The following is a 51925-nucleotide window of genomic DNA, read 5'->3' as shown; positions in this document are numbered from 1 at the left end:
ACAGCATCAAAATCATCCAAAGGCCGATCCATTGGCTGCATGATGACATGGCCGTTGATTCCGAGAATTCGGGTCAACAGCTCGGCCCGAAAACCATTCATCACCGCCATGACGATGATAAGCGTCGCCACGCCAAGCATGATACCGGTAAACGAGAACCCGGCGATAACCGAAATAAACGTTTCCTTGCGCCGGGCACGCAGATAACGCCAGGCAATCATACGCTCAAAGGCTGAGAATGGCTTTGAACCAGAGGGCGCGGTCGCTGTTTTTTCTGTCATAGAATTCAGTCTGATGCTGTTAGATGACGACTACATTGCGGCGATTAGTGAACCCAAATCCTAAAGCAAGAGCGGTTCTTTCTCTATCTTCTTTGTTGCGGTATAACGAACTAAATTGTTGTCGGGCAGCGGCCGTGGCAATTGAAGCGCTTCTTGGTCCGGCTCGTTTCGCGGATCGGTCTAAGCTGTCTTCTCGATATCATAGCCAACCAGCATGCGCTTATATCGCAGCGTCCAATTGCCTTTCCGGGGCTGTTCAGGGGTTATCCACTCCCCCTCAAATGCCTTTAAGAAACACTCCGCATTTCGCTGTTCTACAAACATATAGATGCTGTAGCGCTCGGGATGTATGTAAATGCTCTGATTTAGGCGATACCGGCCAAGCAGTATTGAAAGGAAGTCGACCCTGTCAAAATGTAGCTTCACCTCGTCACAATGAAGCGCGACCTGAAAAAGATACTCTTTGTCGATCAAGGTGGGTGGCGGCTCGCCCCTACTTCGGGCCATCTCAATGCCTCGAAAGCTTTGGCTTCCAGCCACGGGCATAGCCGAAACCCATGGCATTCATGTTGCATCCATGTTGCATGGATTCACCGTGCTTCAAAGAAAACCGTTGTACCTAAGTTCTGGAAATTATTGGTGATCCCGACTGGATTCGAACCAGTGGCCTACAGATTAGGAATCTGTCGCTCTATCCTACTGAGCTACGGGACCATTCAAGCGGATCGCGAATAGGGGCGATCCGCAGAGACTTAACGTTTTTCAATGCCGCCGCCAAGTCTCAACTTTGGTAGAATGCGCGGCAAAGCCATCAGGTGGATGGCAGGAGCGCGCTTTCGGCAATATTTACCCAATAGCTGATGCCATGCGGGATTGCGTCATCGTTAAAATCATAGGCCGGGTTGTGCAGTGATGCGCTTGCTCCGTTGCCCATGAAAATGAATGCGCCGGGACGCGCTTCAAGCATATAGGAGAAGTCTTCGCCTGCCATCATAGGCGCAACCTCTTCATTTACCGCATTATTTCCGGCAACTTGACGTGCAACCTTGGCGGCGAAATCAGTCTCGCGATCATGATTGAATGTAACCGGGTAATTACGTGCGTAATCGATTGTGACTGTCGCGCCCAAGGCGCCCGTGATGCCCTCGACAATTTCAGTAAGCCGCTTTTGCGCGTAGTCTCGCATTTCCTTGCGAAGCGTGCGGACCGTTCCCGCCAGTTCCGCTTTTTGCGGAATGATATTGTAGGCATCGCCCGCATGAAATTTGGTGACTGAAATAACGACAGAATCAAGCGGATCGGTGCCGCGAGAAACAATTGTCTGCAGTCCATTCACCAGCTGTGCGCCAATAACAACAGGATCAATCGTGGTGTGAGGCTGTGCGGCGTGGCCGCCGCGACCTTCAATTGTAATGGTGAATTCGTCGGTTGCGGCCATGATCGGGCCTTTGCGGATCGCAAATTCGCCAATCGGTATGCCGGGAATATTGTGCAGTCCGTAGACTTCGGAAATGGTGAAACGCTCCATCATGCCGTCCTTGACCATTTCGCGGCCACCGCCGCCACCTTCTTCGGCAGGCTGGAATATTACGGCTACCGAGCCTTTGAAATTGCGTGTTTCGGCCAGATATTGCGCTGCGCCAAGCAGCATGGAGATATGCCCGTCATGACCACAGGCATGCATTTTGCCGGCATTGGTCGAAGCCCAGGGCTTTCCGGTGATTTCTGTCAGCGGCAGGGCATCCATATCGGAACGCAGGCCGATTGTTGGACCTTCGCCGTGGCGACCGCGGATTATGCCGACAACGCCGGTTTGGCCAATGCCTGTAACCACTTCGTCGCAACCAAAACCGCGCAATTTTTCTTCAATAAATTTTGCAGTCTGGTGCACATCGAACATCAATTCGGGATTTTGGTGCAAATGGCGGCGCCATTGCGATACTTCATCCTGCATTTCGACAGCGCGATTGAGCACGGGCATTTTTACATCAACTCCAATTTACCTGTGACAAGAAAGGCACTTTGCCTTTTCGATGCCACATAAGATAGATAAGGCCATTGCCGCTCCACGTGAAGCGCGGCTTAATGCCTTTTGCCTTCCCAAGGTTTTTATACAGACAGGCTGGATTTCAGGAATGCGGAAAACTGTAGCACTTTTTCTAGTCGGTAGCGCGATGTCAACCGTTGCGATGCTCGGTCTTGGATCAACGGCCCTTGCCGAGGCGAATATCACACTTGATGCTGGCGGCGGCGAGATTCTTTCGCAAAAAAACGCCTTTCAGCGCTGGTATCCAGCGTCCCTGACCAAGCTCATGACCGTCTATGTGGCTTTCCGCATGCTCGAATCAAAGCAGGTAACGCTTGATACGCCCGTTCGAATCACCGCGCTTTCAGCCAAGCAACCACCGAGCAAAATGGGCTACAAGGTTGGCTCGGAATTGACGCTCAGTGACGCGCTGAAGATCATGATGGTCAAATCGGCCAATGATGTTGCCATGGCGGTTGGCGAGACGCTGGGCGGCTCTTCAGAAAAATTTGCGGTGCTTATGAACGAGGAAGCCCAACGTATTGGCATGAAAGGCTCGCATTTCGTTAATCCCAACGGGCTGCATTCAGACGATCATTATACGACAGCGCGCGACATGGCAGTTTTGACCCTGCAACTGCGCCGTGAGTTTCCGCAATTTGCGCATTTCTTCGACATTGAGGCCATCGATTACGGCGGCAAGAAAGTACAGCCGAATTTGAATGCCTTGATTGGACGCTTTCCCGGTGCGGATGGGATGAAGACCGGCTTTGTCTGCCCGTCTGGTTATAATCTGATCGGCTCAGCGACGCGCAATGGCCGGACGGTGATTACGGTCGTTCTTGGCGAACTCAAGCTTTCGACCCGTGCCACCAAGGCTGCTGAACTTCTTGCCAAGGGTTTTGAGACCCATGGCACTAGCATCACGATCGACAATCTGAAATCCAACGGTTCGCCGGAGCTTGATGTTGCTGTGAATATGCGTCCGGAGGTCTGCTCCAAGACGTCGGGTTCCGATACATGGGACGGCAAGGATCTTGAAGGTCATATCATTGCCGGATCGCCTTATATGAACCGCATGGACCGCGAGCCGGTGGCTGAAAAAGTCGCCTTGCTGCCGTCAAAGCTCAATGCGCTCGGCATGGAACTTAATCGCCTGCCAGTGCCAACGCCTCGCCCCGACCGTTCGTCGCTTAGCGATGCGGGCAGTGCTGCGAAGGTGATCAATTAATGGCTGGTCCCATTCCAGTTTCCGTTCTGACGGGCTTTCTCGGCTCCGGCAAGACGACTTTGCTCAATCGCCTGCTGAAAGATCCGGCGCTTACCGATACTGCCGTTATCATCAATGAGTTTGGTGATGTGGGCATCGACCATCTGCTGGTGGAAAAGGCGAGCGAAGGCATTATCGAACTTTCGGATGGCTGTTTATGCTGCACAGTGCGTGGCGAACTCGTTGATACGCTTGCTGATCTGATCGATCGTTTGCAGACCGGAAAATTGCAGCGGCTAAAGCGCGTCATCATCGAAACCACGGGTCTCGCCGATCCCGCGCCGGTGCTTCATGCGATTATGGGACACCCCGTTTTGCTGCAAGCATTTCGTGTGGACGGCGTGATCACGACCGTTGATGCGGTTCACGGCATGGCGACGCTGGATGCACATGAAGAGGCAGTAAAGCAAGCGGCTGTGGCTGATCGCATCGTCATCACCAAGACGGATCTGCGTCAGTCGGTGGGTTTGGTCGATCCACTGCGCGCGCGTTTGCAGGCGCTTAATCCTGGTGCCGATATTATTGATGTCAGCGATGAACGGACGGGCTTTGCGGCACTGTTTGAATGCGGTGTCTATAATCCGGAAACCAAGACGGTCGATGTGCAGCGCTGGCTGAAAAGCGAAGCCTGGCGAGACCGTGAGCACGAGCGCCACGAGCTTGAGCATCATGGACACCACCATCATCATGATCATCATGACCACGACAGTCATGACCATCACCATGATGTGAACCGCCATGATGCGGCCATCCGGTCATTCTCCCTGACCTATGACAAGCCTGTGCCGCTATCGAGCTTCGATATGTTTATCGATCTGCTACGCTCGGCCCATGGGGAAAAGCTGTTGCGTGTCAAAGGCATTGTTCTCTTGGAGGATGACCCCGAGCGGCCGCTGGTCATTCATGGCGTCCAGCAGATTTTTCACCCCCCCGTACGGCTCGCCGCATGGCCGGAAGGTGTGCGCGAAACGAGACTGGTCATGATCGTCAAGGATCTGCCGGAGAGCTATGTACAGCAGCTTTTCAACGCGTTTCTCAACAGGCCGCAGATCGATATGCCTGACCGCGCCGCATTGTTTGATAATCCACTGGCTATACCGGGTGTGAAGCGGGTTTAAGTTTTGCTGCAGGGCAGTTGTGCGTGGTTCGACAAGCTCACCATGAGGGAGAGAGTTGATTGCAGGGAGCCATGTTCTGGAGTTATTGAGATTATCTGTGCAGTTCGCCAACTTCCTCATGGTGAGCTTGTCGAACCACGCAATCGGGTAATGCAGCCTATCTTTAGCCGCGCTCGATGTGAAAGCGGTGGCCGCCTTCGACGCTGATTGTTTCAATCAGACGGTGGCCCTCGGTCAGGCAGAAATTGGGCATGTCGATAACGGCCAGCGGGTCGGTGGTCTCTACCCATAAGCGCGTTCCAGCTGCGGCTTCAGCCAGTTTTTTACGGGTTTTAAGCACGGGAAGCGGGCAATTCAGGCCGCGAAGATCGTAGACTTCGGCTTCCATGATGCGTTTTGAATCCTGCTCATCCGCGAAGAAATTAAACGTGCTTAATTGCCGCCGATTTTCCACCACGCCTTTTTGGCGGGAGCGGGTGCTGCAACCGGTGCGGCGGCTTCAGGCGCTGCAATGGCGGCTGTTGTCATCGGAGCAGGTGCCGGCGTCTGTTGTGGAACAGGCGTAGCTGCAACGGCAGGCGTGTGCATGCGCGAGCGCTTGGAAGCTTCGCGCTCTTCCTTCGCCTTGTCGGCTGCCACAGCAGAGGCGAGCCGGACCATGATCTGTGGCTTGTTCGCCGCATCGGCATCTTGTGGTGACAAGGATGGCGGCTCTTGCGTTACGCGTTCACCGCGCGCGCGACGCTGGCTCCATTCAGCAATGATCTTAGCCTCGGTCAGACCCTGGATCGAGCGGGCAGGGGCTTGAATCTTGCCCTTGCCAACCATGGATGAGAAAGCGCTCTCATAATTGGTCTGATAGGACTGATAGGCCATTTTCAGCGATTCCGGCTGATCAGATGGCGGGCAGGTGCTGGTCGCAGCGATAGGCGCGTTCGGGTCGGATGTGTGGTTGAAGACATATTTCTTCTCGCAGACATCGACTTTCGGCGGCACTTTGGTGATTTCAAAGTGGTCGTAGCCTTCCTTCAGATTTTTCCAGAAAGCGTAATTGGGATCATCCTTGTAGCGCGCCATATTGGCGGCAGTCATGCGGAACGGATAGGCCTGAAGCTGGATCGATTCCTGCCCGCCCTTGAAGGCATCGCGGGCGAAAGCATAAATCTGCGCAACCTGGCCGTCAGTCATAGAATAGCAACCGGAAGACGAGCAGGCGCCGTGAACCATCAGATTTGCGCCCGTACGGCCAAGCGCGCGGTCAAGCGCATTGGGAAAACCGGTGTTGAATGACAGATAGTAACTGGATTTCGGATTCATGTGAGCGGGGCGGACAGCATAATAGCCTTCCGGCGCCTGACGATCACCTTCAATGAATTTCGGGCCAAGTTTCCCGGACCATTTGCAAATCTGGTAACTGGTGACGATATCGTAGCGGCCATTGTCCTTGCGCTTCCAAACTTCAAGGACGTTTTCTTCCTTGAAGATGCGGAACATGATCGGCGAGGTGGCAGTCATGCCTTTCGTCTTCATGCTCTGGACAAGTTTGGCGGGCAGTTGCGTGTTCGCGCCATTGGGAACGAGATCGTTCACCGTCCCGCCCTGACATCCGGCAAGGAAAAGCGTGAGCATCAAAGGCGCAAGAATGTGTGTCTTTATCTTCATTGCAGCAGCAGTTGCCAGTTCATCAATGTGTTTGCCGAGGTCGGATTCGCCGCGAATATAACATTCGCACCATTATAGATGCACCCGTTATAGTTGATAAAGTCTTGACGCAACCGCATAAAATTGCCCCGATCACGCAGATGTCACCTTTCACGCACTGACGGCGGATTTATGGCAAACAATCATGAAGCACACATAATTGCTTCGAAGTGCTGCAAAACAAAAAAGGCGGCGCAAATTGCACCGCCTTTTTTAAGTCTAGTCCGAAAGATCAGCCGTTAAGGGCGTCCTTCAGAGCCTTTGCAGGCTGGAAAGCAACTTTCTTGGAAGCTGCGATCTTAATTGTTGCGCCGGTTGCAGGGTTGCGGCCTTCGCGAGCGGCGCGAGCCTGTACCTTGAACTTGCCGAAGCCTGGCAGCGAAACTTCATCGCCAGCTACGACTGAATCGGTGATGCCTTTAAGGATGCTATCAACAATCGCCTTGGACTGAACTTTTGTAAGACCCTGATCAGCGACGAGCTTATCAATGAGATCGGACGTATTCATTTGGCGGTTTCCTCAGTATATTCGTTGATCGGAGGGGTCTGTATGGCACGCGTTACGCACTCTGTCATCAGGAACTACAGGCAAAAAGCGGGTTTATACCCAGTGTTTACGGGGTTTTTTTCGAATTAAGCCCTGATTTGCCAGATGGCGATGCCGGTTGACCCAAAAATCGCGCCAAGTGATTCGGCTTGTGCGGGCCCTTAATCAGCTATCGACAGGGCGATAAGCTTCGTTGATTTGCCAGATTGGCGGGCTGCCAATATGTCTTGCAATATGATCGACAAAGGCGCGCACCTTCGCAGAGACATGGCGCGTGGGAGGGTAGACGGCATATATATTGTAGGGTAGCGGCTTTGCTTGCGGCAAAACGGGGATGAGTCTTCCTGCCCGCAACGGTTCGGCGGCGATGAACATCGGCAGGAGTACAAGCCCAAGGCCGGCAATCGCCATATCGCGCATCGCCTCGCCATTATTGGCAACGATGCGGCCATGCATCGGCACGGCAATCGGTTCGCCATCCTTGTCCGGATTTTCAAATTGCCAGAGCTGGCTGGTATTGACGTTGGAATAGTCGATGCAGGAAAAGCGATCCAGCGCGCCCAGCGTTTCCGGCAGGCCATGCGTATTGGCGAAATCCGGGCTGCAACAGATGACACGGGGATCGGTGCATAATTTGCGCGCGATCAGGCTGGAATCGCGCAATATACCAATGCGTATGCCGACATCATAACCGCCGCGCACCAGATCGATCATGCGGTCTTCAAACTCCACGGCGATTTCCAGATCGGGATATTGCCGGGCAAAATCCGCAATCATCCGCCCCAGATACATTGTGCCGAAGGTCATGGGCGCAGCGATGCGCAATGTGCCGCGAATGGCGCTATTGCGTGTCGCGGCCGTATCAGCCGCCTCCATGATGTCGCGGACAAGCGGGCGGATGCGCTCGACGAAATCCAGCGCATTTGCCGATGCCACCAGCTTGCGCGGCGTTCGCTGAAACAATTCAATGCCAAGCCCACCCTCCAGATCGGAGATGCGCTTGCTGACAACGGATTTTGACAGGTTAAGCCGCGCGGCTGTGGCTGTGATGCTGCCGGTTTCAATCACGTCGAGAAACGTCAATAAATCTTCGAAACGCCACTTCATGGTTTGCTTATACGAGACATGATTGCCGTTGAACAGAAGTTTGATGGCGTTATAGTTCTGTTTTATCGAACATGAGTTGCATCTTTATGGTCTTTATTGCCGGAACAACTGCGCAGATATTCACCCCAACGGCGATTTCGCCACTCAATCACGCAGGAGGCTTTGATGAGCTTACAACTGACAGGCATTCACCATCTGACGGCAATTACCGCCAATGCGCCAGAAAATGTGCGTTTCTACACAAAGACGCTTGGTTTGCGGCTGGTCAAAAAGACCGTCAATCAGGACGATACGAGCGCCTACCATCTTTTTTATGCCGATGGTGAAGCAACGCCCGGTACGGATTTGACATTCTTCGACTGGCCAACTGCACCGGAGCGCCGCGGCACCCATAGTATTTCGCGCACTGGTTTGCGGGTTGGCAGCAAGGCCAGCCTCGACTGGTGGAAAGCCCGGTTTACCGAATTGGGTGTCAAGTCCGGCGAGGTGACAGAGATAGGCGGTCATGCTTCGCTGGATTTCGAGGATGGCGAAGGACAGCGCTTTCGGTTGATTGATGATGGCGGTGCTGGCGACTCCCACCCTTGGGACAAGAGCCCTGTGCCTGCCGAACATCAGATCCGCGGGCTTGGCCCAATCACCATTAGCGTGCCGGACATCACCAATACGGAAGCAATTCTTCTGCATGTGATGAACATGCAAAAAGTGCGCGACTATGCCGATCCCGATGGCATCGGGCATGTGCATGTTTTTGCAATGGGCGAGGGCGGTCCGGCTGCGGAACTGCACGTCGCCGTTCAACCTGATCTTCCCGCCGCACGGCAGGGTGCAGGGGCGGTGCATCACGTGGCTTTCCGCGCCCCGGATGTCAATGCCTTGCATGAATGGACTGAACGTTTGAAGAGTTTCCGCATGCCATCCAGCGGTGAAGTCGAGCGTTACTATTTCCGTTCGCTCTATTTCCGCGAACCAAATGGTATTCTGTTTGAGATCGCAACCGACGGTCCGGGCTTCACAGTGGACGAGCCGTTGGAAACGTTGGGCGAAGAGCTTTCCTTGCCGCCATTCCTTGAAAGCAAGCGTGCTGCAATCGAGGCCGGGCTTAAGCCGCTCGTCTGATTATGAAAAAGCAGCAAACAGGCCGGATCAATTCCGGCCTGTTTCCATTTCTGTCAGCCAGCTTCTGACGGCGTCAATATCATGCTGATTGGTCTCGTGACCGGCAGGAACGCTGAGGGCAGTCAAATTGGCTCCAGCCTGCCGCAGATCGGCTTCGAGTGCGGGGGCATGTGCGCCAAAGAGGTCGTGATCGCCGGTCAGGCTGAGAATATGCGTGCCGCTCAGATCAGCTTCAGGTGTATCGTCAAGCACTTTGGTCGCGCGCAGCAAAATGGCATTGCGCACAAGTCCAGGATGCAATTGCATCATGGCGGCCAGAAGATTGGCGCCGTTGGAATATCCCATGAAAATCGTTGATTGCAGGTCGAGACCATAGGCTTCGACAGCGCCTTCAATGAATGCGGCGAAGGCTTCCGCTTCCGAGCGGATGTCGTTTTGATCAAAGCTCAAAGGTCCAAAACGGCGGAACCAGCGCGCAGTTCCTTCTTCCGTGCTGCGACCACGCAGACCAAACAGCGTTGCTCCGGGTGCGATACTGGCCGCCAAGGGCATAAGGCTTGTTTCACTGCCATCAGAACCATGAAGAAGGATAAATGCCTGGCCGGTTGCCGGTTCGGGCGTATAGACGCGATGGACGAATGGCAGATCGCGATAAATGAAACGCGGTTCCTTTGGCAGACCGAATTGCGGCAAGATGATTTTTACATTCGCCGTTTCATCGGCAAAATGCGGGGGGACGAAAAGCTCTGTGCCCAAAGTCTCCAATGGTTCGTCAATCAGCACGCCGGGGCCATCCGTCGCCATTTCAAGCAGAGTACCGCCCGGCTCGCGCACATAGATGGAATGGAAATATTTGCGGTCGTGCAGGGCAGTTGCATCGGCACCTTCAGCGATCATCTGCTCATAAGTCGCGTTCACTTCGGCAATGTCTGCGGCGCGAAAGGCAATATGATCCACGGTGCCGGTGCCGGGGGCGGAGCTCCAAAAGCCGGTTGCATCGCGAACGTCAATGCAATCTCCTGACGAGGAAACCATTCGCGTTATTGTGTCGCTCTGCCCCGCACTTTCATATGAAAAGTGCCTGCTGAGAAACGCAGCAGTCTCGTTGGGTTTTTCGGTGAGGATCGTTGCGCCGCGTAAGCGCATGATCGCATCTGTTTGCGATATGCCATCGCTTTCCCACGGGTCCCCGGGGCTGACGAAGTCTGTTCCGACCAGTTTGATGATCGCCCCGTCAGGATCGTGCAATCGCAAGACGGTTTCGCCAAATTCCTGCGCCGGTCCCGTAACCGCGATGTTGAATTGCAGCGCACGGGTCAGCCAGAAACCAATAGTTTCAGTTGGAATAGCGAAAGATACCTCGCTGGGCTGGCCATAGCCGACGCGGCCAAGCGAGCCATCTTCCCAGACCAGAAATGTGATCAGGGAGCCAGGAGTGCCAGAGGCATCGCCATAAATCAGATGAAGCTGTGTTGCGTCTTCAAAGCCGCCGGTGCGCTTGACCAGCCGAAGCCCGAGAAACCCGACATAGAAATCGACATTCGCCTGAACCTTGCGGGTGATCAGTGTGATGTGATGAATGCCGCCTGTCATGTCCGAGGTCCCTCTTTTCATGAGGCGCTTGATAAGGGGAAAGCAGGAAAGGCGCAATCGCAGATGACAGCACAAAAGAGAACACCCACCGCTGGGAGGAGCGATGGGTGTTACTTGTAAAGAACGGCTCTGGGAGGAACGCTGTTCTTTAAGCGGCCGTGGCTGGGAGGAGGAGTGCCACGGACGTGGGAGGTCTGTTTAATTAGAATGCCGAAGCGGCCTTCTTCGCAACGAAAGCGATGTCACCGCGGGAGATGCCGAGGTCGTTCAGTTCACGTGCGGACAGGCGGTTCAATTCCGTGACTGTGTCACGATAGCGGCGCCAGTTGTTGTACGAGCGGATCAAGTTCATTTCACTCACCTAAAGTTCTTTTGTTTGTTGGATCGTTATCGATCGGTGAGCTGGATATAGTGCAGTGCACTCAGAACTTGGAGTCACAAGTTTGCATAGCTGGTTTGCAGGAAAATGGGCCTCTAAACCACTGAAACTGAAGGTTTCCGCCATTAATTTGTCATTATCGATCTGAAATTTGAGAAAAATGGTGGATTCGGCTGTAAAACTGCCCAAGTCGGCCATATTCGTTAACGGCGAAAACTGCTTCAGGCGTGCGCTTTCGCGGGGGGTGGCTTTCTGGCCGCTTCGCGCGGTGCAGCTTTACTCTTTTTCTTTGCAGCGGTGCGGCTCTTAAGTTCCTCGTCGGCCTTCTTCGCTGCTTCTTCGCATTGTTTGCGAAATTTCTCGACTTCAGCCTCGGTCAGATGCTCGATGCCGATAAAAGCATTCTTTCCGTTACTGACGCGCACGAGCTCGTCCAGCTTGGCCTGAATGGCTACGCTATCGCGGTTTTGCGTGTTCTGGATGAGAAACACCATGAGGAAGGTCACGATTGTCGTGCCGGTATTGATGATGAGCTGCCACGTATCGCTGAAGCCGAATATCGGTCCGCTAAATGCCCATATGACTACGATTGCCACGCAAAGGATGAAGGTTACGGGTTTGCCTGCAGCCAGAGCCACAGTGTTGGCGACCTTGGTGAAGATCTGATCGAACATGCGTAATCCTCTTTGTGACCGGCGATAATGAGTCTGGCACTCAATAACTTTTGAACGAGGCTGTTGGTTCCCCGACAGGAAACCAACATGCATCTGCGTTTCAGGGTGGTCAAAAAACGTCCGGGAGCGTATGCTTAACCATGCAGGTTGAGGTCCATAGTGACCCGTCCATGGTCACCGAGCTCCTTTTCCGCCCTGAACTTATGGGAGGTTTGAGATGGCGAATTTCCATGTGATTGCCGGTGCTGATTCAGGTATTGCCCATCCCGATGTGCGCAAGATTGCCGTCAGGGATGTTTTCACGGCGCTGCGCAAAGGTCTTGACGATTTCTGGGAGAAGCCGTCGCATTATGTGTTTCTCTGCCTGATTTATCCCATTGCCGGTCTGGTGCTGATCCGATGGTCGTCCGGTGCTAACACCCTGCCGCTGATTTTCCCACTAATGTCAGGTTTTGCACTGATCGGACCTCTGGCAGCCATCGGGCTTTATGAAATCAGCCGCAGACGCGAGCGGGGTATGGACACATCCTGGTGGCATGCAAGGCAGGTGGTGCATTCACCCGCCGTTCCATCCATTCTTGCGATAGGGGCCATGCTGGTCGCCGTTTTCGTGGCATGGTTGCTGATCGCCCAGGCGCTTTATGTGAACCTCTTCGGCAATACGCCCCCGGCTTCTATCGCGGTATTCATAGATCAGGTTTTCAACACGCCTCAAGGCTGGCGAATGATCATACTCGGCAATGCAATCGGTTTTGTCTTCGCGGCCTTTGTGCTTTGCACGACGGTGATCGCCTTTCCCTTCCTGCTCGACCGCGATGGCGGCGCTTATGCGGCGATAGCCACGTCAGCGCGCGTGGTGGCAAAAAATCCGCTACCCATGATCGTTTGGGGCTTGATTGTCGCCGCACTGCTGTTTGTGGGCTTCGCAACATTGTTCGTGGGTCTGGCGATTTTCATACCTGTTCTCGGACATGCCACCTGGCACCTTTACCGTGCAGTTGTTCCGGCGCACGAAATGTAAAAGCAATATCTGCCTCGTATGGTGGAATACGGGGCAGATGGTCAAATTTCCCGGTAAAACTAGCATTTGACGTAAACGGCTATTATCCTTCCAGAATCGCCAACCTTGCGAAGGGAATACCGACATGGGTAGCTATTCGAAGCTGATTGGATCGATTATCGGAGGTGTTGCGGGCTGGTTTGCCTCACGCTACGCCCTGCCGCCGGAGCTGACATCCCCTGAAATCCAAGGGGCAGCAACAGTTATTCTCAGCGCTGCGGCCACATACCTGTTCCCCGCAAATACGGTGCCGACACAGACAACGACCGAGCCGGAGCCAAAGGTCACCACTCCTCAATAGTCTGTTTGATTTGTAGCTCCGGCCGGTGCATTTGTGCACCCGTCGGAATGGCGCGGTATCCCGCCGTCCGTAAGAGGGCGTAGTCCAAGCTGAAATCAGCCCTCTACTAGTGTGTACTGGACGAGGCGATTAATCCTCAAAGCGGGTCGTGGCGTCGCGATCATGCTCGTATTTATGCTTGGTCGGGAAGGTCGGTAACCAGGATTCGCGGCGGATGACCCAGCTTTCATAAGTCGGTGTCAGTTGGTCAATATCGTCCAGCGAGCCAATGTTCACTTCGATTTCGTCGTCGGTGCGGGCAAAAACCGAAGATCCGCAACGGGGGCAGAAATGACGCCCGGCATAATCGCCTGTTTCTCCCTCGATGGACACAGCAGCTTCAGGAAATATTGCTGAAGCGTGAAACAGAGCGCCATGATGTTTGCGGCAGTCGAAACAGTGACAAATGCCGACACGATAAGGCCGTCCCGTTGCAACGATTCGGACATCTCCGCAGCTGCACCCGCCCGTGAACCGGTCCATCTTGCGCCTCCTCAATAATCACGCGAGTGGAATATTTACAATGAACAAGACAGCCATTGCAAATAGGTGACTGAGGTGCTGTTCATGCTTGATAATGGAATGTCGATTGCCAAGGTATTTATTCTTGAACGGCTGCGATTGGTGGGAAGCTGATCATTCCCTTTAGCGATTCGCTCGCGTAATGAGCACACGGCGCGCCGCGCCGCATCAGTTGATGATTTCGCCTCGTTCGTGCGAAGGCAACGCGATCAGACGTTCTCTCCATAGCTGTAGTGCTTCGGGTGTCAATCTGGTCCAATCCGTGATTTCCCCAATGATCTTGAGCGGTGCGCTGCTGCGATACGACCGCGTTGGATTGCCAGGAAACTTCTTGTCGGTCACGTTCGGGTCGTTCTCGAATGTCCCTGTGGGCTCTACGATGTAAACACGCGGAACTGCGCCGCCTTTGGTGAGTTCAGCCGCAATTTCAGCGGCAAGCCCGGCACCATCCACAAGAGAAGTGAAGTAGATATGGTTCATCACCACTTCAGGACGATAGTTCGACCTGTATCCTGCGGTGAGGAAATCACCCACGCGCAAATCCGCGATTGTGCCATGAAAGAAGGGGCCTTTATCCAGCGCTTCGGTCATCTTGATCGTCCTGTCTTGTAGGTCTGCTTGTCGTCAGTGAGCTGAGCGGTGCCAACGGAGATAAGGTCGAAAGAGGCTATTTCCACCCGTTGCAAGCTCAAATAGTCGAGACGCAAACGTTGATCTGCCCTGTCGCAGTTTTCGAAAAATTATTACACTTGGGTGTGTGGGAAAAAATGGCGCGCCCGAAAGGATTCGAACCTCTGACCCCCAGATTCGTAGTCTGGTGCTCTATCCAGCTGAGCTACGGGCGCGTGCCACAAATGCGCGTTCGTCTGCGCAGGCCGGTTCCTAATTGGTTGGCTGCGTAAATGCAAGCCGGTTTCCAAAAAAACCGCAACTATTTATTCCTAAAGATTGCGGCCGATGGCCAGATACTTCTCGCGGCGGTCCTGACGCAAAGCATCGCGATCCATATTGCTCATGGATTTCAGCGCGACATTGATGATGTTTCCAGTCGCTTCTATTGCTGCATCCCGGCCGCGATGGGCGCCGCCGAGAGGCTCCGGAATAATGCCGTCAATGATCTTCAATTCGTAAAGATCCTGCGCGGTGATGCGCATTGATGTGGCCGCATCCTTGGCTCTGGTCGAATCATGCCAGAGAATAGACGCGGCACCTTCGGGCGAAATAACCGAATAGATGGAATGTTCGAGCATGTAGACGCGGTTGGCCGTGGCAATCGCGATAGCGCCGCCGGAGCCGCCTTCACCGATGATGACGGAAACGATTGGCACCTTCACATTGAGGCAGGCGGCAGTTGAGCGGGCAATGGCCTCGGCCTGGCCGCGTTCCTCGGCGGCGATGCCTGGAAATGCGCCCGCCGTATCAACAAGCGTCAGCACGGGCAGGTTGAACCGGTCTGCAAGTTCCATGATGCGCACGGCCTTGCGGTAGCCTTCGGGCATGGCCATGCCAAAATTGTGCTTGAGGCGCGTTTTGGTATCGCTGCCTTTTTCCTGTCCAATGACTGCAACGGCCTGACCATTAAAGCGGGCAAGACCAGCCTGAACCGCATCATCATCGGCATAGTTGCGATCACCTGCCAGCGGTGTGAAATCGGTAAAGAGCCTTGCAATATAATCCACGCAATGGGGCCGGTCCGGATGACGAGCGATCTGCGCCTTCTGCCAAGGCGTCAATTTGCGATAAAGATCGCGCAATGCATCGCCGGAGCGTCTTTCAAGCCGCGCGATCTCGTCATTGGTGTCGAGCGCGCCGCCTTCTTCTGCAAGCTTTTTCAGCTCAAGAATCTTGCCATCGAGATCGGCAACCGGCTTTTCAAAATCAAGATAGTTGTACATGGACTGAATATCTGCCTGCAAAAAGGTGGATTTTTCAAAGCCTAACTGGCTGTTGCGAGCGCGCATGTCAAGGAACCATGCCTCAGATGAGGCATAAGCCACGCAACTTATACGGTGAATTCCGGCAAAGGTGTGGTGTTAATCGGCCAATGGATGGTGCTTGGTGACAAGCTGGTGCAGCCGCTCTTCCATGACATGCGTATAAATCTGCGTGGTAGAAATATCCGAATGGCCAAGCAATTGCTGTACCGCGCGCAGATCAGCACCGTTCTGGAGCAAGTGACTGGCGAATGCGTGACGCAGAACATGGGGTGAAATCGCGGAGGTCTTCAGGCCAGCGCGAGCTGCAAGCCCTTTGAGGTCGCGTCCGAAGACCTGACGCGCCAGAAAGCCGCTTTCCGAGACTGCCGGGAAAAGCCACGGACTGTCGCAAAGGCCGGGCAGGGCGTCGCGCAGTTCAAGATATTTCATCATGGCGATGCGGGCCTTGCCGGAAAGCGGGACCATACGGTCCTTTGATCCCTTACCCCGCACCATCAAAAAGCGATTGTCGGAGCGCGCAACGGTGACAGGCAGGCCGACAAGTTCAGAAACGCGCAAGCCGGTTGCATAAAGTATTTCAAGCAGCGCATGGAGGCGCAAAGCCTGGAAATGTACCGTGTTTGAAGCCTTTGCATCGAGCGTTTCCATTTCCGCCCGGGCAAGCAGCTTTTCCACATCGGCTTCGCTTATGATTTTCGGCAGGGAACGATCCTTCTTCGGGGCATCAAATGTGCTGGTGGGATCGTCCGCGCGAATGTTCTCCATGTAAAGAAAGCGGAAGAACTGACGAAGCGCCGAAAGCCTGCGGGCCTGCGAGGTGGCAGCAAAGCCGCGATTGGCAATATCGTCGAGATAGGTGCGAATGGTGACAGGCTCCGCCAGGGGCAGCTGTGTGCCGGTGCCAGCGCTGAAGGATGCGGCATCCTCAAGGTCTCGCCTGTAGGAGTCGAGCGTGTTCTGCGCAGCTCCTCTTTCGGCGCTCATCATTTCAAGAAAATTCTCGATGGCTGCTGAAGCGCGCATGATTTTTACTTTGGTTGCTGGGGTTTCGGATTGAGCTTTTCGCTCGGCACGCGAATGGTCATCTCGGTCTGGGTGGGGTGAACAAAGGTCACAAGCGCGACCATCCCGGCATAGACAAGCCCCGCAAGGATGGCGAGGACAATGATAAGTCGCGTGAGTGTCGGCATTTTCTCTATCGAACAGGCTGCATTGGTCGGTTCCATAATCTTGGACGCAAACTCTTAATAATTTGGTGAATGGCTGAGTTGCTGCACTGACGTTCTGCGTGGTTCGACAAGCTCACCATGAGGCGAGATTGCGATTTGCAACCAAAATGATCGCCACAGGCGAGTGTAGGCCTGTCGAGGCCACGCACGCTATTGATGTAAAATGAAACATCGATGGTCCTTAAAGCCATAGTCTGCTTGACTGGACCAAGGTTTTACTGTCGAAACGCAATCATGAATACGACGGAAGAAACACCTCTGCCAGATGAAACATCTGAGCTGGCAAAATCCATCCGCGAGCGGCTTGGCACGCGTTCAATCGTGCTTGTCGGCCTCATGGGTGCAGGTAAGTCGACAGTGGGAAAGAAACTGGCCTCGCTGGTGGAACTGCCCTTTTTCGACGCGGATCACGAGATTGAAAAGGTCTCGACAATGTCGATCCCCGAGCTTTTCGAAGCCTATGGCGAGGCCGAATTTCGCGATCTTGAACGGCGGGTCATTGCACGCATGCTTGAAGAGGGGCCGATTGTCCTGGCAACAGGAGGCGGTGCCTATATGAACGAGCAGACGCGAAGCGCCATAGCATCCACCGGTATCTCCGTATGGCTTAAAGCAGAGCTTGATGTCTTGATGTCGCGTGTCGTACGCAAGCAGAACCGTCCATTGCTGAAGAACAGTGATCCACGCGGTGTGATGGAGCGGCTGATGGGCGAACGCTATCCAATCTATGCATATGCCGATCTCACGATCAATTCGCGCGAAGAAAAGAAAGAAATTATCGCTTTCGAAGCGATGCAGGCCATTGCAGGGCATCTGGGCGGGCAAGCCCTTTCCAACGAGACAAAAACGGATGAGGAGGCCGGGTCATGACGGAACAAGCGACAAGCACAATCGTTCCCGTCAAGCTCGGCGATCGCTCCTATGACATATTGATTGGTGGTGGTTTGATTGAGCGTGCAGGACAAGAGATCGTCTCACGGGCAGGCAAGACAATGCGGGCGGCCATTGTCAGCGACGAGACAGTCGCCGGGCTGCATCTGGAGCGGTTGCAGGCCGGGCTCACTGCCGCAGGAATAGAATCGACGCCGGTGGTGGTTGCCCCGGGCGAGCAATCAAAATGTTTTGCGACGCTGGAGACTGTTACCAACGCCATTCTAGCGGCGCGGCTCGAACGCGGCGATATTGTCATTGCTTTCGGTGGCGGTGTCATTGGTGACCTTGCCGGTTTTGCGGCTGGCATTGCGCGGCGCGGCATGGGTTTTGTGCAGATACCAACCTCATTGCTGGCGCAGGTGGATAGTTCCGTGGGCGGCAAGACCGGAATTAACACGGCGCATGGCAAGAACCTTGTCGGCGTGTTCTATCAACCCCAACTGGTTCTGGCCGACACGGATGTGCTCAACACGCTCTCTCTACGTGAATTTCGTGCAGGTTATGCGGAAGTTGCCAAATATGGTCTGATCGACCGTCCGGATTTTTTCGCTTGGCTGGAGGCCAACTGGCGCGGGATTTTCGATGGAGGGCCGGAACGGACCCAGGCGATTGCCATAGCGTGCCAGTCAAAAGCCGATGTCGTTGAACGCGACGAGTTCGAGATGGGAGACAGGGCGCTGCTCAATCTTGGCCACACATTCGGCCATGCGCTGGAGACAGCAACCAAATATGATTCCTCACGCCTTGTTCATGGTGAGGGCGTTTCCATCGGAATGGTTCTGGCGCATCAGTTTTCGGCCAAAATGAATCTGGCCAGCCCGGATGATGCTTTGCGGGTGGAAAAGCATCTGCGCGATGTCGGCCTGCCGGTATCTATCAACGAGATACAAGGCCAGCTTCCGCCAGCGGAAAAATTGATGGAATATATTGCGCAGGATAAAAAGGTGACGCGTGGTACGCTGACCTTTATTCTCACGCGCGGTATCGGTCAGTCATTCATCGCCAAAGATGTTCCACCATCGGCGGTCTTAAGCTTCCTGAAGGAGAAACATCCAGCATGACCTTGGAACTCTGGATTTTCTGCGGGGTTATTTTGGGTTTGATCCTGATGTCCGCTCTCTTTTCAGGGTCCGAAACGGCATTGACTGCGGTGTCGCGGGCACGCATGCATCGGCTGGCGAACCGCGGTGACGGGCGTGCAAGCATTGTCGAAAATCTCATCGAGAAACGCGACAGGCTGATCGGCGTCATGCTGATCGGCAATAATCTCATCAATATTCTCGCATCGTCGCTAATGACCAGCATGTTGCTTGATATTTTCGGGCAGGCTGGTGTGGCCTATGCGACAGCCATCATGACCGTCCTTCTGGTGATCTTTGCGGAGGTTTTGCCAAAATCCTGGGCTATATCGAGTCCCGAACGCAATTCGCTTTCGCTGGTGCGGTTTGCGCAGCTTGCAGTCTGGATATTCGGTCCTCTTTCCGATCTGGTGAACTGGATCGTACGCAATATACTTGCGATTTTCGGGATCAATCTTGCTGCGGGAATTTCAATGTTTTCAGCGCAGGAAGAGCTGCGCGGTGCGGTCGACCTGCTCCACAAGGAAGGTTCCGTGGTGAAGGGCGACAGGGACCAGATTGGTGGCTTGCTTGATCTGCGCGAGCTTGAAGTCTATGACGTCATGATCCACCGCACCGATATGGATTCGGTCAATGCCGATGATCCAATCGAGACGATCATCACCGAAATCCTTGCCAGCCATCATACGCGTATTCCTGTGTGGAGAGGCACGAACGATAATTTTGTCGGGGTTGTTCACGCGAAGGACCTTGTACGGGCGATCAGGGATGCCAATCGCGACTTCTCGAAGATCAATATTATGAAGGTTGCGACAAAGCCCTGGTTCGTGCCGGATACGACCACGCTCCAGGACCAGCTCAACGCGTTTTTGCGGCGCAAGGCACATATTGCCATTGTCGTCGATGAGTATGGCGACGTGCAGGGGCTGATCACGCTGGAAGATATTCTTGAGGAGATCGTTGGCGATATTGCCGACGAGCATGACATTGACGTGCAGGGTGTTCGCCCGCAGCCGGATGGCTCAATCCTTGTCGACGGGTCCGTGCCGATACGCGACCTTAACCGCGCGCTCGACTGGAATCTGCCCGATACGGAGGCGACAACCATTGCAGGGTTTGTGATCCATCAGACGCAGAGCATTCCAAAGGAAAAACAGGCTTATACGTTCCATGGCAAGCGGTTTACGATCATCAAGCGGGAAAAAAACAGAATAACGCGACTGCGCATCCGGCCGATTGAAGGTGAGGACAAACCGAAGGCGCGGTAGTTCACGAGGCATTCAGGTTCATATAACTGGGATTAAAATGCATATTCTCATTGCGATTATCGGTTTGGCGGCTGTTGTTTTATTCTGGACCCTGCGAGCCCATTCGACTGTCAGGGCAGTACGCGATCTTGATCGCGACACGAAAGGCCTGCAACGGAAGGCAAAGTTCAGTTTTCAGAATCTGATCGGCTCACCCTACAGCCGTATAAAAGACCCGCGTCTGGCTGCTGCGATCTTGATGATTCAGCTTGTGCGGACGGGCGCCCCGGTGACCGCAGACGAAAAGATGAAGATTCTGGAACTGATTAGCGAAACGCTTCAGATCGAAGATCCAGACGCATTATTTCGAAAGGCCTGGACTTATACCAAGCAGCGGGGATTTTTTTCGCCCATGGCTGATGAAATGGCACCCATGCTGCGCGAACGCCTGACGAGAAGAGAACGGCTGCAATTGATCGACATGCTGCAACAGACCGCATCAGCCTACGGTGAGCCGAGTGAATTGCAAGTTGGAATGATTGCGCGATTGAAGCGGCAACTGGTGCAGGACTGAATATTAGTTGCATACATTCAGTGCGTGGTTCGACGCACTGGATGTATGCAGTTTCCTGTCGCAATGCTTTTCAGGAATTGCAAGTCACACTTTAGTTGAGCTTTTTACCGCCGTGTTGCTTCGCCGGGCGCTGCTGGTTCAAGCGCCAAGGCATGGACGCTTCCCTTCAATTCTGCTTCGAGAACTTCATTGATTGCGCGGTGGCGTTCGACACGCGACATGCCGGAAAAAGCCTCCGCGACAATCCGCACGCGAAAATGCGTTTCGCCTGAACCGTCAAATGTGCCATGATGCTCGCTGTCAGAATGATGGTGGCCTGCGTGAAGGTGGCTTTCATTGATGACAGCCAATGAAACGGGATGGAAAGCCTGTGTCAGTTTGTTTTCGATCGCGGACTGAGTGGACATTTCATTCTCCTGCGCCCATATGGTAGTTTCATTTGGCAAATCCGAACATGTTCATAAATTTACCGCCATTTCAGGCGTTAGGTCATAAATCATGTCCGAATGTCAATTCACGCCAAGCCAAGATAAACGTATTCGATGACGACAAGCTCTAAATATTTCGACAGCATCCGTATCCGCCCGAAAAAGGCGGAAGAGGAGAAATCGCGCACGCCCATATGCCAGTGGGACGGCTGTGAGAAACCTGGTCCGCACCGCGCTCCCGTGGGCCGCGAAAAGGAAGGCGAGTTCTTCCATTTCTGCATCGACCATGTGCGCGAGTATAATAAAGGCTATAATTATTTCTCCGGCCTGTCTGATGCAGAGGTTGCGCGCTACCAGAAGGAAGCGCTGACGGGCGATCGCCCGACATGGACTGTTGCAGGATTGCCGGGCAGCGGGGCAGGGCCAAGCGCCAGCACCCGCGCGCAGGCCAGTGCAAGCGCCAAGACATCGCCGGATTTTTCCAAATTGCGATCGGGGCGTGCTGCCTACCAAAACAGGTTCCGGGATCCCAATAGTGTTTTCAATAATGCACGTGTCCATGTGCGCAAATTGAAGCCGCTGGAGTCAAAAGCGCTGGATACGCTTGGACTAGGTGCAAAAGCCACTGGCGAAGATATAAAGTCGCGCTATAAAGAACTGGTGAAGCGCCACCACCCCGATGCAAACGGCGGTGATCGGGCTTCCGAGGATCGTTTCCGTGACGTAATCCAGGCCTATCAATTGCTCAAGACGGCTGGTTTCTGCTAACCACTCATGGGCTGAATTCAGAATCTCGTTGCGGGGTTCGCTATTTTTATGCGTCTGCGCATGCAGTCGCGCTGGAGGCATGATGAATAAGGTTGATCGCGATATTGCGAATTTGCCGGATACAACGGTTTCTGTAGAAAAGCTTTTCGGATTCCAATCCGACATGATGGTCCCGGCCTATAAGGCCGGCGATGCCTATGTCCCGGAAATCGACACGGACTATTTGTTCGACAAGGCAACGACGCTGGCCATTCTGGCAGGTTTTGCCTTCAACCGGCGCGTTATGGTTTCCGGCTATCATGGCACGGGTAAATCCACGCATATTGAACAGGTTGCCGCGCGCCTCAACTGGCCCTGCGTTCGCGTCAATCTCGACAGTCACGTCAGCCGTATCGATCTGGTCGGCAAGGATGCAATTGTGGTGAAAGAGGGCATGCAGGTTACGGAATTCCGCGACGGCATTCTGCCTTGGGCCTACCAGCATAATGTTGCTCTGGTTTTTGACGAATATGATGCCGGTCGTCCGGATGTTATGTTCGTTATCCAGCGCGTGCTGGAATCATCCGGCCGCTTGACGCTTCTGGATCAAAGCCGCGTTATCCGTCCGCACCCTGCCTTCCGCCTGTTCGCTACGGCCAATACGGTCGGTCTCGGCGATACGACCGGTCTTTACCACGGCACGCAGCAGATCAATCAGGCGCAGATGGATCGCTGGTCGATCGTGACGACGCTCAACTATCTGCCGCATGACAATGAGGTGGCAATCGTTGCTGCCAAGGCCAAGCATTATCAGAACAAGGAAGGCATGGAGATCGTCTCCAAGATGGTCCGCGTTGCCGATATGACCCGTGCAGCATTCATCAATGGCGATCTTTCGACAGTGATGAGTCCGCGTACGGTGATCACCTGGGCTGAAAATGCCGATATCTTCAAGGATGTCGGTTTTGCATTCCGCCTGACCTTCCTGAACAAGTGCGATGAATTGGAGCGTCCAATCGTTGCCGAGTTCTATCAGCGCGCCTTTGGCAAGGAACTGCCTGAATCCACAGCCAATGTGGTTATGAGCTAAGAGCACAGCAGAAGATGGCAGGTCCGGGAGACAATTCACGTGCGGTACCGAAAGGTCCGGTTGATAGCGAGCCCTTCAAGCGCGCTGTCACGGCCTGTATGCGTGCAATTGCCGGCGATCATGAGCTGGAAGTCGGCTTCGGCAATGACAAGCCTGCGCTGACCGGCCACCGGGCACGGCTTCCTGATCTGCCCAAACGTCCGAGTGCCAATGACATAGCGGTCACGCGCGGCATTGGCGATTCGATGGCATTGCGTCAGGCATGCCATAATGATCGCATTCACGCGACACTTGCGCCGGAAGGCAAGCAGGCGAGGGCAATCTTCGACGCGGTCGAACAGGCTCGCGTCGAAGCTATCGGCTCTTTGCGCATGGAAGGCGTGGCGGACAATCTGAACTCCATGCTGGCGGACAAATATGCCCGCGCCAATTTTCCTGCGATCACGGACAAGGCAGAAGCTCCGCTTGAAGAAGCTGTCGCCTTGCTGGTGCGTGAAAAGCTGACGGGGCGCAAGGCACCGGAATCAGCGGGAAATGTGCTCGACCTGTGGCGCGACTGGATCGAAGAGAAAGCAGCGACCGATCTTGATCATCTGTCTGACAAGATAAACGACCAGAACGCATTTGCGCGCGTTGTGCGCGAAATGCTCGCTTCGATGGAAATGGCGGAAGAACTGGCGCAGGAAAGCCAGGACGACGACAGCCAGAGCAACGAAGAAGACCAGCCCGAGCCTGAAGAAAACAATGAGGGCGGCTCCGACGAGGACGAAGGCAGCGATTCATCCGAAAATGATGATTCCGAGACATCCAGCGACGATAGTCAGGCGGGCGAGACCGAGGCTGCGGACGCTTCATCCGACGATATGGATGAAGATTCGGACGCTGATGCGGAGATTCCGGGCGAAGCAAGGCGCCCTAACCAGCCTTTCTCCAATCTTGGGGCTGAAAGCGGGTATAAGGTCTATACGCAGGAATTTGACGAGACGACCGACGCGGAAGAGCTTTGTGACGAAGCTGAACTGGAGCGTCTGCGTGCATTCCTCGACAAGCAGCTTGCCAATCTATCCGGCGTTGTCGGGCGTCTGGCCAATAGGCTTCAGCGCCGCCTGATGGCGCAGCAGAACCGTTCCTGGGACTTCGATCTGGAAGAGGGATATCTCGACAGCGCCCGCCTTGTGCGCGTCGTTATCGATCCCACTCAGCCCCTCTCCTACAAGATGGAGCGCGACACGGATTTCCGCGACACCGTAGTTACGCTGCTGATCGATAATTCCGGCTCCATGCGTGGTCGGCCTATTACTGTTGCTGCGACCTGTGCCGATATTTTGGCACGTACGCTGGAGCGTTGCGGCGTGAAGGTTGAAATCCTCGGCTTCACCACAAAGGCGTGGAAAGGCGGACAGGCCCGTGAAGCTTGGCTGGAGCGGGGCAAACAGGCCAATCCAGGCCGGCTGAATGATCTGCGCCATATCGTCTACAAGCGCGCTGACGCCCCATGGCGGCGCTCACGGCGCAATCTCGGCCTGATGATGCGCGAGGGGCTGCTGAAGGAAAATATCGATGGTGAGGCGCTGATCTGGGCGCATCAACGTCTGCTGGCGCGTCCTGAACAGCGCCGTATTCTGATGATGATTTCCGATGGTGCTCCCGTTGATGACAGCACCTTATCGGTCAATCCGGGCAATTATCTTGAGCGGCATTTGCGTGCGGTGATTGAAGAGATTGAAACCAAATCACCCGTTGAGCTTATCGCTATCGGTATCGGCCATGATGTCACGCGTTACTACCGCCGTGCGGTGACGATTGTCGACGCGGAAGAGCTGGCCGGTGCGATGACCGAACAACTCGCTTCCTTGTTTGAAGAGCAAGGACGCGCGGCAGCCAAAAAAGCTGGACGCCGATAAGATGAAATCAGTTGCGCTACGTTGCTGGCGCGTCTGGTTGATCATGATCTTTGCTGCGGCGGCTACCAACACGGCCTTGGCGCAAGAGGGCGTTTCGCCTCTACAAATCAAATCCCGTATCATCTCCAATTTCCAACTGGGTTCGGCTGAAACCCGCTTCGGATTGCTCGAATTTATCGGTGGTTTGGATATGTCATCGACAAATGCCCGCTTTGGCAGCATGTCCGCATTTCATTTCCTTGATGCCGGACATCGCTTTCTTGGTGTTACCGATACGGGCTCGTGGTTTGCGGGCAAGATTTTGCGCGATGCCGAGGGCAGGCCGACAATGATCGACGATTATCTGCTGGCGCCAATCCTGGATGAAAACGGTTTGCCTCTCGACGGCAAACGGGATTCTGATGCAGAAGGCATGAATATCTCCGGCCAGAAGGTCACGGTTTCTTTTGAACGCAATCATCGGATCGCCGAATATGAACTTGATCTGGAGAAATTCGCCTCGCGGCCGAAGATTCTGCCGCTGCCCATTCCAAAAGAAGAGCTAAGAACCAATCGCGGCATTGAGACCATTGCCTATTCGCCTCCCGACAGTCCGTTGCGCGGCGCACGCGTGGCCGTGACTGAGATGAGCCTGAACAAGGCGGGCAATGCCTTTGCTGCTGTGCTTGAAGGGCCGCGAAAAGGAATATTCTATGTCCAGCGCAGGGATGGCTTTGATATAAGCGATGGCGACTTTCTGCCGGGTGGCGACCTTTTGCTGCTTGAGCGCAAATACAGCTTCATAACCGGCATAAGCGTACGCCTTCGGCTAATTCCGGGCGATATGATCAAGCCGGATGCGACCGTTGATGGACGGATAATTTTCAATGCCGATCTAAGCTACCAGATCGACAATATGGAGGGGCTGGATGTCTGGCAGGCCGCTGATGGCTCTACCCGCGTCTCGATGATATCGGACGATAATTTCTCAGTTGTGCAAAGAAATCTTTATCTGGAATTTCGGCTAGCCGAGTAGATGGCAGGGGCGAAAATGGCGAGGATCGCGCCGTAGGGCACCAGCATAACCACGGCCATGACGATCTTGACCAAGAGGTCACCGAAGCCCAGCGATGCCCATAGGGGAATTTCCATACCGAAGAACGGCACTGGCATTGCCAGTGACGAATCGGGCTGGCCCGTTATGGCGTCAATCCAGGCAAAGCGTGCGGCAAAAGCGATAGAAAAGAACAGCAAGGTGTCGAGCAATGACCCGAAGATTGCGGAAGCGAAGGGGGCTTTCCACCATGTCAGCTGACGCAGCTTGTTGAAGACAGTTATATCGAGAAGCTGGGCCGTGAGGAACGCCGTGCCGGATGCGATGGCGATACGGGGTGTCGCAAGCCAGATCGACAAAACAACGGCAATGGCAAAACCTGCATAGACAACGCGCCGGGCGAAGACAGGGCCAAACCTGCGATTGGAAAGATCATTGACCAGAAAAGCTATCGGATAGGTGAACGCGCCATAGGTGAGAATTTCGCCCAAACCAAAATGATGGAATGGATATTGCACCAGAATATTGGACGCAGCCACGACTGCGCACATGGCCAGAACGGGCAAAACAAAATCAGACAGGGAATAAGCGCGGCTGAGCGGCATTTTTTTATCCTGGGTAATGGAACCAGCAACAATAAGGCCAGCATATGCTGGCCCCGATGATCAAGCAATAAAGAAGCGCTGATTAAGCAGCAGCAACCGGAGCTTCAAGAAGCTTCTTGGCAATCTGGCGCTTGAGAAGACGAGCGCGCTGTGACAGCTCCTTCTCGTCAGCCTTGACCAAGAACGCATCCAGACCACCGCGATGCTCAACGCTGCGAAGCGCATGGGCTGTAACGCGCAGACGATAGCTCTGACCCAAAGCTTCGGAGATCAGCGTTACCTGGCAAAGATTTGGCAAAAAGCGGCGGCGCGTACGATTGTTCGCGTGGCTCACATTGTTGCCGTACTGGACCGACTTTGCGGTCAATTCACATGTGCGGGACATTGGGTCTCACCTTTAAATTTCATTCCCGCCGATCCAAATTCTGTCTGGTGCCATCGCATGTTGCCACGCAGCGGCTCAGCTTTCGGAAAGGCGGCCTATTGGGAAGTTGCGTTTCTATAGTGATATGAGCCCTACGCGTCAAGTGTATATCTACGCTGTTTGCTCCATGCACTGTGCATTTCGTCAGGATCATGGGGTGTTTAACACAACTTTGCCTGCTTTATAAACGAGCAGTTACCATCAAGGACGGGTGTTAGATGGGAATACGACAAATGAAAGCCGGAGGGCGTTCCTCCAAGCGAGCACTGGTGGCGGTCAGTCTAGCCGCATGCGCGATCATGATGGCCGGTGCCGCCAATGCTGCGCAGGCCTATAAGTCCGAATACAGGGTTTCGCTCTATGGGCTAACCATTGCGAAAGCCAATTTTTCAACGAATGTCTCCGACAGCCATGCCTATGAGGTCAGCGGCGAATTGATGAGTTCCGGGCTGGGCAGCCTCTTTGACGATACGAGCGGCACGCTTGATGCCAAGGGGCAATATGGCAAGGCTGGACCTGTCCCAAGCTCCTATGCGGTGAAATACAAGCACGGCAAGCGCAACAAGACGACATCAATTGCGTTCACAGACGGTAATGTGACGGAGACGGTCAATGTGCCCCCAATCAAGAAGAAAGAAAACTGGGTCGAATTGAAACCCGATGATCTGAAATCTGTGGCCGATCCCATTTCCGGCGTCATGGTCGCAGCAGACAATCTCGATCAGGTCTGTTCCAGGACATTGCAAATGTATGACGGTCAGACCCGCATTGATCTCAAGCTTTCGCCGGAGGGCGGATCCAGGCCTTTCGCAACCAACGGTTTCAAGGGTGATGCTATTACCTGTACTGCCAAGTTTATCCCGATTTCCGGCTATCAATCGGGCCGGAAAGCCATTGAATATCTGAAAAACTCCAGCAAGATCAGTATGACCTTTGCATCATTAGGCAAGTCCGGTATCTATTCGCCGGTGCAGGCGAAAATCGGCACGCAAATCGGCACGGTGACAGTTTACGCGACCCGTTTCGAAAAGACGCAGTAAGCGGCTGAGCGCCGCCTGTTGATTTGGGGGCGGCGTGGCTACATTTGTCGGATTTCTCGCAGTTATCATGTGGGCGATGCTCGCACTGTTCACGGATGTGTCAGGCAAGGTGCCGCCATTCCAGCTGACCGCAATGACATTTGCCATCGGTGCTTGCCTTGGACTGGTCTCATGGTTGTGGCGTCCGGGCGCGGCCAGACATTTGCGCCAGCCATTGAAAGTCTGGATGCTCGGGGTTGTCGGGCTGTTTGGCTATCATTTTCTTTATTTTACCGCGCTGCGTAATGCACCGGCGATCGATGCAAGCCTCATCGCCTATCTGTGGCCTCTGTTCATCGTGGTTGGTTCGGCGCTGATGCCGGGGGAACGTCTGCGCTGGTTTCACATTGTCGGGACGCTGCTTGGCCTGTCCGGCACTGTCCTGATCATCACAAAGGGCGGCGGGCTCGGTTTCGATCCGCAATATAGTTTCGGCTATGCGATGGCGGGTCTTTGCGCGCTCACATGGGCGGCTTATTCGCTGCTCTCACGACGTTTTGCCGAGGTGCCGACCGATGCGGTAACGGGTTTCTGCATCGCAACGTCGATCCTCTCACTGATCTCTCATCTGCTTCTTGAGCAGACCATATGGCCGGAAGGGCTTGTTCAGTGGTTGGCAGTTTTGGGACTCGGGTTTTTTCCGGTCGGCGCTGCGTTCTATGTATGGGATTACGGTGTCAAGCGCGGCAATATTCAGGTGCTGGGCGCATCCAGCTATGCCGCGCCTCTGCTATCGACGCTTGTATTGATCATTGCTGGTGTGACCGAGCCAACGACACGGGTATTGCTTGCATGTGCCTTGATCACTTCAGGCGCGGTGCTTGCTGCCAAGGATATGCTGCTCAAGAAAAATCAAGGCTCCCAGCCGGGTTCAGCCAATTCGAATTGAGCAAAGTTGAAGCCCGGAGCGACTGTACAGCCAACCAGCGTCCAGTCGCCAAGGCTTTTCGCCATCTGCCAGTGCCCTGCGGGAACAACCGCCTGTGGGCGTTGCCCATTGGCAAGGTCCATTCCGAGTATTTGGGTGGTCACGGGTTCTTTGCCAGAGGTTATGGAAAGTTCCAGCGCCGCGCCGCCATAATAGTGCCAGACCTCCGATGCGTCCTTGACGCGGTGCCATCTGGATATTTCCCCCTTGGAAAGGAGGAAATAGATCGCGGTGGAATATCCGCGCTTACAGACCTGCGGTTCCGCCTTGTTATCGCGGAATGTTTCGATATAGGCGCCACCTTCCGGATGAGGTTCAAGCCCGAGAATGTCTTTGATCTGTTGTGCGGTAAGATCCATCAGAAATGATCCTTCCGTTTGCGTATTTCGGTAAAGACAGCCTCATCGCTGGCATTTTCCATTTTGAGGTTTTTGCGAATGACGGGATCATGCCAGCGCAGGAACGGATTGGTGGCCATTTCGCGCAATATTGTGGTTGGCAAGGTAGGCTGACTTGCCGCGCGAAGCGCTGTAATTTCCCTGGCTCGCTCTTTTAACGCCGAATTATCAGGGTCGATTGACAAGGCAAAACGCGCATTGCTTTCGCTATATTCATGTCCGCAATAGACCTGCGTATCGCCGGGCAAAGCGACGAGCTTTTGCAACGATTCGAACATGGTCGCCGGCGTGCCTTCCAGCAGCCGCCCGCAACCAAGGGAAAACAATGTATCGCCGGCAAAGAGAACCTTCGCGGCAGGGATAAAGAACGAGATTTCCCCGTTTGTGTGACCGGGAGTGGAAATCACCTCAATATCAAAACTGCCGAACTGAAAATGGTCACCGTGACTCAATGTGCGATCAATACCGGGAATTTGCGATTTCTCAGCTTCCGGACCGACGATCTCAACGCCAAAGCGCTTCTTCAAAGCGAGATTTGCTTCGATATGATCATTGTGATGATGAGTGGTAAGAATATGCGTTAGTTTCCAGCCGCGGCGCTTGAGCGCATCGAGAATTGGTTGCTCTTCCGGCGCATCGATAGACGCAGTGAGATTTGTTTCCGGGTCATGGATGAGAACGCCGAAATTATCGCTTCGGGCGTTAAACTGTTCGATCTGCAAATTGGACATATAGCTTCTCTTTATTCCTGTCAGAACCAAGATAAGCCGCTGCCGTGGATGCGCAAGCCACGAGACCGGCATTTTCTTGATGTTATTGATTAGCGTGGTAGTTTGCCCACCATGCATCTCGATATCATCGATCTTCGCACTTTCTACGCATCAACCCTTGGTCATCTGGCGGAGCGTTCGATCACCATGGCGCTTGCTGCCATGTGGCCCAAGCTCCCGGGTGAGCGTCTCGTCGGGCTCGGCTATGCCGCGCCTTACCTTGATCGCTTCAGAAGCGATACGGAGCGCACCTTTGCCTTCATGCCAGCGGGGCAGGGTGCCGCAAGCTGGCCGCCACTTGAGCCTTCATCGACAGCACTGGTTTTCGAGGAAGAGCTTCCCCTGCCGGATTCCGCAGTTGACAGAATGTTGCTTATTCATGCTTTGGAACATGCGGAGGACCCACGCGAGACATTGAAGGAAATGTGGCGTGTACTGGCTCCCAATGGCCGCCTGGTGATCGTCGTACCCAATCGGCGCGGATTATGGGCTCGCTTCGAGCATACGCCCTTCGGCAGTGGCAGGCCCTATAGCCGAGGCCAGCTCATCCGGCTTTTGCGAGAAACCAATTTTACCCCCGGCCCATGGGGCGAAGCCTTGTTCTTTCCGCCATCATCGCGCCGCGCGATGATGCGGCCCTCCGCATTGTTTGAGAGAATGGGCAGGCGGTTCTGGCCAATGTTTTCAGGCGTGCTGATTGTGGAAGCGCAAAAGCGTGTCTATCAGGGCCTGCCGGTGGCCAAGCGTTCGTCCCGGCGCGTCTTTGTGCCCGTGCTTTCACCGCAAGGCACTGCCATGCGGCGCGATGGTCCGAAAGAAGATTAACGGCGGAGCAGGAACACTGCCTGTTGGCCGAAAAGGTTCCAGAAGCCCCACGGCATATTGAAGCCGAGACGCTGACCCAGAGCATTCAGCGCAACGGCTGATTCAACGTGGGCGCCGACTTCTTTTGTCATGTCGACAAAATCATTGATGGTGCAGAAGTGGATGTTTGGTGTGTCATACCAGCTATAAGGCAGCTCTTTGGTAACCGGCATGCGCCCATTAATGGCCAGCGAGGCGCGCATGCGCCAGTGGCCGAAATTGGGAAACGAGACAATTGCCTTTTCGCCGATGCGCAAAAGCTCGGTCAGAACATATTTAGGATTGCGGGTGGCCTGCAAAGTCTGGCTGAGGATCACATAATCAAACCCGCCATCCGGGTAATATTTCAGATCGCTGTCAGCGTCGCCCTGAATGACAGAAAGGCCCCGGGCAACAGATTCGTTGACGCCCTTTTGCGAAAGCTCGACGCCGCGCCCATCCACGCCCTTGGTGGTCTGCAACAGTTCCAGCAATTCACCATCGCCGCAGCCTACGTCCAGCACACGCGAACCAGGCTCGATCAGTGAAGCGATGACGGCAAAATCAACGCGGGGATGACTATTGATACTCATGATGGAAGAAGCCCCTTTGCGCGCGCTGCAGAGCGCAGGAAGCCGTTGACGGCCGAGAACATCTCCGGTTCGTCCAGTAGGAACGAATCATGGCCGCGATCCGATTCGATCTCAACGAATGAAACGGAAGCGCCCGCCGCATTCAACGCATGGGCAACCGTGCGGCTCTCGCTGGTTGGGAACAGCCAATCGCTTGTGAAGGAGACAATGCAGAAACGGGTCTTTGACCCGGCAAAGGCATCGGCAAGTCTGCCCTCATGCTCAGCGGCCAGATCGAAATAATCCATGGCACGCGTCATATAGAGGTATGAGTTGGCGTCGAAACGCTCGACAAATGTATTGCCCTGATGGCGCAGATAGCTCTCGATCTGAAAATCCGCGTCAAATCCGAACGTCACATTCTGCCTGTCCTGCAGGTTACGCCCGAACTTGTTGTGCAGGGCGGTTTCCGACAGATAGGTGATGTGGGCCGCCATGCGGGCGACAGAAAGCCCCTTGCGGGGCACCGTGCCAGCTTCGAGATAACGGCCTTCTTTCCATTCTGGATCGGCCATGACGGCCTGACGCCCGACCTCGTGGAAGGCTATGTTCTGCGAAGAATGGCGCGCGCCGGTGGCCAGCGCTACGGCTGCGAAAACCTTGTCGGAATGGCTGGACGCCCATTCCAGAACCTGCATGCCGCCCATGGAACCGCCGACAACGGCAAAAAGCTGCTCAATACCGAAATGCTCGACCAGCATTGCCTGTGCACGCACCATGTCGGCAATTGTAATGATGGGAAGATCAAGCGCATAGGGCTTGCCGGTGGCCGGATTGATCGAAGCGGGACCGGTTGAGCCGAGACAACCGCCAAGAACATTTGAGCAAAGAACAAAATAGCGATCCGTATCGATTGGTTTGCCGGGGCCAACGAGCAATTCCCACCAGCCCGATTTGCCGGTGACCGGATGGACATTCGCCACATGCTGATCGCCGGTAAGAGCATGGCAAATCAGGATCGCGTTGGATCTATCCTCATTGAGCGTGCCATAAGACTGGTAGGCAATGCGAAAAGGCGAAAGCGATACGCCGCTATCGAGGTTCAAAGGCTTATCCGCGCCAAATTCAACCACTGGACTGTGGGGATTCGTCGCTTCCTGACTTTTCGGTGCTTTATAAGCGGTAGGTCGGGTGGCTTTGGTCATATTGGTGCTGATTTGCGTAGAGTCCTGCTGAAACAGATTGGGGCGTAGCTATGGTCGCGCATGGGCCAAAGTCAAGTTGTTCTCGACATCTCGTCTCCAGACAGTTATGTCCGCGACGGAGATTTTTGCCGCTTAACGGATGAACAATCATGTCAACGACATTGCAAGACCTACGTCCAACACCAAAAACCGGTTTGCTTGATATTGCGGCCTATGTGCCCGGCAAGGAACATGCGCATGGTGTTGCCAAGGTTTATAAGCTGTCATCGAATGAATCTCCGCTTGGCGCGAGCAAACTTGCCATTGAAGCATTTGGGGCTGCGGCAAGAAATCTTGAAATGTATCCCGATGGTCAGGCCAATGCCCTGAAGCAGGCCATCGCGGAAGTACACGGCCTGAATGCCGGAAATATTCTTTGCGGCAATGGCTCCGATGAATTGCTTGGCTTGCTGTGCCAGACCTATCTCGCGCCCGGCGACGAAGCGATTTATACCGAACATGGTTTCATGGTGTATAAAATCTACATCATGGCTGCCGGCGGAACGCCTATCATTGCCAAGGAAAAGAACGAGCAGGCTGAAGTTGACGCAATATTGAATGCGGTGACGACGCGCACGAAAATCGTGTTTCTTGCCAATCCGAACAATCCGACCGGCACCTATCTGCCTTTCGAAGAAGTGCGCCGCCTGCATGCGGGACTGCCAAAGAATGTGCTTTTGGTTCTCGATGCGGCCTATGCGGAATATGTTCGCCGCAATGATTACGAATCTGGCGTAGAGCTTGTTTCATCATCTGAAAATGTGGTGATGACACGCACATTCTCGAAAATTCACGGGCTTGCAGCTTTGCGCATCGGCTGGATGTTCGCGCCTGCCCATGTGGTCGATGCCGTTAACCGGATACGTGGGCCATTTAATCTGAATTCCGCCGCCATTCTGGCCGGTGCTGCCGCGATCCGTGATCGGGCGCATGTCGATCAGGCGATTGCGTTCAACGAAAAATGGCTCCCTTGGCTGACCGAGCAGCTGACAGAGCTTGGCCTGCGGGTAACGCCATCGGTGGGAAATTTCCTGCTCGTGCATTTTCCTGACAACGCGGCCAAATCGGCAGAAGCGGCAGACGCCTATCTGACGAGCAAGGGCTATATTTTGCGCCGCGTTGCGGGATACGGATTTCCCAACGCGTTGCGCCTTACCATTGGATCCGAAGAAGCCAATCGCGGCGTAGTCGCTGCACTCTCCGAATTCCTGAAGTAAAAAATGTCCAAGCCTCATTTCAATACAATCGCACTGATCGGCATCGGCCTGATCGGATCGTCACTGGCACGCGTGATCAAACGCGAAGGTCTGGCCGACCATGTCATCATTTCCACACGCAGTGAAAGCACACTGGCACGGGCCAAAGAACTTGGTCTTGGCGATGCTTATACGCTTGATAGTGGTGAAGCTGTCAAGAATGCCGACCTCGTCGTGGTTTCCGTCCCGGTTGGCTCCTCCGGCGCCGTTGCAAAGCAGATTGCCGGTTTCTTGAAGCCCGGCGCAATCGTAACCGATGTGGGATCAACCAAAAGCTCTGTCATCGCGCAGATGCAACCGGAGCTGCCATCAAATGTTCACTTCATTCCGGGGCATCCGCTAGCCGGAACGGAGTATTCCGGACCGGATGCGGGCTTTGCGGATTTGTTCGTGAACCGCTGGTGCATATTGACCCCACTTGAGGGTACTGATGCGGACGCCATCGAAAGGCTGAAGACATTCTGGGAGGCCTGCGGCTCGCGGCTCGACACGATGGACCCGGCGCATCATGATCGGGTTCTGGCGATTGTTTCCCATCTGCCGCATCTGATCGCCTATAATATCGTCGGTACAGCCAGCGATCTGGAAGAAGTCACCAATTCCGAGGTCATCAAATACTCGGCTTCCGGTTTCCGTGATTTCACCCGTCTTGCCGCATCCGATCCGACGATGTGGCGCGATGTGTGCCTGCACAACAAGGACGCGATCCTCGAAATGCTGGCGCGTTTTTCCGAGGATCTTGCATCATTGCAGCGCTCTGTGCGCTGGGGCGATGGCGACGCGCTGTTTGATCTTTTTACCCGCACACGTGCCGTGCGGCGCGGTATTATCGATGCAGGGCAGGAAATCGACGCACCGGATTTCGGACGCCAGAAGGCAACGCCGCCCTCATAGAGAGGGCAGACGCCCGATACGGATGAAACCCACCGACATTTTCCCGTTTTTCACGGTAATGGGAAGTGTCGGTGCGCCGTTCGCATCTTTAGGCACGAAAGCCATCGCCTGAAGTACGGATGAGATTGTGTTTTCTTCGCCAGGCAGAATGCCGCGCATTGCCTGGGCGACACCTTCCGGATTGCGCATGGTCACGTTGAAATCGCCGCTGATCCGGCCTTCATTATCGACTGAGAACGGACCGGAAATCGCAATGCCGCTGCCGTCGGCAAAGCCCAGATCGACATTGTTCAACAATCCCGATTGACCACGCAGAATCGTTATATCTCTTTCGGGCTTTGCCAGAAGCGCAAAGCCATTTTCCAGCTCAATATCGGCGGCGCCCGTCAGCTCAGGCAGGGGATGCTCATAAACGATATTGTCTGCGATTTTCAGCTTTTCAAATGACCACGCGATGTTCATTTTTGGCTCAGTGGTTGAAAAGCTAAGCTTTCCACCCTTCATGATGGCAATGGGCGCGCTCCCTGCCGCCGCATTGCGCTGATTGACAACAATATCATTGCCCTGAACCGAAATCTGCTTGGGCAGCGGCTTATCGAGGCGGACGCTGGAGCCAAGATCTTTCCAGGTAATGTCCAAGGGAACCATGCCGGGCGCATCGATAGCGGCTGGTCCTTCGATCTGGCTGACAATGCGCATTGGATCGTAAATCTGTGCAGCGGCGTTGAAACTGCCTGCCACGACGGAAAGCTGTTTCGCCTGATCGGCCCAGCCGACTTTGGTGCACTCAAGGCCAAGCCTGAGCGGATAACCGCTGGCCGCAGCATTGTCGCAGGTGGCGTCGATGCCCTTCTGCTTGAAGGCGGCAAGGTTTGTTGCCACACGCGATTCAAGCTGGTTGGCCAGATAAAACCATCCGCCCGTATAGATGATCGCCAGCAAGATGATGAAGCCTGCCAGATATTTGAGAAACTTCCCCGACTTGCGGATTTCAGGGGTGCTGCTTGACGGCATGGTGCGGCTCTCGCTATCGGTCAGAAGATGATGTGATTCAAATCTAGTGGAGTGAATTTGACATTTGATTCCCATCCGATCGCAAACTGTTATACAAATGTCAAATTCGAAAACTCCACTAGAAACATAGGCTTACTAGTGGTCTTGTTGATTCTAACATTTGCTGCGAGCGTGATCGAAACGGGATGCAAATGTTAGAATCAGACCACTAGTTATCGGGATGGATATGGGCGATTTTTGGGTCTTTGGCTATGGTTCACTCATGTGGAAGCCCGGCTTTGCACATGTAGAGACGCATCATGCCCGTCTTCATGGCTATCGCAGGGCACTGTGCGTGCGCTCCTATGTGCATCGCGGGACGCCGGAGCGTCCGGGACTTGTACTCGGCCTGGATCGTGGTGGTTCCTGCCTTGGCATGGCATTTCGCGTGCCGGGCGAGCTTGAAGACGAAGTGGTGACCTATCTACGTGAGCGCGAGCTTGTCACTCATGTCTATCTTGAGCGCCGTCTTGGCATACGGCTTCCCGATGGCCAGAGGGTCGAAGCCATGACCTATATTGTCGACCGCAATCACGTTCAGTATGCGGGGTCGCTCTCGGTCGCCGAAGCTGCGGAGGCTGTATGCGGTTCAGTGGGCGTGTCAGGCCGCAATGAGGACTATGTGCATAATACGCTCGACCATATGCGCAAGATGAATATACGCGACCATTGGATGGAAGCGGTGGCCGCTGCGGTGGACCACAACAAGGCTTAGATTTCCACACCCAGTTCTTTGAGGCGCCTGACGGCGGTGGGAGGCATGGGAGGCGGGTTGGCGGAGGTTGCTGCTTCGACCAGTAATTCGTCACAGGCGGCCTCTGTGACTTCCTGAAGCTTCTTCAAAAAGGCGTCATTATCCATTCCGGGCTGGATGGGCGGCAGGATACGGCAGCGGATAACCCCGGGGTGACGCAGAAATCTGCGGCGGGGCCAATAGAGGCCTGCATTGTGCGCGATAGGCAGAACCGGAACGCCAAGTTCGCCGTATATATGTGCAACACCATATTTATAAGCGGGCGGGGCTCCCGGACTGGTGCGTGTGCCTTCGGGATAGATCATCAATTGCCGGCCTCCCGACACGGCAAAATGCGCGCCTTTGACGGCCGTCTTCATCGCCGCAGAGCGTTTGCCACGATCAATAGGCACCATTTTCATTTTCTGGATGTACCAACCAAAAAGCGGAATCCACATCAGCTCGCGCTTGAGAATGTAAACCGGGTCGGCAATATAGGGCAGGAACGCGTAGGCATCCCAGAAGGACTGGTGTTTCGGCGCGCAGATATAGGGGCCATCCGGTATATTCTCCAGGCCCTCAATTTCCATATCTGTTCCGGCGAAAACCTTTTGCAGCCAGAGATTTGACCGCGCCCAATTCTTCGGAATGGCCCAAGCCCGTTTACGCGGGCTGAGAAAATAGTATGGCGTGAAAATGATCATCTGGACGATCAGGTTCAGGTAGAAAAGCACATTGAAGATGATCGACCGGATTATTGTCATGGAGATCTCGTTGGGTTTTGCAGGCTTCGTTATGCGTGGTGAGCCCTCCTGAGTCTGTCGAAGGACGAACCACGCACCATGTATATGTCAGTTTCTGACCTGGAATTGGCTATTCCCTGATCTGATGCAGCAATTTGTCAGTGACACTCGAAAAACTGTCAGGCAATTGGGCGCGGGCAACGGCCCCCAGATATTTGATATATTCCATCAGCAGAACCCGTACTACCTGTCCTCGCGTTATCCAGTCACCCTCCTTGAGATTGGTGTTCGTGATTGGATAGGCAATGAATTCGATTTCCTGCGAGGCGCGGCTGAGTTCGAGCATGGTGCGGGGAATGTGGTAGTTGTTGGTGACAACAATCACGCGCTTATAATGGTTGGCGCTCGCCCATTTAATGCTTTCAACCGCATTGCCGACCGTATCAAGGGCAGACCGATCGATATCGACACAGCATTCGAACAATGTTGCATCGCCACCAGTGACGCGTTGCAACTCGCTACGCTTGGTCGAGGGATGCACGCCGCTGATGAACAAACGTTCGCCGCGCTTGTTCTTGAGCAATTCCAAAGCGCCTTCAATGCGTGAATAGCCACCTGTCAGGACGACGATACCGTCAGCGGGCTCGGTAATATCGGGTATATCGAGCGTGGTGACGCGATCGCTGAAGACAATAAACCCACCGATGAACAAACCTATCGCAAGAATCGCAAGCAGGAACAGAAAACGCACGAAATATCTGCCCATGGTCGCAGACAATCCACGGGTCCGTGCTACGTCCGCATCGGGGGACTTGTTGCTGTCGTTAAGGCCGTCCATCTTGTGCCGTAAATGCCTTGCTCGAGAGTGCTTCTGCCGCTCATAAACTGGAAGCGATACGTCTATAAAATAAAATGAATATTTCAGGTGTCGTGATTTTCGCCCGTGCGTCCATCAACTTGTCTTAAATGCGCTATGACTGTCATTCGTGTTGTAATCATGGTCAGAACGCTGACCGCCAATATGATCAAAACTACACCCGTATATCCGCCGGATCCAATGGAGAAATTGCCGAAGAGCGCTGTCGCCTGATCGGCTTCGGGTGTTGCCAGATTACGCGATGACCACCATCCGATCATCAGAAAAATGAACATGGCAAGCGCACCGCCAAAAGCTGCACCTTTAAGTGCTGTCCAGAAAAAATGGCGCTCGAACTGGCGGGCGACGAATTTTTGTTCCGCGCCGATAAAATGCAGCACTTCAATAATATGGCCGTTGCCAGCCATTGCTCCGCGCGTGGCGAAAATCACGGTGAGAACGGTTGCTGCAACGACAAGGGAAAGCACGCCGGTGCCGATGAGAACAGTCGAGCGAGCCATGGAAACCAACCGGTCGACCCATGTGCGATGATCGTCAAAACTGGCTGCCGGTATCTGCCCGACGAGCATGCTGCGAAGCGCTGCGAAATCTGGCGGCGAGGCTTCGTCGAGCGTAACGACCACCAGCCGGGGAACAGGCAGTTCATCAATATCGAGTCCGGTTCCAAGCCATGGTTCGAGAAGGCGGGCTGTCGCATCCCGGTCGATGATTCGCGTGGATTTCACGCCGGCAAATCCTTGCGCAATTTTACTCGCTTCAGCGAGCATTGCTTCCATGTCCTGACCTTCCACCGGCCTGATCTGAATAGTCGCTTCGGTGGAAATCTGACTTTGCCAGGTGGCGGCTGTCGATTGAACAAGGCTGACTGAGCCGACGGTGAGGCAGGCGAGGAAGGTCATGATGGCGATTACGATCATCAAGGCATGGCCAACCACATTGCCTGCGGGCACGATCGGTGCTTGTCCGCTGTTTTTGCGGATACGGGTCCAAAGCCTGTCCGCCAATTCGATGGCTCGATCCTTGAGGGCAGCGGCATCAATCATAAACGTCGAGCCTTCCCTGATCGAGGATCATACGCCGCGCATTGATCTGGTCCATCAGGGTCAAATCGTGGGTGGCAATGACAACGGCTGTTCCGGAGCGGTTCAACTCGCCGAAAAGGCGCAGGAGACGCCGCGCCAGGGGCGGATCGACATTGCCCGTCGGCTCGTCGGCAAGCAGAATTTCCGGTTGATCTATCAAAGCGCGGGCGATAGCGGCACGCTGTTTTTCACCGCCGGATAGCACAGGTGGTAGCACATGCATGCGCTCGCCAAGTCCTACCCAATGCAAAAGCTCTTCGACCTCTGCGCGATAGGTCGCTTCTTCCTTGCCGCGTACCCGCAAAGGCAAGGCGACGTTTTGATAGGTGGTCATATGATCGAGCAGCCGGAAATCCTGAAAGACCACGCCTATGCGCCGGCGCAGCATTGGCATTTCCCTGGACGAAATTGTTGCAATATCCTTGCCGAAGACGGTGATGGAACCGCGTGTCGGCTTGAGTGTCATGAAAAGCAGGCGCAGCAATGACGTTTTACCTGCACCGGAAGGTCCGGTGAGGAACTGAAATGATCGCGGCGATATGTGGAGGCTGACATCACGCAAGACCTCCGGGCCCATCCCATACCGCAATCCGACATTCTCAAAACGAATCAAGTGTGCTTTCCGATCTTATCTGCAACGTGTTCTATTTTGCGCGAGCCGATTTGACCACCCCAACAAACATGAACCAGCATGACTGGAAACATGAATTTTATACGGCAGCGCCGGTTTTTGCATTTTGGCTGATGATCAGGCTATAGGTGCGGGAGCTATATGAAGAAATTCGGTCTGAAAACGCGCCACAGGAAACTTGCATGCCAAAAGTCGGGACTAAAAATATTGATGTTCTTTTCAGTGCCGAAACAATTGCCGCGCGCAATCTAGAACTTGCCAAAGCAATCGTGGCGCGAGGTTTTGAAAACCTGCTTGTTATCTCGATCCTCAAAGGCTCGTTTATTTTTGCCGCCGATCTGATCCGCGCCATGCATGATGCCGGTGCAGAACCGGATGTGGAGTTCATCACTGTCTCCAGTTATGGCAAGGGCACGGAAAGCACTGAAGTGCGACTTATGCGCGATATTGACAGCGATGTGCATGGCCGTGACGTACTTTTGATCGATGATATTCTTGAATCAGGACGCACATTGAAGTTTACGCGCCAGCTCATGCTCGAACGCGGTGCGCGCAATGTCTATATTGCCGTGCTGCTGGACAAAAGCGTCAAGCGCAAGACCGAAATAGAGGCTGATTTCAAGGGATTCGAATGCCCGGACTATTTCGTTGTCGGTTACGGCATGGATGTCGGCCATTCATTCCGGCAACTGCCTTATGTCGGTGTGGTTCGCGATTAAAGCTCAATATTTTTCTGATCAATTGAACTTGAGCAGGCGCTCCAAATAATCCTTTTCCATTTGCGGGCTGAGCGAATTACCGAGCCGCTTGCGGATGGCGTCGAGAATTTCACGCGCGCGCTGAATATCGATCTCGCCGGGGACTTTGGTATTGGTGCCATCATCGGGCCCGCCGTCGCGCTGCGGGCGGCCGAGAGGATCGCGCCCCCCGGTTTGCCGTTGATCGCCTTGCCCGGTTTGTCCCTCTTGCCCCATGGCTTCCTGCATCTGTTTCATCATGTCCTGACCACCACGACGCAGCGCATCCAGCGCATCGCTTTGCTGGCCGAGTGCCTGATCGCCATCGGCTTGACCAAGTGATTTGCCAGCTTCACCCATTGATTTGCCTGCCTGACCAAATCCTTCACCGGGCTTGATACCCATGCCTTCCAGATCTTTCATCAACTGGCCGAGTTCGGATTGGAGCTTGCCTTGGCCTTGCTGAAGATCGCGCAGGGCCTTGGCAATATCCTCTTCGGACATTTGTCCTTGCTCACCCTGTTCGCCTTGCTGCTCCTCGCCAAAGTCCTGCTGCATGCCCTGCTGGCGCTGCTGCTCCAGCCGGTGGGTCTGGTTCATCATGTCCTGTTGACGGCGCATCAGCTCACCGAGCTTGTCCATCTGCTGTTTCATCTGTCCCTGCTGGCCTTGTTGAGCCTGTTGCTGCTGGCCCATCTGCAGGTTGTTCATCATGTTTTCGAGCTCGGACAATAATTGCTGTGCCTGATCCTTAGAGCCCTGCTTGGCAAGCTCTTCAATCTGGTTCAGCATTTTATCGATATCCTCCTGCCGTAGCTGTTTGGCATTTGGATTTTGCGCCATGTTCGGGTTTTTCTGAGCTTTCTGCGCAAATTCACGCAGAAATTCCTTCATGGCATCGCGCAACTCAGCCATGCGCTTTTCGATTTCCTCCTGGCTGGCACCCTGTTCGATGGCATTTTTCAAGGCTTCCTGCGCTTGCCGCAGTCGCCGCTCCGCATCAGACAAGGCACCATCCTCAATGCCGCGGGCGACGTCCCACATATAGCTTACTACCTCGCGCAACTGTTCATCGCTTTTTGCGAGGTCAAGGCGGGAACGAACACTGCGCAACCCAAGATAGTGGGACGAGTTTTTGATTGTCTCTTCCGGCCACATTGTGATTGCGTCCAGCATTTCCAGCACATTGGGCTTGGCATTGGCATTCAGCGCCAAGTTGCGGCGTTGTTCAATCAACGCGCGAGCAAGCGGATTGGCGAATGGTCGCTCGGGCATGACGAAAGTTTTGACTTCGCTGCGGGCTTCCTGCTTTGCGTCGTCGGACGCAATGAGAGTCATGCGGATTTCAGACCCAGACCATGGGTGCTGGGTGAGATCCTTGGTGGTTTTAGTCTCCTTGGCTTGTTCACCGCGACGCGGCAATGCCAACGGCAATTCCGGAGCGGAATAGAGCGGTCGTGCATCCTTTTCGGCAGGCAGTGCCTGTTCGATTTTTGCCTGTGCAGCTATCGCGCCATAATCGTCCTTGATCTCATAAAAGACGTCCATCGTGCCATTGACGGCGCTGGAAGGCTCCTTGGTAAAACGGATTGCGGGCGGCTGGTCTGGAATGATTGTGAAGCCCCAACTGGAGAGGGCAGAGCGGCCATTCACCAGATCAATAGAACTGTTTTGATCAAGTGTGAGTTCAAAATTTCGTGGTGTTGCTTTACCAGTTGCCGAGTCTTCGATCTTAGGCGTTTCCCTGGCTGCAATCTCTACCGATTTTCCATCAGACAGCTTCTGTGTGAGAGCTTCCGATCCACTGCCACCGATAATGCGGACAACAAGCGTGCTGTTTTGGGGTACTGAAAACTGCGTGTCGGCCGAATTGCTTGCGGTGGTCAGAAATAGCGGAGCGCGACCTGTATAACGCGGAGGGGTAACCCAGGCGTCAATACGAGGCGGTATTGCATTGCTCGCGGCATGGCTGAGAAATGCATCGCTGATGCGGCCGCCCAGCGGTCCACCGGAAAAGGCAAAAGCAATGACGAGCAGCAGCGCAGCAACGCCGCGCAAAGCCCAAGGGTCGCGTTCAGCAATCCGCGTCTGGGGCAATCCGCTTTGCAGATTGGCAATGCGTGTTGCCATGCGCTTGCGATGCTCGCTCCACAATGCCTGCGCAAAGGGATCAGTGCTGTTGGCTGCAAGCTCTTCTGTCTGCACGGTAATGGGCTGGTGCGCCAGTTCATTGACGTTTTCAAGCCGCTGCGTGATCTCTGACGGGCGAGGTAAGCGGAACTTCAGCAGCAGATAGACGCAAACAGGGATGCTCAGCAGAAAGAGGGCAAGCAAGGCTTGCCTTGCAAGATCCGGCATAAGGCGAAACAGGCCGAACCATGCCACGCTGAGGAAGACTGAAATAACAAGCAAAAGGGGCAGCAAGAGCGGCCAAAGGCGCTCAAGCGCGATCATCAACCATGCGGACAAACGGAGGCGATCGATATTTTTCAGAATATCGAATTTGATGCTGGTCGCTTCCCGTTCTTCCGGGTTGTGATCGGCCATTCTCGCTCCATCTTTCCGGTATCGGCATTACCAGACAAAGCTAACAATACCACTCATCATGGCAAAGGCGAGGCCTTACCCGGCAAAACGCAATCATACTTCTGTGTAGGCGTGAAAATTACAGCCAGTCCGGAATGGAATCGAGGCCGATCAATTCTTCATAGCTTGTGCGTGGACGCACCACATGGAACTGATCGCCATTGACCAGAACCTCAGGCACGAGCAGCCGCGTATTATAGGTGCCAGCCTGAACCGCGCCATAGGCGCCCGCTGTGCCAATTGCGATCAAATCACCCGGGGCAGGACGCGGTAGGTCACGATCCAAGCCCAGATAGTCACCTGTTTCGCAAACGGGGCCGACAACGTCGCCGCGAATCCGGGGATGATTGGCCGTAGGTTCCTTGACGGGGCGGATAATGTGGAACGCATCGTAAAGCGTGGGCCGGATGAGGTCGTTCATGGCCGCGTCAACAATGATAAAGTTACGCGCATCGCCTTCCTTGACGAAGATTACCTCGCTGACAAGAATCCCAGCATTGCCAACAATAAGTCGGCCCGGTTCGAAAATCGTCTTCAATCCCAGCGGCTTGATATGCTTTTGAACGATCTGCGCGTAGGCATCGGGCAGTGGTGGCGGATTGTTGTCGAAGTGGTACGGAATACCGAGACCACCGCCAAGATCAACATGCTTGATATCATGGCCATCGGCCTTCAACTGCCCGACCAACTCCGCCAGCAGGCGGAATGCATCGTCGAAAGGCTCAAGATCAGTGATCTGGCTGCCAATATGCATGTCCACGCCAACGACCTTTAGCCCCGGCAGCTTGGCTGCCTGTGCATAGATTGAACTTGCCTTGGCGAGGGGAATGCCGAACTTGTTCTCGGATTTCCCCGTCGAAATCTTCTTATGGGTCTTTGCATCGACATCGGGATTGATGCGCAGCGAAACTGGCGCGATCTTTCCCGCCGCAACGGCACGACTGGAGAGAATGGCAAGCTCTGGCTCGGATTCGACATTGAAACAATGAATGCCGGCGCTCAATGCGAGATCCATTTCGCTGGGCTTCTTGCCGACGCCGGAAAAAACGATTTTCTCGGCTGGAATGCCAGCGGCGAGCGCGCGGCGCAATTCACCTTCAGAAACCACATCGGCGCCAGAACCAAGGCGCGCAAGCGTTTTCAGGACTGCCTGATTGGAATTTGCCTTGAGCGCGTAGCAGACGAGCGTGTCCATGTCGGCAAAAGCTGCCGAAAACACTTTGAAATGACGCTCGATCGTTGCTGTCGAATAACAGTAGAATGGTGTCCCGACAGCCTTGGCGATTTCAGGAATACTGACGCCTTCGGCATGAAGAACGCCGTCTTTATAATCAAAATGATTCACGGAAAATCCAGCTTGCTCTAGATCAATGGGTCAAGAATAAAACGCTTGTCCTGGACGGGCGGCGCCACAGTTTTCGGCTCGCCGGGCATTGATGTTACGGAAGCGGGCGGTGGCTCCAGTGCGCCTTTGCGGCCACAGGCCGATATGGCGCTTACGATCGCGATCGACATAAGAATTGTCGATAATAGGGAACGGCTTGTCATTGTTGATCCTGTCGTCCGAAATGGGTCTGCCATGTCTAGAGCCTTTCTTGTTCAAATAGAAGCAGTTCTGTTTCTCGGATGGCGAGATAATTCACGCGGAAGGTGGCAAGGTCGATGTTTATCCATCGTCCGATGCCGCCTGACAAAGTGATTGGCCGCCAGCCGGAAACCCAAGGGCCGGGTGAATTTGGACCAAATCCATCGGGTTTCAGCTTCGCCCGATGGATAAACATCGGTCTCGCAAAACCCCTCGACCTTGTCCACAAATTCCCTCGGGCAGAACGATTCTATTTGAGCAAGAAAGGCTCTAGCCTAAGAAGGCGCGCTTTGCACCCCCATGTCCGGTCAATGTTGTTTTACAATTTCGCAATGCGCTTTTGCCAGAATTTGATCTGCTTGCGCACCTGTTCCGGAGCCGTTCCGCCATAGGATTTGCGGCTGCGCACGGATTTGTCCACAGTCAGGAATCCAAAGATGGCAGCGGTAATCCCCGGGTGAATCTGCTGCAAATCTTCCAACGACAATTTACCAAGGTCGATCTTTTTCTGCTCGGCAAGGGCAACTGCCCGGCCGGTGACATGGTGTGCCTCGCGGAAAGGCAGGCCAAGTTCCCGCACCAGCCAATCGGCCAGGTCGGTGGCCGTTGAATAGCCCGAACCCGCGGCCTTCTTCATTGCGGCGGTGTTGACGGTCATATCACCAACCATGCCAGTCATGGCGGCAAGCGCCAGTTCCAGCGTTTCTGCAGCGTCGAATACGGCTTCCTTGTCTTCCTGCATATCCTTGGAATAGGTCAGAGGCAGGCCTTTCATGACTGTCAGCAGAGCGACGAGCGATCCGGTGATGCGGCCAGTTTTGGCGCGAACCAACTCGGCAGCATCGGGGTTCTTTTTCTGCGGCATGATGGAGGAGCCGGTCGAAAAACTGTCGGACAGTCGAACAAAACCGAACTGGGAAGTAGACCAAATGACAATTTCTTCAGCCAACCGGGAAAGATGGGTCGCAGTGATCGCAGCTGTTGACAGAAATTCCAGCGCATAATCGCGGTCAGACACGCTATCGAGCGAATTGCGGGTCGGTTCGCGGAAACCCAACGCTTTTGCCGTCATATGCCGGTCAATCGGAAAGCCGGTTCCGGCAAGGGCTGCGGCGCCGAGCGGCGATTCGTTCATACGTTCAATTGCATCTTTGACTCGGCTCAGATCGCGGCCAAACATTTCGACATAGGCCATGCAATGATGACCAAAGGTGACGGGCTGCGCTGTCTGGAGATGGGTGAAACCTGGCATCAGGGTTGCTGAATGTTCTTCGGCGCGCTTCAGAAAAGCCTCGATCAATTTCTTGAGCAGCACCGCAGTCTTTTCAAATTCAGCTTTTACCCAGAGGCGAAAGTCGACAGCGACCTGGTCATTGCGTGAGCGTGCAGTGTGCAGCCGGCCCGCCGATGCGCCGATCAGTTCGGCAAGGCGCGACTCAACATTCATGTGAATGTCTTCAAGTTTGCGTGAGAAAGTGAAATTTCCGCTCTCGATCTCTGACAATATCGTGTTCAGGCCGCTTGTGATCTTGTCGTAATCGTCGCTCGCAATTATGCCGGTTTTCGCAAGCATGGCTGCATGAGCAAGGGAACCTTGAATGTCCTGGGCGTAAAGCTTCTGGTCAAAGCCGATGGAAGCATTGATTTCTTCCATGATCGCGGCAGGACCTGAGGCGAAACGACCGCCCCACATTTCATTGCTATTCTTCTTGTCGGACATGGAAAACGCCTTGAGTGTGAAGCGGAAAGAACGGAAATGACAGACGGCCCACGACAAACGCCACGCAATAGCAACAAAAAGATCATCGCCCTTGCCGCGCTCGCCGGCATTGCCGCCGGTGCGGTTGCGGTATACGTGATGGAACGGCCATCTGGCAATATTGCCACCGTGACTAATACGGCTGATCAGTGCCCGATGAAGGCAGAGGGCGCAAAAGCGATTGATGCTGCCGCTGTTGGTGCCATTGCTGCCATGCGCGGTGCCGACAAGCCGCAATCCATGTCGAGCTTGTCCTTCACCGGACCGGATGGCAAGCCGGTGCGCATCAGCGATTTCAAGGGCAAGACATTGCTGGTCAATCTGTGGGCGACCTGGTGCGCGCCATGCCGCGAGGAGATGCCCGCACTTGATGCGCTGGAAACAAAAAAGGGCAGCGACAAATTTGAAGTCGTCACGATCAATATTGACACGGGTGACGACACGAAACCCAAAGCATTCCTGAGCGAGATCGGCGTCAAGTCGCTCGATCTTTACCGTGATCCGTCAATGGGCGTGTTCAACGAGCTTAAGCGGAAAAGTCTGGCCTTTGGGCTCCCGGTTACCATGCTGGTCGATAAGGAAGGCTGCCAGATCGCAGCGATGAACGGCCCGGCAGACTGGTCCAGCGATGACGCTCTGCGATTTGTGGATGCCGCTTTGGGTCTTTAGAAAATAGTATCAGGACCGCTGGATTGGCAAATTCACTATGCGTGCTTCGACAAGCTCAGCATGAGGAAGGTGGAGATTGGCAGGGAACGAGTTCTGACATGTTACGAGACGACGTCGCAGGTAGATGTTGCAACCCACTAACTTCCTCATGCTGAGCTTGTCGAAGCACGCACCAAGCTCATGCAAAATCATTGCATATTCCTTATCTCCCTCGCAAAGAGCGAGATAAGGAAGGCAATTGCTTACTCGCCAGTTGTGGCGGCTTTGCGAGCTTTTTTTGCTTTGTATTTGTCAAAACCCTGCAATTCACCGGGCTTGCGTTCCTTTGGAAGCTTTTTCGGCTTTTCCGCTGTCCAGCCTTCCGGCTTTGCCTTTGCAGGTTTGGCTGCCCACTCTGTACGTGGATTGGCATCGTTGCCGCGCGGCTTGCGGTTGTCGAATTCGCGCTTCTCACCGAAATTCTTCTTCGGCTTGAAATCGCTGCGCGGAGCAGAGCCGCCGGGGCCTTCACTGCGGGCGATATTTACACCCTTTTCGCCTGTACCGAACTGCTTGATGCGTGCAAGGAAAGCATCAGCCTTGCTGGCGGTAATCTCAAAGCGTGTTTCCGTTTCCAGAATTTTGATTGAGCCGACATCGGTCTTGGTAATATCACCGGCCTTGCAGATAAGCGGCAAAAGCCAACGTGGTTCGGCGCGTTGCTTGCGACCAACACTGACGCTGAACCATGCGCCGCTTTCAAAATCGGTAAAGCGATCCGAGCGCGATGTCCGTTCGCCGCGGCCCGGACGGTCTTCAAAGCTACCCTTGCGGATAGGCTCAAGAACATGGGACGGCGTGTTGGAAAGCTCTTCCGGCGCAGGGCGAGCAGCCATTTGCTGGCGTAAATAAGCAGCAGCAATCTGTTCAGCGGAATGAAGGGCGAGCAATTCGCGTACGAAATCTCCCTCGTCCTCGGTTATGACTTCAGACAGAGAAGGATCATTGAGGATGCGGTCATTGTTGCGCTTGTTGATTGCGTCGGCATCCGGTGGCGGCACCATCGTTGTCGTTAGTTTTGCACCTTGCAAAAGACGCTCGGCAGTGCGGCGACGCGAGGCCGGCACGATCAGAACGCAGATGCCCTTACGACCCGCGCGACCTGTACGGCCACTGCGGTGCAGAAGCGTTTCTGAATTGTTGGGCAGATCGGCATGGATGACGAGATCAAGATTAGGCAGATCAATACCGCGAGCGGCAACGTCGGTGGCAACACAAACACGGGCACGACCATCACGCATGGCCTGCAAGGCATTGGTGCGTTCAGCCTGGCTGAGTTCACCCGACAGGGAAACCACAGAGAAACCACGATTTGACAGGCGGCTGGTCAAATGTTTGACGGCCTCACGGGTCGAACCGAAAATGATCGTGTTCTGTGCATCGTAGAACAGCAGCGAATTAATGATGGCGTTTTCACGCTCACGCGGTGCAACAGGCATGATGTGATATTCAATATCCGCATGCTGCTCGCGGTCATTGGTGGCAGAAATACGCAGCGCGTCTTTCTGGAACTGTTTTGCCAGAAGCGCGATAGGTTTCGGCACTGTTGCAGAGAACATCAGGGTGCGGCGATCTTCCGGCGCTTCACCAAGGATGAATTCGAGATCTTCGCGGAAACCGAGATCGAGCATCTCATCGGCCTCATCCAGAACCACTGCGCGCAGTTCTTTCATGTCGAGCGAGCCACGGCTGATATGGTCACGTAGGCGGCCCGGTGTGCCAACAACGATATGCGCGCCTTGCGAAAGGGCGCGGCGCTCCTTGGTCATGTCCATACCGCCAACGCAAGAGGCGATGCGCGCCCCGGTTGGCTCATAAAGCCATTCCAGTTCGCGGCGAACCTGCAAAGCCAATTCGCGTGTGGGCGCAATCACCAGTGCATAGGGCGCGCCGATAGAAGTGAAGCGATCTCCATCTTCCAGAAGAGTCGGTGCGATGGCGATGCCGAAGGCAACGGTCTTGCCCGAGCCGGTCTGGGCGGAGACGAGAAGATCTGCTCCTTCGGCTTCAGGAGCGAGAACTGCAGTCTGAACGGGTGTCAGGGTCTCGTAGCCACGGGCTTTCAAAGCACCGGACAGCGCCGGAGCGATAGAATCGAAAATGGTCATAAATGAACTTTCAGTGCTGGTTTTGGGCGTGTTTTTAGCTCGGCGTCAATGGAGCACGAGCGGCACGCATATAGCTTTGTTGCGCTCTCGTAGAGCCTGCGACGCGTTCCGTCAATGCCACGAAACGCATAGCTCCCATCCACTTACCCTTCAGGAGGTGAAGCCCGCACGTTTCAACCGCACAATAGCGAGATCAAGCGCAGAAAGAAAGGAGGAACGATCTTTTGGTGAAAATGGTCGCGGTCCACCCGTGATCTGGCCCGCCGAACGCAGTTCATCCATGAGGTTACGCGTTGCCAGGGTATTGCCGATGGATGCCTCGGTAAATGCCCGGCCCGTTGGGGAAATGGCGTCTGCACCGGCTTTTACGCAGCGGCTTGCAAGTGGAATATCGGCGGTGATGACCACATCGCCCCGGGAGACCCGCTCGGCAATCCAGTCATCGGCGGCGTCAAAACCGTCGCTGACAATGACCCGCTCGATCATCGGATCGCGCGGGATTGCCATCATGGAATTGGACACGACGAAAACCTTGACGCCATATCTTTCCGCAACACGATAAATTTCTGCTTTTACCGGGCAGGCATCTGCATCGACGTAAATGGATATGTTTTTCTGTTCTGTCATTTTCAACCAAAAATATGCAGCGCGGCCAAACCTACAGAGGCGCCGAGCCCGATAGCAATTCCAGCTGCCAGGGCCGCAACAAGAAATCCTGTTCCCAACCATACGCCGTCCTGTTCGCCAAGACCAATTGCCAGCAGGATTATGCTCAATGCCGGTATCTGGTTAATAAGCGGAATCGGCAAAATGACGATCAGGGACATTGAAAGCGCAACGATACTGACGACCCGTTCGACGATAATTTGCGGCAAGAGCCAATAACGCGGGCGGGCAAGCCGCTCAAAACGTGTAAGAACGCTTTCCAGTCTGGCGATCCCGGAACGATAGGTTTCTATCCGCATTGATTTGCGCCGCAGAAAGGCCGGAAACCACGGCTTCTCGAAGCCAATCAACATTTGGATGGAAAGCAGAACCAGTGGAATGCCGAATATCGTGGATGAACCCGGCGGTAGTGGAATCAGATTTAATGCGGAAAACAGGATGAGCAAGGCGCCAAAGCTGCGTTCCGACAAGGCGACAAGAATGTCGTCGAAGGAAATTCTGGTCGCGTCTGTGTCCCCAAGCTCAACAAGAATGGTGGATAGCCGCTTTGTTCCGGCAGAATATTCCGCGTCCTGTTGGCTATCCATGGGATAATTTCATGCGGGCATGATCAGCGTGTCGGAACGGGATTTTCCCCGCGATAATCATAAAAGCCGCGACCGGTCTTGCGGCCAAGCCAACCGGCCTCGACATATTTGACGAGAAGCGGGCAGGGTCGATACTTCGAATCCGCCAGACCATCATGCAAGACCTGCATGATCGAAAGGCATGTATCAAGGCCGATGAAATCAGCCAGTTGCAGTGGGCCCATCGGGTGATTTGCGCCGAGCTTCATGGCTGTATCAATGGCATCCACAGAGCCGACACCTTCGTAAAGAACATAGATGGCTTCATTGATCATTGGCAGCAGAATGCGGTTAACGATGAAGGCCGGGAAATCTTCCGAGACAGTCAAGGTCTTGTCGAGGCTGGTAACGAATTCGCGCGCACTTTCGAAGGTGGTGTTCTCGGTCGCGATACCGCGAATGAGTTCAACCAGCTTCATCACCGGCACCGGATTCATGAAGTGAATGCCAATAAACCGTTCCGGGCGATCGGTTGTCGCAGCGAGCCGTGTGATGGAAATCGATGAAGTATTGGTGGCGAGGATCGCCTCCGGATTGAGGTTTGGACAAAGCTGCGCAAAAATCTTGCGCTTGACTGTTTCATCCTCGGTCGCCGCTTCGATGGCAAGATCGACACTGGAAAGATCCTCCATGCGCAGAGCAGGGCGGATATGCGCCATGGCTTTTTCGCGTGCTGCCTCATCGAGTTTGCCGTGCGAGACCTGCCGCGCCATATTGCCATTAACGGTGGCTATAGCCTTTTCCAGCTGTTCGGCAGACTGGTCATGGATCAAAACGTCATAGCCGGCGACGGCACATACATGAGCAATGCCGCTGCCCATTTGCCCCGCTCCGATAATGCCTACAGTCTTGATCGATCCAGCCATGTTTCCATCCGTTTGTTTGTTCAAGCGCAAACTTCCTAGCACCAAAGTAAATGGCCGGGGTAGCTTTCGTCTACCCCGGCCATGCAAATCATTTCAAACTTGCGGCTATATTTTTTTACAGCGCCTTTTCAAGTTCCGGCAGGATAACGAAGAGATCGCCAACGAGGCCGTAATCGGCAACCTGGAAAATCGGTGCTTCTTCGTCCTTGTTTAT

55 protein-coding genes, 2 tRNA genes and 2 pseudogenes are annotated in these 51925 nt (G+C 54.3%); 21 read left to right on the top strand and 38 right to left on the bottom strand.

The window, feature by feature from the left end; genetic code table 11:
- From V9K95_RS23165 to V9K95_RS23150, 4 genes and pseudogenes are all read right to left on the bottom strand, one after another.
- Positions 1 to 281: pseudogene (locus V9K95_RS23165) on the bottom strand (lipoprotein-releasing system transmembrane subunit LolC); the annotation flags it as partial.
- 180 nt (positions 282 to 461) lie between these two features.
- Positions 462 to 788, bottom strand: coding sequence for a hypothetical protein (locus V9K95_RS23160; protein WP_336442322.1), 327 nt, complete (start codon positions 786 to 788; stop codon positions 462 to 464).
- Between the two features lie 130 nt (positions 789 to 918).
- Positions 919 to 995, bottom strand: a tRNA-Arg gene (locus V9K95_RS23155).
- A 97-nt stretch (positions 996 to 1092) separates the two neighbouring features.
- A complete protein-coding gene (locus V9K95_RS23150) occupies positions 1093 to 2262 on the bottom strand; it encodes a M20 aminoacylase family protein (RefSeq protein ID WP_336442323.1) in 1170 nt (389 codons plus the stop codon).
- A gap of 154 nt (positions 2263 to 2416) precedes the next feature.
- Here V9K95_RS23150 and V9K95_RS23145 point away from each other — a divergent pair, with 154 nt between their 5' ends.
- Together V9K95_RS23145 and V9K95_RS23140 are read left to right on the top strand one after the other, a co-directional pair.
- Positions 2417 to 3538: a D-alanyl-D-alanine carboxypeptidase family protein gene (locus V9K95_RS23145; protein ID WP_115055593.1), complete on the top strand. Its 1122-nt coding sequence runs from the start codon at positions 2417 to 2419 to the stop codon at positions 3536 to 3538.
- Positions 3538 to 4695 (top strand): CobW family GTP-binding protein, encoded by a 1158-nt coding sequence (locus V9K95_RS23140; protein ID WP_336442324.1) that lies wholly within the window; start codon positions 3538 to 3540, stop codon positions 4693 to 4695. Before V9K95_RS23145 ends, V9K95_RS23140 begins: the two co-directional genes overlap by 1 nt.
- A 163-nt stretch (positions 4696 to 4858) precedes the next feature.
- Here the strand turns inward: V9K95_RS23140 and V9K95_RS23135 are convergent, their stop codons facing one another.
- The 4 genes from V9K95_RS23135 to V9K95_RS23120 all read right to left on the bottom strand — a co-directional run bounded on the left by V9K95_RS23135 (position 4859) and on the right by V9K95_RS23120 (position 8050).
- A complete protein-coding gene (locus V9K95_RS23135) occupies positions 4859 to 5149 on the bottom strand; it encodes a sulfurtransferase TusA family protein (protein ID WP_435530250.1) in 291 nt (96 codons plus the stop codon).
- Positions 5128 to 6357, bottom strand: coding sequence for a L,D-transpeptidase family protein (locus V9K95_RS23130; RefSeq protein WP_115055562.1), 1230 nt, complete (start codon positions 6355 to 6357; stop codon positions 5128 to 5130). The genes V9K95_RS23135 and V9K95_RS23130 overlap by 22 nt, the downstream gene beginning before the upstream one ends.
- 271 nt (positions 6358 to 6628) lie before the next feature.
- Entirely contained in the window at positions 6629 to 6904 is a 276-nt protein-coding gene (locus tag V9K95_RS23125; protein ID WP_008127996.1) for an HU family DNA-binding protein, read from the bottom strand.
- A gap of 204 nt (positions 6905 to 7108) precedes the next feature.
- Positions 7109 to 8050: a LysR family transcriptional regulator gene (locus V9K95_RS23120; RefSeq protein ID WP_307280443.1), complete on the bottom strand. Its 942-nt coding sequence runs from the start codon at positions 8048 to 8050 to the stop codon at positions 7109 to 7111.
- A 165-nt stretch (positions 8051 to 8215) separates the two neighbouring features.
- Between V9K95_RS23120 and V9K95_RS23115 the strand changes: the two genes are divergently transcribed.
- The gene (locus V9K95_RS23115) at positions 8216 to 9169 is read left to right on the top strand and encodes a ring-cleaving dioxygenase (RefSeq protein WP_115055558.1); all 954 of its coding nucleotides are present in this window, start codon (positions 8216 to 8218) and stop codon (positions 9167 to 9169) included.
- A gap of 27 nt (positions 9170 to 9196) precedes the next feature.
- Here V9K95_RS23115 and V9K95_RS23110 read toward each other — a convergent pair whose 3' ends face one another.
- The 3 genes from V9K95_RS23110 to V9K95_RS23100 form a co-directional block, all read right to left on the bottom strand.
- Positions 9197 to 10762 carry a VOC family protein gene (locus tag V9K95_RS23110; RefSeq protein ID WP_336442325.1) on the bottom strand — a complete coding sequence of 522 codons (1566 nt, stop codon included), beginning with the start codon at positions 10760 to 10762 and terminating at the stop codon, positions 9197 to 9199.
- A 202-nt stretch (positions 10763 to 10964) separates the two neighbouring features.
- Positions 10965 to 11114: a DUF1127 domain-containing protein gene (locus V9K95_RS23105; RefSeq protein WP_008127986.1), complete on the bottom strand. Its 150-nt coding sequence runs from the start codon at positions 11112 to 11114 to the stop codon at positions 10965 to 10967.
- 248 nt (positions 11115 to 11362) lie between these two features.
- On the bottom strand, positions 11363 to 11815 hold the full coding sequence (locus V9K95_RS23100) for a low affinity iron permease family protein (RefSeq protein ID WP_115055553.1): 453 nt from the start codon (positions 11813 to 11815) through the stop codon (positions 11363 to 11365).
- Positions 11816 to 12032: 217 nt separating this feature from the next.
- On the opposite strand from V9K95_RS23100, the gene V9K95_RS23095 reads away from it, so the two are divergent.
- Both V9K95_RS23095 and V9K95_RS23090 read left to right on the top strand, forming a co-directional pair.
- Entirely contained in the window at positions 12033 to 12836 is an 804-nt protein-coding gene (locus V9K95_RS23095; RefSeq protein WP_336442326.1) for a DUF2189 domain-containing protein, read from the top strand.
- A gap of 124 nt (positions 12837 to 12960) precedes the next feature.
- Positions 12961 to 13176: a hypothetical protein gene (locus V9K95_RS23090; protein ID WP_336442327.1), complete on the top strand. Its 216-nt coding sequence runs from the start codon at positions 12961 to 12963 to the stop codon at positions 13174 to 13176.
- A 129-nt stretch (positions 13177 to 13305) separates the two neighbouring features.
- Here V9K95_RS23090 and V9K95_RS23085 read toward each other — a convergent pair whose 3' ends face one another.
- From V9K95_RS23085 to V9K95_RS23060, 6 genes are all read right to left on the bottom strand, one after another.
- Complete coding sequence (locus V9K95_RS23085; protein ID WP_115055547.1) at positions 13306 to 13698, bottom strand: GFA family protein; 393 nt, start codon at positions 13696 to 13698, stop codon at positions 13306 to 13308.
- A 207-nt stretch (positions 13699 to 13905) separates the two neighbouring features.
- Positions 13906 to 14328, bottom strand: a complete 423-nt coding sequence (arr, locus tag V9K95_RS23080) for an NAD(+)--rifampin ADP-ribosyltransferase (protein ID WP_336442328.1) — start codon at positions 14326 to 14328, stop codon at positions 13906 to 13908.
- A 177-nt stretch (positions 14329 to 14505) separates the two neighbouring features.
- Positions 14506 to 14582, bottom strand: a tRNA-Arg gene (locus V9K95_RS23075).
- Between the two features lie 96 nt (positions 14583 to 14678).
- On the bottom strand, positions 14679 to 15632 hold the full coding sequence (locus V9K95_RS23070; protein WP_115055591.1) for an acetyl-CoA carboxylase carboxyltransferase subunit alpha: 954 nt from the start codon (positions 15630 to 15632) through the stop codon (positions 14679 to 14681).
- Positions 15633 to 15770: 138 nt separating this feature from the next.
- Positions 15771 to 16697, bottom strand: coding sequence for a site-specific tyrosine recombinase XerD (locus V9K95_RS23065; RefSeq protein WP_336442329.1), 927 nt, complete (start codon positions 16695 to 16697; stop codon positions 15771 to 15773).
- Between the two features lie 5 nt (positions 16698 to 16702).
- On the bottom strand, positions 16703 to 16864 hold the full coding sequence (locus tag V9K95_RS23060; protein ID WP_115055589.1) for a histidine kinase: 162 nt from the start codon (positions 16862 to 16864) through the stop codon (positions 16703 to 16705).
- Between the two features lie 270 nt (positions 16865 to 17134).
- On the opposite strand from V9K95_RS23060, the gene V9K95_RS23055 reads away from it, so the two are divergent.
- Genes V9K95_RS23055 through V9K95_RS23040 form a run of 4 tightly spaced genes read left to right on the top strand, consistent with a single transcriptional unit; the run spans position 17135 to position 20736 of the window.
- On the top strand, positions 17135 to 17773 hold the full coding sequence (locus tag V9K95_RS23055; RefSeq protein ID WP_442958605.1) for a shikimate kinase: 639 nt from the start codon (positions 17135 to 17137) through the stop codon (positions 17771 to 17773).
- A complete protein-coding gene (gene aroB, locus V9K95_RS23050) occupies positions 17770 to 18897 on the top strand; it encodes a 3-dehydroquinate synthase (RefSeq protein ID WP_336442331.1) in 1128 nt (375 codons plus the stop codon). Before V9K95_RS23055 ends, aroB begins: the two co-directional genes overlap by 4 nt.
- Positions 18894 to 20183, top strand: coding sequence for an HlyC/CorC family transporter (locus V9K95_RS23045; RefSeq protein ID WP_307280415.1), 1290 nt, complete (start codon positions 18894 to 18896; stop codon positions 20181 to 20183). Before aroB ends, V9K95_RS23045 begins: the two co-directional genes overlap by 4 nt.
- Before the next feature lie 37 nt (positions 20184 to 20220).
- Positions 20221 to 20736, top strand: coding sequence for a TerB family tellurite resistance protein (locus tag V9K95_RS23040; RefSeq protein WP_336442332.1), 516 nt, complete (start codon positions 20221 to 20223; stop codon positions 20734 to 20736).
- A 104-nt stretch (positions 20737 to 20840) separates the two neighbouring features.
- On the opposite strand, the gene V9K95_RS23035 is transcribed toward V9K95_RS23040, so the two are convergent.
- Entirely contained in the window at positions 20841 to 21143 is a 303-nt protein-coding gene (locus V9K95_RS23035) for a BolA family protein (RefSeq protein WP_115055533.1), read from the bottom strand.
- Positions 21144 to 21278: 135 nt separating this feature from the next.
- Here V9K95_RS23035 and V9K95_RS23030 point away from each other — a divergent pair, with 135 nt between their 5' ends.
- The 4 genes from V9K95_RS23030 to V9K95_RS23015 all read left to right on the top strand — a co-directional run bounded on the left by V9K95_RS23030 (position 21279) and on the right by V9K95_RS23015 (position 25920).
- Positions 21279 to 21932, top strand: a complete 654-nt coding sequence (locus tag V9K95_RS23030; RefSeq protein WP_115055531.1) for a J domain-containing protein — start codon at positions 21279 to 21281, stop codon at positions 21930 to 21932.
- 82 nt (positions 21933 to 22014) lie between these two features.
- Complete coding sequence (gene cobS / locus V9K95_RS23025; RefSeq protein ID WP_115055529.1) at positions 22015 to 23001, top strand: cobaltochelatase subunit CobS; 987 nt, start codon at positions 22015 to 22017, stop codon at positions 22999 to 23001.
- Between the two features lie 14 nt (positions 23002 to 23015).
- Complete coding sequence (cobT, locus tag V9K95_RS23020) at positions 23016 to 24905, top strand: cobaltochelatase subunit CobT (protein ID WP_336442333.1); 1890 nt, start codon at positions 23016 to 23018, stop codon at positions 24903 to 24905.
- A 1-nt stretch (position 24906) separates the two neighbouring features.
- The gene (locus V9K95_RS23015) at positions 24907 to 25920 is read left to right on the top strand and encodes an esterase-like activity of phytase family protein (protein WP_336442334.1); all 1014 of its coding nucleotides are present in this window, start codon (positions 24907 to 24909) and stop codon (positions 25918 to 25920) included.
- On the opposite strand, the gene V9K95_RS23010 is transcribed toward V9K95_RS23015, so the two are convergent.
- Both V9K95_RS23010 and rpmB read right to left on the bottom strand, forming a co-directional pair.
- Complete coding sequence (locus tag V9K95_RS23010; RefSeq protein WP_336442335.1) at positions 25893 to 26543, bottom strand: queuosine precursor transporter; 651 nt, start codon at positions 26541 to 26543, stop codon at positions 25893 to 25895. The genes V9K95_RS23015 and V9K95_RS23010 overlap by 28 nt on opposite strands.
- Before the next feature lie 82 nt (positions 26544 to 26625).
- Entirely contained in the window at positions 26626 to 26928 is a 303-nt protein-coding gene (gene rpmB / locus V9K95_RS23005; RefSeq protein ID WP_008127961.1) for a 50S ribosomal protein L28, read from the bottom strand.
- A gap of 257 nt (positions 26929 to 27185) precedes the next feature.
- Here rpmB and V9K95_RS23000 point away from each other — a divergent pair, with 257 nt between their 5' ends.
- Together V9K95_RS23000 and yddG are read left to right on the top strand one after the other, a co-directional pair.
- Entirely contained in the window at positions 27186 to 28007 is an 822-nt protein-coding gene (locus tag V9K95_RS23000) for a DUF3108 domain-containing protein (RefSeq protein ID WP_336442336.1), read from the top strand.
- A gap of 34 nt (positions 28008 to 28041) precedes the next feature.
- Positions 28042 to 28935: an aromatic amino acid exporter YddG gene (gene yddG / locus V9K95_RS22995; protein WP_336442337.1), complete on the top strand. Its 894-nt coding sequence runs from the start codon at positions 28042 to 28044 to the stop codon at positions 28933 to 28935.
- On the opposite strand, the gene V9K95_RS22990 is transcribed toward yddG, so the two are convergent.
- Both V9K95_RS22990 and gloB read right to left on the bottom strand, forming a co-directional pair.
- Positions 28899 to 29333 (bottom strand): cupin domain-containing protein, encoded by a 435-nt coding sequence (locus V9K95_RS22990; RefSeq protein ID WP_115055517.1) that lies wholly within the window; start codon positions 29331 to 29333, stop codon positions 28899 to 28901. The genes yddG and V9K95_RS22990 overlap by 37 nt on opposite strands.
- The gene (gene gloB, locus V9K95_RS22985; protein WP_336442338.1) at positions 29333 to 30103 is read right to left on the bottom strand and encodes a hydroxyacylglutathione hydrolase; all 771 of its coding nucleotides are present in this window, start codon (positions 30101 to 30103) and stop codon (positions 29333 to 29335) included. Before gloB ends, V9K95_RS22990 begins: the two co-directional genes overlap by 1 nt.
- A gap of 111 nt (positions 30104 to 30214) precedes the next feature.
- On the opposite strand from gloB, the gene V9K95_RS22980 reads away from it, so the two are divergent.
- Positions 30215 to 30967, top strand: a complete 753-nt coding sequence (locus V9K95_RS22980; RefSeq protein ID WP_115055515.1) for a class I SAM-dependent methyltransferase — start codon at positions 30215 to 30217, stop codon at positions 30965 to 30967.
- Here the strand turns inward: V9K95_RS22980 and metW are convergent.
- Positions 30964 to 31578, bottom strand: coding sequence for a methionine biosynthesis protein MetW (metW, locus tag V9K95_RS22975; RefSeq protein ID WP_115055513.1), 615 nt, complete (start codon positions 31576 to 31578; stop codon positions 30964 to 30966). The two genes, V9K95_RS22980 and metW, sit on opposite strands and share 4 nt — an antisense overlap.
- The gene (gene metX / locus V9K95_RS22970) at positions 31575 to 32762 is read right to left on the bottom strand and encodes a homoserine O-acetyltransferase MetX (protein WP_336442339.1); all 1188 of its coding nucleotides are present in this window, start codon (positions 32760 to 32762) and stop codon (positions 31575 to 31577) included. Before metX ends, metW begins: the two co-directional genes overlap by 4 nt.
- Before the next feature lie 149 nt (positions 32763 to 32911).
- Here metX and hisC point away from each other — a divergent pair, with 149 nt between their 5' ends.
- Both hisC and V9K95_RS22960 read left to right on the top strand, forming a co-directional pair.
- Positions 32912 to 34018 (top strand): histidinol-phosphate transaminase, encoded by a 1107-nt coding sequence (gene hisC, locus V9K95_RS22965; protein ID WP_336442340.1) that lies wholly within the window; start codon positions 32912 to 32914, stop codon positions 34016 to 34018.
- A 3-nt stretch (positions 34019 to 34021) separates the two neighbouring features.
- On the top strand, positions 34022 to 34951 hold the full coding sequence (locus V9K95_RS22960) for a prephenate/arogenate dehydrogenase family protein (protein ID WP_336442341.1): 930 nt from the start codon (positions 34022 to 34024) through the stop codon (positions 34949 to 34951).
- Here the strand turns inward: V9K95_RS22960 and V9K95_RS22955 are convergent.
- Positions 34946 to 35965: a DUF2125 domain-containing protein gene (locus tag V9K95_RS22955; protein WP_336442342.1), complete on the bottom strand. Its 1020-nt coding sequence runs from the start codon at positions 35963 to 35965 to the stop codon at positions 34946 to 34948. The two genes, V9K95_RS22960 and V9K95_RS22955, sit on opposite strands and share 6 nt — an antisense overlap.
- Positions 35966 to 36191: 226 nt before the next feature.
- Here V9K95_RS22955 and V9K95_RS22950 point away from each other — a divergent pair, with 226 nt between their 5' ends.
- The gene (locus V9K95_RS22950; RefSeq protein WP_336442343.1) at positions 36192 to 36719 is read left to right on the top strand and encodes a gamma-glutamylcyclotransferase; all 528 of its coding nucleotides are present in this window, start codon (positions 36192 to 36194) and stop codon (positions 36717 to 36719) included.
- Here V9K95_RS22950 and V9K95_RS22945 read toward each other — a convergent pair.
- The 4 genes from V9K95_RS22945 to ftsE form a co-directional block, all read right to left on the bottom strand.
- On the bottom strand, positions 36716 to 37501 hold the full coding sequence (locus V9K95_RS22945) for a lysophospholipid acyltransferase family protein (RefSeq protein ID WP_115055505.1): 786 nt from the start codon (positions 37499 to 37501) through the stop codon (positions 36716 to 36718). The two genes, V9K95_RS22950 and V9K95_RS22945, sit on opposite strands and share 4 nt — an antisense overlap.
- 109 nt (positions 37502 to 37610) lie before the next feature.
- A complete protein-coding gene (locus V9K95_RS22940; protein WP_115055581.1) occupies positions 37611 to 38246 on the bottom strand; it encodes a YdcF family protein in 636 nt (211 codons plus the stop codon).
- A gap of 155 nt (positions 38247 to 38401) precedes the next feature.
- Positions 38402 to 39400: a cell division protein FtsX gene (locus V9K95_RS22935; RefSeq protein WP_336442344.1), complete on the bottom strand. Its 999-nt coding sequence runs from the start codon at positions 39398 to 39400 to the stop codon at positions 38402 to 38404.
- Positions 39393 to 40052, bottom strand: a complete 660-nt coding sequence (gene ftsE / locus V9K95_RS22930; protein WP_115055501.1) for a cell division ATP-binding protein FtsE — start codon at positions 40050 to 40052, stop codon at positions 39393 to 39395. Before ftsE ends, V9K95_RS22935 begins: the two co-directional genes overlap by 8 nt.
- Positions 40053 to 40252: 200 nt before the next feature.
- On the opposite strand from ftsE, the gene hpt reads away from it, so the two are divergent.
- Positions 40253 to 40789, top strand: a complete 537-nt coding sequence (hpt, locus tag V9K95_RS22925) for a hypoxanthine phosphoribosyltransferase (RefSeq protein WP_115055499.1) — start codon at positions 40253 to 40255, stop codon at positions 40787 to 40789.
- Between the two features lie 18 nt (positions 40790 to 40807).
- On the opposite strand, the gene V9K95_RS22920 is transcribed toward hpt, so the two are convergent.
- The 4 genes from V9K95_RS22920 to argH form a co-directional block, all read right to left on the bottom strand.
- A complete protein-coding gene (locus V9K95_RS22920) occupies positions 40808 to 43354 on the bottom strand; it encodes a TIGR02302 family protein (protein ID WP_336442345.1) in 2547 nt (848 codons plus the stop codon).
- A 118-nt stretch (positions 43355 to 43472) separates the two neighbouring features.
- Positions 43473 to 44738 (bottom strand): diaminopimelate decarboxylase, encoded by a 1266-nt coding sequence (lysA, locus tag V9K95_RS22915; RefSeq protein ID WP_336442346.1) that lies wholly within the window; start codon positions 44736 to 44738, stop codon positions 43473 to 43475.
- A 17-nt stretch (positions 44739 to 44755) separates the two neighbouring features.
- The gene (gene lptM / locus V9K95_RS22910; RefSeq protein ID WP_115055579.1) at positions 44756 to 44941 is read right to left on the bottom strand and encodes an LPS translocon maturation chaperone LptM; all 186 of its coding nucleotides are present in this window, start codon (positions 44939 to 44941) and stop codon (positions 44756 to 44758) included.
- 356 nt (positions 44942 to 45297) lie between these two features.
- Positions 45298 to 46698: an argininosuccinate lyase gene (gene argH / locus V9K95_RS22905; RefSeq protein WP_307280348.1), complete on the bottom strand. Its 1401-nt coding sequence runs from the start codon at positions 46696 to 46698 to the stop codon at positions 45298 to 45300.
- 36 nt (positions 46699 to 46734) lie between these two features.
- On the opposite strand from argH, the gene tlpA reads away from it, so the two are divergent.
- Positions 46735 to 47406 (top strand): thiol:disulfide interchange protein TlpA, encoded by a 672-nt coding sequence (gene tlpA / locus V9K95_RS22900; protein ID WP_336442347.1) that lies wholly within the window; start codon positions 46735 to 46737, stop codon positions 47404 to 47406.
- A gap of 242 nt (positions 47407 to 47648) precedes the next feature.
- Here tlpA and V9K95_RS22895 read toward each other — a convergent pair whose 3' ends face one another.
- From V9K95_RS22895 to V9K95_RS22875, 5 genes and pseudogenes are all read right to left on the bottom strand, one after another.
- Positions 47649 to 49553 (bottom strand): DEAD/DEAH box helicase, encoded by a 1905-nt coding sequence (locus tag V9K95_RS22895; RefSeq protein WP_307280343.1) that lies wholly within the window; start codon positions 49551 to 49553, stop codon positions 47649 to 47651.
- 150 nt (positions 49554 to 49703) lie between these two features.
- Positions 49704 to 50180 (bottom strand): YaiI/YqxD family protein, encoded by a 477-nt coding sequence (locus V9K95_RS22890; RefSeq protein ID WP_307280341.1) that lies wholly within the window; start codon positions 50178 to 50180, stop codon positions 49704 to 49706.
- A gap of 2 nt (positions 50181 to 50182) precedes the next feature.
- Positions 50183 to 50806 carry an exopolysaccharide biosynthesis protein gene (locus V9K95_RS22885; RefSeq protein WP_115055483.1) on the bottom strand — a complete coding sequence of 208 codons (624 nt, stop codon included), beginning with the start codon at positions 50804 to 50806 and terminating at the stop codon, positions 50183 to 50185.
- Between the two features lie 23 nt (positions 50807 to 50829).
- Positions 50830 to 51711, bottom strand: coding sequence for a 3-hydroxybutyryl-CoA dehydrogenase (locus V9K95_RS22880; protein ID WP_115055577.1), 882 nt, complete (start codon positions 51709 to 51711; stop codon positions 50830 to 50832).
- 115 nt (positions 51712 to 51826) lie between these two features.
- Positions 51827 to 51925: pseudogene (locus V9K95_RS22875) on the bottom strand (electron transfer flavoprotein subunit alpha/FixB family protein); the annotation flags it as partial.

It is taken from the genome of Phyllobacterium sp. CCNWLW183, assembly GCF_037203775.1.
Lineage (GTDB): Bacteria > Pseudomonadota > Alphaproteobacteria > Rhizobiales > Rhizobiaceae > Phyllobacterium > Phyllobacterium ifriqiyense.
This window is presented reverse-complemented; position numbering and strand designations above follow the sequence as displayed.

Bases quoted from the DNA above. Each gene is read 5' to 3' on its own strand.
- V9K95_RS23130 (WP_115055562.1), bottom strand. From the start codon at position 6,357: ATGAAGATAAAGACACACATTCTTGCGCCTTTGATGCTCACGCTTTTC.
- V9K95_RS23160 (WP_336442322.1), bottom strand. From the start codon at position 788: ATGGCCCGAAGTAGGGGCGAGCCGCCACCCACCTTGATCGACAAAGAG.
- V9K95_RS22980 (WP_115055515.1), top strand. From the start codon at position 30,215: ATGCATCTCGATATCATCGATCTTCGCACTTTCTACGCATCAACCCTT.
- V9K95_RS23085 (WP_115055547.1), bottom strand. From the start codon at position 13,698: ATGGACCGGTTCACGGGCGGGTGCAGCTGCGGAGATGTCCGAATCGTT.
- V9K95_RS22895 (WP_307280343.1), bottom strand. From the start codon at position 49,553: ATGACCATTTTCGATTCTATCGCTCCGGCGCTGTCCGGTGCTTTGAAA.
- V9K95_RS22885 (WP_115055483.1), bottom strand. From the start codon at position 50,806: ATGGATAGCCAACAGGACGCGGAATATTCTGCCGGAACAAAGCGGCTA.
- V9K95_RS22960 (WP_336442341.1), top strand. From the start codon at position 34,022: ATGTCCAAGCCTCATTTCAATACAATCGCACTGATCGGCATCGGCCTG.
- V9K95_RS22950 (WP_336442343.1), top strand. From the start codon at position 36,192: ATGGGCGATTTTTGGGTCTTTGGCTATGGTTCACTCATGTGGAAGCCC.
- lptM (WP_115055579.1), bottom strand. From the start codon at position 44,941: ATGACAAGCCGTTCCCTATTATCGACAATTCTTATGTCGATCGCGATC.
- arr (WP_336442328.1), bottom strand. From the start codon at position 14,328: ATGACCGAAGCGCTGGATAAAGGCCCCTTCTTTCATGGCACAATCGCG.
- V9K95_RS22990 (WP_115055517.1), bottom strand. From the start codon at position 29,333: ATGGATCTTACCGCACAACAGATCAAAGACATTCTCGGGCTTGAACCT.
- hisC (WP_336442340.1), top strand. From the start codon at position 32,912: ATGTCAACGACATTGCAAGACCTACGTCCAACACCAAAAACCGGTTTG.
- argH (WP_307280348.1), bottom strand. From the start codon at position 46,698: ATGTCCGACAAGAAGAATAGCAATGAAATGTGGGGCGGTCGTTTCGCC.
- V9K95_RS23090 (WP_336442327.1), top strand. From the start codon at position 12,961: ATGGGTAGCTATTCGAAGCTGATTGGATCGATTATCGGAGGTGTTGCG.
- V9K95_RS23070 (WP_115055591.1), bottom strand. From the start codon at position 15,632: ATGTACAACTATCTTGATTTTGAAAAGCCGGTTGCCGATCTCGATGGC.
- metW (WP_115055513.1), bottom strand. From the start codon at position 31,578: ATGAGTATCAATAGTCATCCCCGCGTTGATTTTGCCGTCATCGCTTCA.
- aroB (WP_336442331.1), top strand. From the start codon at position 17,770: ATGACGGAACAAGCGACAAGCACAATCGTTCCCGTCAAGCTCGGCGAT.
- V9K95_RS23150 (WP_336442323.1), bottom strand. From the start codon at position 2,262: ATGCCCGTGCTCAATCGCGCTGTCGAAATGCAGGATGAAGTATCGCAA.
- V9K95_RS23095 (WP_336442326.1), top strand. From the start codon at position 12,033: ATGGCGAATTTCCATGTGATTGCCGGTGCTGATTCAGGTATTGCCCAT.
- V9K95_RS22890 (WP_307280341.1), bottom strand. From the start codon at position 50,180: ATGACAGAACAGAAAAACATATCCATTTACGTCGATGCAGATGCCTGC.
- V9K95_RS23045 (WP_307280415.1), top strand. From the start codon at position 18,894: ATGACCTTGGAACTCTGGATTTTCTGCGGGGTTATTTTGGGTTTGATC.
- V9K95_RS22945 (WP_115055505.1), bottom strand. From the start codon at position 37,501: ATGACAATAATCCGGTCGATCATCTTCAATGTGCTTTTCTACCTGAAC.
- V9K95_RS23110 (WP_336442325.1), bottom strand. From the start codon at position 10,762: ATGACAGGCGGCATTCATCACATCACACTGATCACCCGCAAGGTTCAG.
- tlpA (WP_336442347.1), top strand. From the start codon at position 46,735: ATGACAGACGGCCCACGACAAACGCCACGCAATAGCAACAAAAAGATC.
- V9K95_RS23100 (WP_115055553.1), bottom strand. From the start codon at position 11,815: ATGTTCGATCAGATCTTCACCAAGGTCGCCAACACTGTGGCTCTGGCT.
- V9K95_RS23120 (WP_307280443.1), bottom strand. From the start codon at position 8,050: ATGAAGTGGCGTTTCGAAGATTTATTGACGTTTCTCGACGTGATTGAA.
- V9K95_RS23030 (WP_115055531.1), top strand. From the start codon at position 21,279: ATGACGACAAGCTCTAAATATTTCGACAGCATCCGTATCCGCCCGAAA.
- cobS (WP_115055529.1), top strand. From the start codon at position 22,015: ATGAATAAGGTTGATCGCGATATTGCGAATTTGCCGGATACAACGGTT.
- V9K95_RS23000 (WP_336442336.1), top strand. From the start codon at position 27,186: ATGGGAATACGACAAATGAAAGCCGGAGGGCGTTCCTCCAAGCGAGCA.
- V9K95_RS22920 (WP_336442345.1), bottom strand. From the start codon at position 43,354: ATGGCCGATCACAACCCGGAAGAACGGGAAGCGACCAGCATCAAATTC.
- V9K95_RS22935 (WP_336442344.1), bottom strand. From the start codon at position 39,400: ATGATTGATGCCGCTGCCCTCAAGGATCGAGCCATCGAATTGGCGGAC.
- V9K95_RS23035 (WP_115055533.1), bottom strand. From the start codon at position 21,143: ATGTCCACTCAGTCCGCGATCGAAAACAAACTGACACAGGCTTTCCAT.
- V9K95_RS23065 (WP_336442329.1), bottom strand. From the start codon at position 16,697: ATGCGCGCTTCAGCAGCCATCGAGAATTTTCTTGAAATGATGAGCGCC.
- cobT (WP_336442333.1), top strand. From the start codon at position 23,016: ATGGCAGGTCCGGGAGACAATTCACGTGCGGTACCGAAAGGTCCGGTT.
- V9K95_RS23060 (WP_115055589.1), bottom strand. From the start codon at position 16,864: ATGCCGACACTCACGCGACTTATCATTGTCCTCGCCATCCTTGCGGGG.
- V9K95_RS23140 (WP_336442324.1), top strand. From the start codon at position 3,538: ATGGCTGGTCCCATTCCAGTTTCCGTTCTGACGGGCTTTCTCGGCTCC.
- V9K95_RS23145 (WP_115055593.1), top strand. From the start codon at position 2,417: ATGCGGAAAACTGTAGCACTTTTTCTAGTCGGTAGCGCGATGTCAACC.
- V9K95_RS23105 (WP_008127986.1), bottom strand. From the start codon at position 11,114: ATGAACTTGATCCGCTCGTACAACAACTGGCGCCGCTATCGTGACACA.
- gloB (WP_336442338.1), bottom strand. From the start codon at position 30,103: ATGTCCAATTTGCAGATCGAACAGTTTAACGCCCGAAGCGATAATTTC.
- hpt (WP_115055499.1), top strand. From the start codon at position 40,253: ATGCCAAAAGTCGGGACTAAAAATATTGATGTTCTTTTCAGTGCCGAA.
- V9K95_RS22880 (WP_115055577.1), bottom strand. From the start codon at position 51,711: ATGGCTGGATCGATCAAGACTGTAGGCATTATCGGAGCGGGGCAAATG.
- V9K95_RS22940 (WP_115055581.1), bottom strand. From the start codon at position 38,246: ATGGGCAGATATTTCGTGCGTTTTCTGTTCCTGCTTGCGATTCTTGCG.
- V9K95_RS22955 (WP_336442342.1), bottom strand. From the start codon at position 35,965: ATGCCGTCAAGCAGCACCCCTGAAATCCGCAAGTCGGGGAAGTTTCTC.
- V9K95_RS23115 (WP_115055558.1), top strand. From the start codon at position 8,216: ATGAGCTTACAACTGACAGGCATTCACCATCTGACGGCAATTACCGCC.
- V9K95_RS23010 (WP_336442335.1), bottom strand. From the start codon at position 26,543: ATGCCGCTCAGCCGCGCTTATTCCCTGTCTGATTTTGTTTTGCCCGTT.
- V9K95_RS23125 (WP_008127996.1), bottom strand. From the start codon at position 6,904: ATGAATACGTCCGATCTCATTGATAAGCTCGTCGCTGATCAGGGTCTT.
- V9K95_RS23040 (WP_336442332.1), top strand. From the start codon at position 20,221: ATGCATATTCTCATTGCGATTATCGGTTTGGCGGCTGTTGTTTTATTC.
- V9K95_RS23015 (WP_336442334.1), top strand. From the start codon at position 24,907: ATGAAATCAGTTGCGCTACGTTGCTGGCGCGTCTGGTTGATCATGATC.
- metX (WP_336442339.1), bottom strand. From the start codon at position 32,762: ATGACCAAAGCCACCCGACCTACCGCTTATAAAGCACCGAAAAGTCAG.
- rpmB (WP_008127961.1), bottom strand. From the start codon at position 26,928: ATGTCCCGCACATGTGAATTGACCGCAAAGTCGGTCCAGTACGGCAAC.